This is a genomic window from Streptomyces sp. NPDC036815, assembly GCF_055609205.1.
This window is the reverse complement of record NZ_JBVJPW010000024.1, coordinates 57,185-114,855: the sequence shown is the minus strand read 5'-3', so window position 1 is coordinate 114,855 and position 57,671 is coordinate 57,185. Positions and strand designations below refer to the sequence as shown.

General features: G+C 73.2%; 45 protein-coding genes (1 of these 45 cut by a window edge). 15 read left to right on the top strand and 30 right to left on the bottom strand.

All coding sequences use genetic code 11. The annotated features are described in order from the left end of the window. The 3 genes from ACZ69I_RS33590 to ACZ69I_RS33580 all read left to right on the top strand — a co-directional run. Positions 1-720, top strand: partial view of a 5-formyltetrahydrofolate cyclo-ligase gene (locus ACZ69I_RS33590; protein WP_470836367.1) — the 3' portion only. The gene continues 12 nt to the left of window position 1, outside the view; 720 of the gene's 732 nt are visible here — the last part of the coding sequence; its start codon lies beyond the left edge, outside the window; the stop codon is at positions 718-720. 326 nt (positions 721-1,046) lie between these two features. Beyond that, on the top strand, positions 1,047-1,352 hold the full coding sequence (locus ACZ69I_RS33585) for a hypothetical protein (protein WP_470836366.1): 306 nt from the start codon (positions 1,047-1,049) through the stop codon (positions 1,350-1,352). Between the two features lie 45 nt (positions 1,353-1,397). Beyond that, a complete protein-coding gene (locus ACZ69I_RS33580; RefSeq protein WP_470836364.1) occupies positions 1,398-2,087 on the top strand; it encodes a hypothetical protein in 690 nt (229 codons plus the stop codon). 365 nt (positions 2,088-2,452) lie between these two features. Here the strand turns inward: ACZ69I_RS33580 and ACZ69I_RS33575 are convergent, their stop codons facing one another. After that, positions 2,453-2,785 (bottom strand): hypothetical protein, encoded by a 333-nt coding sequence (locus ACZ69I_RS33575; protein ID WP_470836362.1) that lies wholly within the window; start codon positions 2,783-2,785, stop codon positions 2,453-2,455. 555 nt (positions 2,786-3,340) lie between these two features. Between ACZ69I_RS33575 and ACZ69I_RS33570 the strand changes: the two genes are divergently transcribed. After that, positions 3,341-3,775: a hypothetical protein gene (locus ACZ69I_RS33570; protein WP_470836361.1), complete on the top strand. Its 435-nt coding sequence runs from the start codon at positions 3,341-3,343 to the stop codon at positions 3,773-3,775. Here the strand turns inward: ACZ69I_RS33570 and ACZ69I_RS33565 are convergent. Both ACZ69I_RS33565 and ACZ69I_RS33560 read right to left on the bottom strand, forming a co-directional pair. Then, on the bottom strand, positions 3,772-5,367 hold the full coding sequence (locus ACZ69I_RS33565; RefSeq protein ID WP_470836359.1) for an MDR family MFS transporter: 1,596 nt from the start codon (positions 5,365-5,367) through the stop codon (positions 3,772-3,774). The genes ACZ69I_RS33570 and ACZ69I_RS33565 overlap by 4 nt on opposite strands. A gap of 29 nt (positions 5,368-5,396) precedes the next feature. Continuing rightward, a complete protein-coding gene (locus ACZ69I_RS33560) occupies positions 5,397-5,993 on the bottom strand; it encodes an NADPH-dependent FMN reductase (RefSeq protein WP_470836357.1) in 597 nt (198 codons plus the stop codon). A 102-nt stretch (positions 5,994-6,095) separates the two neighbouring features. Between ACZ69I_RS33560 and ACZ69I_RS33555 the strand changes: the two genes are divergently transcribed. Beyond that, complete coding sequence (locus ACZ69I_RS33555) at positions 6,096-6,836, top strand: TetR/AcrR family transcriptional regulator (protein ID WP_467670127.1); 741 nt, start codon at positions 6,096-6,098, stop codon at positions 6,834-6,836. Positions 6,837-6,954: 118 nt separating this feature from the next. On the opposite strand, the gene ACZ69I_RS33550 is transcribed toward ACZ69I_RS33555, so the two are convergent. The 3 genes from ACZ69I_RS33550 to deoC are packed head-to-tail and all read right to left on the bottom strand — an operon-like array spanning position 6,955 to position 10,212. Further along, on the bottom strand, positions 6,955-7,839 hold the full coding sequence (locus ACZ69I_RS33550; RefSeq protein ID WP_467670125.1) for an aldehyde dehydrogenase family protein: 885 nt from the start codon (positions 7,837-7,839) through the stop codon (positions 6,955-6,957). Beyond that, the gene (locus ACZ69I_RS33545; RefSeq protein WP_470836355.1) at positions 7,832-9,268 is read right to left on the bottom strand and encodes an aldehyde dehydrogenase family protein; all 1,437 of its coding nucleotides are present in this window, start codon (positions 9,266-9,268) and stop codon (positions 7,832-7,834) included. Before ACZ69I_RS33545 ends, ACZ69I_RS33550 begins: the two co-directional genes overlap by 8 nt. Before the next feature lie 5 nt (positions 9,269-9,273). Continuing rightward, the gene (deoC, locus tag ACZ69I_RS33540) at positions 9,274-10,212 is read right to left on the bottom strand and encodes a deoxyribose-phosphate aldolase (protein WP_467670844.1); all 939 of its coding nucleotides are present in this window, start codon (positions 10,210-10,212) and stop codon (positions 9,274-9,276) included. Between the two features lie 169 nt (positions 10,213-10,381). Between deoC and ACZ69I_RS33535 the strand changes: the two genes are divergently transcribed. Continuing rightward, positions 10,382-11,017, top strand: a complete 636-nt coding sequence (locus tag ACZ69I_RS33535) for a PH domain-containing protein (protein ID WP_467670121.1) — start codon at positions 10,382-10,384, stop codon at positions 11,015-11,017. Between the two features lie 77 nt (positions 11,018-11,094). Here ACZ69I_RS33535 and ACZ69I_RS33530 read toward each other — a convergent pair whose 3' ends face one another. From ACZ69I_RS33530 to ACZ69I_RS33515, 4 genes are all read right to left on the bottom strand, one after another. Beyond that, entirely contained in the window at positions 11,095-12,330 is a 1,236-nt protein-coding gene (locus tag ACZ69I_RS33530) for a hypothetical protein (protein ID WP_470836354.1), read from the bottom strand. 143 nt (positions 12,331-12,473) lie between these two features. Continuing rightward, complete coding sequence (locus ACZ69I_RS33525) at positions 12,474-14,123, bottom strand: phospho-sugar mutase (protein WP_467670117.1); 1,650 nt, start codon at positions 14,121-14,123, stop codon at positions 12,474-12,476. Between the two features lie 236 nt (positions 14,124-14,359). Next, positions 14,360-15,184, bottom strand: a complete 825-nt coding sequence (locus tag ACZ69I_RS33520; protein ID WP_467670115.1) for a purine-nucleoside phosphorylase — start codon at positions 15,182-15,184, stop codon at positions 14,360-14,362. Positions 15,185-15,300: 116 nt separating this feature from the next. Further along, positions 15,301-15,738: a gamma-glutamylcyclotransferase family protein gene (locus ACZ69I_RS33515; RefSeq protein WP_389723680.1), complete on the bottom strand. Its 438-nt coding sequence runs from the start codon at positions 15,736-15,738 to the stop codon at positions 15,301-15,303. Between the two features lie 120 nt (positions 15,739-15,858). Here ACZ69I_RS33515 and ACZ69I_RS33510 point away from each other — a divergent pair, with 120 nt between their 5' ends. Both ACZ69I_RS33510 and ACZ69I_RS33505 read left to right on the top strand, forming a co-directional pair. After that, a complete protein-coding gene (locus tag ACZ69I_RS33510; protein ID WP_470836352.1) occupies positions 15,859-17,307 on the top strand; it encodes an NAD(P)H-quinone dehydrogenase in 1,449 nt (482 codons plus the stop codon). A gap of 176 nt (positions 17,308-17,483) precedes the next feature. Further along, the gene (locus tag ACZ69I_RS33505; RefSeq protein WP_467670110.1) at positions 17,484-18,455 is read left to right on the top strand and encodes a DeoR/GlpR family DNA-binding transcription regulator; all 972 of its coding nucleotides are present in this window, start codon (positions 17,484-17,486) and stop codon (positions 18,453-18,455) included. Positions 18,456-18,568: 113 nt separating this feature from the next. On the opposite strand, the gene ACZ69I_RS33500 is transcribed toward ACZ69I_RS33505, so the two are convergent. From ACZ69I_RS33500 to ACZ69I_RS33485, 4 genes are all read right to left on the bottom strand, one after another. Then, on the bottom strand, positions 18,569-19,132 hold the full coding sequence (locus ACZ69I_RS33500; protein WP_467670842.1) for a TetR/AcrR family transcriptional regulator: 564 nt from the start codon (positions 19,130-19,132) through the stop codon (positions 18,569-18,571). A gap of 150 nt (positions 19,133-19,282) precedes the next feature. Continuing rightward, entirely contained in the window at positions 19,283-19,456 is a 174-nt protein-coding gene (locus tag ACZ69I_RS33495; RefSeq protein WP_467670108.1) for a hypothetical protein, read from the bottom strand. A 5-nt stretch (positions 19,457-19,461) separates the two neighbouring features. After that, positions 19,462-20,436, bottom strand: coding sequence for a hypothetical protein (locus tag ACZ69I_RS33490; RefSeq protein WP_470836351.1), 975 nt, complete (start codon positions 20,434-20,436; stop codon positions 19,462-19,464). Between the two features lie 173 nt (positions 20,437-20,609). Next, the gene (locus ACZ69I_RS33485) at positions 20,610-22,382 is read right to left on the bottom strand and encodes an acetyl/propionyl/methylcrotonyl-CoA carboxylase subunit alpha (RefSeq protein WP_467670103.1); all 1,773 of its coding nucleotides are present in this window, start codon (positions 22,380-22,382) and stop codon (positions 20,610-20,612) included. Between the two features lie 355 nt (positions 22,383-22,737). Between ACZ69I_RS33485 and ACZ69I_RS33480 the strand changes: the two genes are divergently transcribed. Further along, positions 22,738-23,193 carry a hypothetical protein gene (locus tag ACZ69I_RS33480; RefSeq protein ID WP_467670101.1) on the top strand — a complete coding sequence of 152 codons (456 nt, stop codon included), beginning with the start codon at positions 22,738-22,740 and terminating at the stop codon, positions 23,191-23,193. 55 nt (positions 23,194-23,248) lie between these two features. On the opposite strand, the gene ACZ69I_RS33475 is transcribed toward ACZ69I_RS33480, so the two are convergent. From ACZ69I_RS33475 to ACZ69I_RS33460, 4 genes are all read right to left on the bottom strand, one after another. Then, the gene (locus ACZ69I_RS33475) at positions 23,249-23,857 is read right to left on the bottom strand and encodes a nucleoside triphosphate pyrophosphatase (protein WP_470836349.1); all 609 of its coding nucleotides are present in this window, start codon (positions 23,855-23,857) and stop codon (positions 23,249-23,251) included. 46 nt (positions 23,858-23,903) lie between these two features. Next, entirely contained in the window at positions 23,904-24,032 is a 129-nt protein-coding gene (gene mmpB / locus ACZ69I_RS33470; protein ID WP_470836347.1) for a morphogenic membrane protein MmpB, read from the bottom strand. Positions 24,033-24,103: 71 nt separating this feature from the next. Then, complete coding sequence (locus ACZ69I_RS33465) at positions 24,104-24,310, bottom strand: acyl-CoA carboxylase epsilon subunit (protein WP_467670095.1); 207 nt, start codon at positions 24,308-24,310, stop codon at positions 24,104-24,106. A 17-nt stretch (positions 24,311-24,327) separates the two neighbouring features. Further along, the gene (locus tag ACZ69I_RS33460) at positions 24,328-25,956 is read right to left on the bottom strand and encodes an acyl-CoA carboxylase subunit beta (protein WP_470836345.1); all 1,629 of its coding nucleotides are present in this window, start codon (positions 25,954-25,956) and stop codon (positions 24,328-24,330) included. Between the two features lie 127 nt (positions 25,957-26,083). Between ACZ69I_RS33460 and ACZ69I_RS33455 the strand changes: the two genes are divergently transcribed. The 5 genes from ACZ69I_RS33455 (at position 26,084) to hutH (ending at position 32,092) form a co-directional block, all read left to right on the top strand. Further along, on the top strand, positions 26,084-26,947 hold the full coding sequence (locus ACZ69I_RS33455) for a biotin--[acetyl-CoA-carboxylase] ligase (RefSeq protein WP_470836344.1): 864 nt from the start codon (positions 26,084-26,086) through the stop codon (positions 26,945-26,947). A 142-nt stretch (positions 26,948-27,089) separates the two neighbouring features. After that, positions 27,090-28,310, top strand: coding sequence for an adenylate/guanylate cyclase domain-containing protein (locus ACZ69I_RS33450; protein WP_467670089.1), 1,221 nt, complete (start codon positions 27,090-27,092; stop codon positions 28,308-28,310). A gap of 84 nt (positions 28,311-28,394) precedes the next feature. Beyond that, positions 28,395-29,192, top strand: coding sequence for an enoyl-CoA hydratase/isomerase family protein (locus tag ACZ69I_RS33445; protein WP_470836343.1), 798 nt, complete (start codon positions 28,395-28,397; stop codon positions 29,190-29,192). Positions 29,193-29,269: 77 nt separating this feature from the next. Further along, a complete protein-coding gene (locus ACZ69I_RS33440) occupies positions 29,270-30,448 on the top strand; it encodes a GGDEF domain-containing protein (RefSeq protein ID WP_470836342.1) in 1,179 nt (392 codons plus the stop codon). Between the two features lie 105 nt (positions 30,449-30,553). Next, positions 30,554-32,092: a histidine ammonia-lyase gene (gene hutH, locus ACZ69I_RS33435; RefSeq protein WP_470836396.1), complete on the top strand. Its 1,539-nt coding sequence runs from the start codon at positions 30,554-30,556 to the stop codon at positions 32,090-32,092. Positions 32,093-32,167: 75 nt separating this feature from the next. Here hutH and ACZ69I_RS33430 read toward each other — a convergent pair whose 3' ends face one another. The 5 genes from ACZ69I_RS33430 to ACZ69I_RS33410 form a co-directional block, all read right to left on the bottom strand. After that, positions 32,168-32,932, bottom strand: coding sequence for a PepSY domain-containing protein (locus ACZ69I_RS33430; RefSeq protein ID WP_467670082.1), 765 nt, complete (start codon positions 32,930-32,932; stop codon positions 32,168-32,170). A gap of 1,098 nt (positions 32,933-34,030) precedes the next feature. Next, the gene (gene galE / locus ACZ69I_RS33425) at positions 34,031-35,029 is read right to left on the bottom strand and encodes a UDP-glucose 4-epimerase GalE (protein ID WP_470836341.1); all 999 of its coding nucleotides are present in this window, start codon (positions 35,027-35,029) and stop codon (positions 34,031-34,033) included. A gap of 74 nt (positions 35,030-35,103) precedes the next feature. Next, positions 35,104-36,765 (bottom strand): glycosyltransferase family 2 protein, encoded by a 1,662-nt coding sequence (locus ACZ69I_RS33420; RefSeq protein WP_470836340.1) that lies wholly within the window; start codon positions 36,763-36,765, stop codon positions 35,104-35,106. Between the two features lie 90 nt (positions 36,766-36,855). Continuing rightward, the gene (locus ACZ69I_RS33415) at positions 36,856-38,388 is read right to left on the bottom strand and encodes a hypothetical protein (protein ID WP_470836339.1); all 1,533 of its coding nucleotides are present in this window, start codon (positions 38,386-38,388) and stop codon (positions 36,856-36,858) included. After that, the gene (locus ACZ69I_RS33410) at positions 38,385-41,885 is read right to left on the bottom strand and encodes a bifunctional glycosyltransferase/CDP-glycerol:glycerophosphate glycerophosphotransferase (protein ID WP_470836337.1); all 3,501 of its coding nucleotides are present in this window, start codon (positions 41,883-41,885) and stop codon (positions 38,385-38,387) included. Before ACZ69I_RS33410 ends, ACZ69I_RS33415 begins: the two co-directional genes overlap by 4 nt. Positions 41,886-42,033: 148 nt before the next feature. Here ACZ69I_RS33410 and ACZ69I_RS33405 point away from each other — a divergent pair, with 148 nt between their 5' ends. Further along, positions 42,034-44,145 carry a bifunctional glycosyltransferase/CDP-glycerol:glycerophosphate glycerophosphotransferase gene (locus ACZ69I_RS33405; RefSeq protein WP_470836335.1) on the top strand — a complete coding sequence of 704 codons (2,112 nt, stop codon included), beginning with the start codon at positions 42,034-42,036 and terminating at the stop codon, positions 44,143-44,145. On the opposite strand, the gene ACZ69I_RS33400 is transcribed toward ACZ69I_RS33405, so the two are convergent. The 7 genes from ACZ69I_RS33400 to ACZ69I_RS33370 all read right to left on the bottom strand — a co-directional run bounded on the left by ACZ69I_RS33400 (position 44,121) and on the right by ACZ69I_RS33370 (position 57,490). Then, a complete protein-coding gene (locus ACZ69I_RS33400; protein ID WP_470836334.1) occupies positions 44,121-46,949 on the bottom strand; it encodes a stealth conserved region 3 domain-containing protein in 2,829 nt (942 codons plus the stop codon). The two genes, ACZ69I_RS33405 and ACZ69I_RS33400, sit on opposite strands and share 25 nt — an antisense overlap. Beyond that, entirely contained in the window at positions 46,946-47,920 is a 975-nt protein-coding gene (locus tag ACZ69I_RS33395) for a hypothetical protein (protein ID WP_470836333.1), read from the bottom strand. The genes ACZ69I_RS33400 and ACZ69I_RS33395 overlap by 4 nt, the downstream gene beginning before the upstream one ends. Before the next feature lie 95 nt (positions 47,921-48,015). Further along, positions 48,016-50,268, bottom strand: a complete 2,253-nt coding sequence (locus ACZ69I_RS33390) for a bifunctional glycosyltransferase/CDP-glycerol:glycerophosphate glycerophosphotransferase (protein WP_470836331.1) — start codon at positions 50,266-50,268, stop codon at positions 48,016-48,018. 130 nt (positions 50,269-50,398) lie between these two features. Next, positions 50,399-51,280, bottom strand: a complete 882-nt coding sequence (locus tag ACZ69I_RS33385; protein WP_467670064.1) for a carbohydrate ABC transporter permease — start codon at positions 51,278-51,280, stop codon at positions 50,399-50,401. Further along, on the bottom strand, positions 51,277-52,626 hold the full coding sequence (locus ACZ69I_RS33380) for a carbohydrate ABC transporter permease (protein WP_470836330.1): 1,350 nt from the start codon (positions 52,624-52,626) through the stop codon (positions 51,277-51,279). Before ACZ69I_RS33380 ends, ACZ69I_RS33385 begins: the two co-directional genes overlap by 4 nt. 4 nt (positions 52,627-52,630) lie before the next feature. Continuing rightward, entirely contained in the window at positions 52,631-54,025 is a 1,395-nt protein-coding gene (locus tag ACZ69I_RS33375; protein ID WP_470836329.1) for an ABC transporter substrate-binding protein, read from the bottom strand. Between the two features lie 156 nt (positions 54,026-54,181). Next, on the bottom strand, positions 54,182-57,490 hold the full coding sequence (locus ACZ69I_RS33370; protein ID WP_470836327.1) for an FHA domain-containing protein: 3,309 nt from the start codon (positions 57,488-57,490) through the stop codon (positions 54,182-54,184). Positions 57,491-57,671 lie beyond the last annotated feature (181 nt).

The following is a 57,671-nucleotide window of genomic DNA, read 5'->3' as shown; positions in this document are numbered from 1 at the left end:
GTGGATGACGAGAAACAGCGAGTTCGTGAGCGTGTCTGGCAGACGCTCGATGCGCGGGGAGCCGCCCTCAACGACACCATGCGCGGCCGGATCCCGAATTTCATCGGCGCACAGGCCGCGGCGGACCGACTTGCTGAACTTTCGGTCTGGCGGGACGCGCGCGTCATCAAAGCAGTGCCTGACAAGGCACAGTTGCCCGCCCGGGCAAGTGCCCTTGCTGAGGGCAAGACGGTGTTTATGGCGGTCCCGAAGCTCCCCGACGCCCGGCCGTTCTACCTCCTCGACCCGGCGAAGCTGTCCGTCTCACCGAGCGAGGCAGCATCGAGCAAGGTGGCGGCCAGTGTGGCGCCGCGAGTGGACGTCTCCGCACTTGGGCCCGTGGACATGGTCGTTGTGGGGAGTGTTGCGGTGAACCGTCAGGGCGTACGTATCGGCAAGGGCGCGGGTTACTCGGACCTGGAGTTTGCCTTCCTGATGGAAGCAGGCCTCATCAGTGAGCAGACTGTCGTCGTATCGACGGTCCTCTCCCTCCAAGTGCTCGACGAGGAGTTGCCGGCGACCGGTCACGACTTCGGTGTAGACCTGATCGTCACCCCGGACGAAGTCATCTCCTGCCCTGCGTCCCACCGGCCGGCCGGGTTGGTGTGGGCGCATCTGGACGCAGACAAGATCGCGTCCATCCCTGTGCTCGCAGCACGGGCTCCGGCACACGATCGATGACTCGAGAAGGGAGCCAAGGAGCTGGAGCTGTCTGTTAAAGGTTGGCCCAAGCCTTGCGTCGGTGGTCCGGGCGGGGATGCGCAGCAGCCAAGGGGCCGTCCTGGGGGCCAGGGGACTTGAGTAGCCAGCGCGCAGGGCGATGGCAGGGATGGGCGCTCGGCCCTTGAAAGGGCCTGAGTTACTGAGGGAACGTTCGTGCGCTTGTTACACAAGACCGCGATGGCTGGTACTGCCGTCGCTTGCCTTACGGCAGTGCTGACACCGGGGGCAGCCTCTGCCGCAGGGGAGGACACCGGCACCCCCGCGGGTCGACTGATGTCCAGGTGATGTCCAACGACGAGTACGTCGAAGAGTGCGGTGTGCAGCGGGCGTTGAGTGAGGGGGTGCCGCTCCCGGGGAACACCGCCGACGCAGAGGGGCCCGGCGTAGTTGACCGTGTCCACGGTAAGCGCGCCGAGTACGACGGCGTCATCACCAGCGGCAGTCACGTTCGCATGAACATTCTGAGCAGTGCTGAGCGAGGTGAGAAGGGGCCTGGAGGCGTCCACACTCCCGACGGGCGGCCCATCGGGACCATCACTTCCTTCTGCAAGGGTCAGACACTGTGTCCTGACTGGGTCAACAACATCTGACCGGTACGTGCAGTCAGCAGACGCGAGTCGGAGGATTCTGGAGACATGGACGATTTCCCGGCCCGCGTCGTGCTGACGCTTCGCCGCTTCATCGGCGCCCCGCTTCCAGGGACGGACTACTACATTCACGCTGCCCACCGGATTGGCAGCGACCGCTACCGGGTCCGGCTGGCAAGTTCGACTGCCGACCCGGTCCTCGTGGACCTGCCCGAACGATGGCCGGACGGACAGCAGATCGGCGATTGGTGGTATGTCGGGGCCCTGCGTCACGTAGCACAGCAGGCTTTGGCTGAAGACCTCTCCTACACCCGCAGCGATGAGGGCCTGCGGGTAGTCGACGCCGCAGGGCTGGAATCCGCAGGCCTCCTGACCAGAAACAGCGAAGTCACAACTCAGGACGCGCTCGACTACGTGATCGCCGACCTGGTGGGTGACCCCCTTTGGCATGACGCGGCAGCCTCCGCAGCCCCGGGTCTGTACCACCTCGTGGGCTTCGACCTGCGCACGCCCGCCGTCCTGCGTCTCTACCTGAGCTGCGACTACGGCACCATTGGCGTGGACGTTGCGTTGTACGACGATGACACCCGCCAGCTCCGCAACGTGGGCTGGTGGGTCTCAGCCAAGCTCATGGCCATCCTCAACCCCGATGACCGCGAGACCCTTCCCGCACATCGCGTCGACGAGGCCGCGGATCCGCTGTGTGACGCGGTCTATGACCTGACCAGGTGGGCATGAGCAGTTCGCGGGCCTCCGCGATTCCGCTTGTGCGCGGCTCGGCTCGGTCGTGGCAGGCGCCGGCTCGGAGTCGGTCCGAGCCGTAGCCACCGTGAGGACCTGCTCCGCGCGCGCCGAGGACAGCCGCATCGTGCCGTACGGCCCCATCGAATACCCGGTGCGCTGCCCGTGAAGGTGCAACTCCGCGACCGCTTGCCCGCCTGCGTCCATCTCGGAGACGTCGTTGGGGGGAACCAGCGCGTGCAGCTCCTCCCTCCACTCCCAGCCGGGGTCGCGGAGGACTGCCCTTGCCTCTTCCTGTTCCCAGCCGCTCCGTGCCACGAGCCCGTGGTTGGGGTCTACCGAGAAGACCAGGTGGAGGTTCGTCAGCATTCCCCCGTCTCCTCAGTTCGCTTCGCGCGGCCGAGGTCACCGTTGGCCGAGGCGGGCCAGGCTTCGAGCTGGAATCGTGCCGGGCGCTCGTCGTGTTTCCCCACCCGGCAGTCGTCACCTGCCGTGCCCAAGGTCTTGCTCATCCGTGTGAGGAAGCGGTTGTACTGCTCGTGCCAGGTCACCGCCGAGCCAGCCTCCGCGTATGCGTCTTCCCTGGCGAAGGCCAGCGCCGCGATCTCGTAGGCCAGGACCTCGTGCTTGGCCCAGCAGGGAGGGATGACGTCCTGCGGCTGCCATGCGTACGTCTGGTTCAGCCAGCGGCACACGGCATCGAGCCACGCGCATCGGTTCGGCCAATTCCGCCGACAGGGCGCCAAGGTCCCATGGTGCGGGTCCGTCGGCCACGGACTCTTCGGCGCTGCGTTCCGCGATGTACGACAGGATCAGCGCAGGCGGCTCGGGGAACGGCTGGAAGTGGGCCAGAGTGTCGGCCATGCGGCAGCAGCTCCTTCGCGGTCGGCCCATGCGGCAGCGTGGGCCTTGGCCTGGTTCTCCTTCGCGGCGGTCCGCGGGCCCGCTCGGCTTCGTTGTCGGCTCGCAGGTCACCGCGTCACCCCCGCCACGGCCCGTCGGCCGCCTCGTTCATGCGGTCCATCGTGGCGTGGTCCGTCGCGCGCGAGCGGTGCGCCCGAACAGGTCGGGGGCAGAACTCAGCAGGATGTACGAGCCGTTCCACGCCGGTCTGCGTACGGTCCGCGCACCGTCCGCGGGCGGCGGTCCCGGACCGTACCGGGCGAGTCGGCCTTTGGCTCCCGCCTCGCCCCTCAACTACGCTACGTGCTCGCTCGGTCACTCACTACGCACGGATATGGGCGGTACCCATGGCACGACACGCAGCAACCTCGTCACACCGGCCCGCCAAGCGCGCACTGCTGCGCGCGGGCCTCACCGTCACGGCCGCGGGAGCGGCGCTCGGGGTGGGCGGTGCGGGGGCCGCCGCCGCGGTGGAGCCGGGGCCGGCGGCGGCGCCGGCCGGGTTCGCCACGCCGCTCGGCGCCGTCGACGCGGGGATGCCCCTCAAGGTCCTCGGGTCGGCCCTGCACCACTCGACGGCGGGCGGGCTCGGGCCCGCGAAGAACCTCCAGCTCGACCCGCTGGCGAACACCAGCGCCGACCCGCTCGACAACACGCTCGGCACGCAGATCGCCGACTTCAAGCCGGTCGATACGGGGTTCGTCACCGGACCGCTGACCCAGGGTGCTTCGCTGTCCGACCTTCCCGTGGTGGGCCCGTTGACGGGGCTGCTGCCCGGCTAGTCGGCGGCGGTGCCCTCGGACCCCGCCTTCGTAACCGTCCGCGCCTTCGTGTCCGTCCGCGACCGCAACGGCACCTCGCGGATCAGCCAGGCGGCCGCGAAGGTGGCGGCGCACAGGACGGCCGTACCGGCCATGACGCCGTGCAGTCCGCCGGTGACCCCGGACCGGAAGGCGTCCCGCACCGGTTCGGGCAGGCCGCGCAGGACCGCGGGGGTCGGCTCGTGGCCGCCCGCGAGACGTTCGCCGTCCGGGCCGAGCCGGTCGGTGACGGTGTCGGTCACGCGGCCGGTGTAGACGGAGCCGAGCACGGCGACACCGAGCGAGCCGCCGATGGTGCGCAGCAGCGTGGTGGTGCCGCTGGCGGCGCCCATGTCGCGGGGCTCGGCGCTGTTCATGGTGATCAGCAGCGACGGCTGCAGCAGGCAGCCGAGACCCGCGCCGAGCACGAACGTCAGCGCGGAGGCGAAGGCCGTGGGCGTGTCCACGTCGAGCGTCAGCAGCGCCAGGGCGCCCATCGTGGCGACCGCGCCGCCCGCGATCGGGTACGCGCGGTACCCGCCGCCGTGGCCCACCGCCCGCCCGATGTGCAGCTGCGCGCCCATCATGCCCAGCATCAGCGGCAGCAGCAGGAGGCCGCTCGCCGTCGAGGACTGGCCGCGGACGAACTGCATGTACTGCGGGAGGTAGCTCGCCGCGCCCAGCATCGCCGCGCCCGCGAGGAAGGTGAGCACCTGCGCGAGCGTGAAGTTGCGGTCGCGGAACAGGCGGGGCGGGATGACCGGTTCGGGGGCGCGCCGTTCCACCCGGGCGAAGGCGGCGAGCGCGGCCGCCGCGAGCAGCGCGAGGGAGCCGGTCTGCGGGGAGAGCCAGTCGTACGTCGTGCCGCCCCAGGTTCCGAGCAGCGTCAGGGCCAGGATGCCGAGGGTGAGGAGGGCGGCGCCCGCGACGTCGACGCGGGCCGTGCTGCGCTCGCCGCGCACCTGGACGAGGAGCCCGATGATCAGGAGCGCGGCCGCGCCGACGGGCACGTTGACGTAGAAGACCCAGCGCCAGTCCAGCTGGTCGGTGAGGAAGCCGCCGAGCAGCGGGCCGCCGATCATCGCGACGGGCAGCAGCACGCCGATCATCGACTGCGCGCGGCCCGCCTGCGCGGGCGGCAGCAGCGTCCCGAGGAGCGCCATCGCCCCGACGAAGAGCCCGCCCGCGCCGAGCCCCTGCAGGGCGCGGAAGGCGGTCAACTGCTCCATGTTCTGGGCGAGTCCGCAGAGTACGGAACCGACGAGGAAGACCGCGATCGAGGTCTGGTAGCTGCCCTTGCGGCCGTAGAGGTCGCCCAGCTTGCCCCAGATCGGGGTGGAGACGGCGGCGGTGAGCAGGTAGGCCGTCACCACCCAGGAGAAGTGGCCGAGGCCGCCGAGGTCTCCGACGATCGTCGGGAGGGCGGTGCCGACGATCGTGCCGTCGAGCGTCGCCAGGATGATGCCGAGGAGCAGTCCGAGGATGACGAGGCGGGAGGGCGGTTCCGGGGTGTCCGCCGGTGCGGATGCCGGCTGCGGGGTGGTGGGTGCCGTGGCTTCCGTGCGCTGCTTCATGAGGTCCTCGCGACGTGGTCGACGATCCGTCAGGCGGCGTACGGGCGGACGGCCTTGGCGTCGCGCAGCGCGAGCGCCCACCAGGCGAGCTGGTCGAGCATGGTCTTGACGGCGGCGTCGCCGGCCGGTTCCGTCATGTTTCCGTCGGCGTCGAACAGGCCCCAGGCGTTGTGCAGGCTGACGGTGTTGCGGATGGTCGTCGCGTTCAACTCGGCCATGACCAGCCGGAGTTGCTCGACCGCTCGCAGGCCGCCGGAGATGGCCCCGTAGGAGACGAAGCCGATCGGCTTGGCGTGCCACTGCTCGTTGTGCCAGTCGATGGCGTTCTTCAGGCTCGCCGGGAAGCTGTGGTTGTACTCCGGGGTGACGAACACGAACGCGTCGGCCGCCGCCAGACGCGGCGAGACCAGCGCGAGGGCCTCCTCGGTGCCGGGCGCGGCCGGTCCGCCGAAGGCGGGCAGGACCGTGGGCAGCGGGGTCTCGGCGAGGTCGACGACGTCGACGCGCATGTCGTCGCGCTGGTCGAGGTGACGCTCGACCCAGCGGGTGACGACGGGGGCGAAGCGGCCCTCGCGGGTGGAGCCGACGAGGACGGCGACGCGGAGCTGCTGCGGCTGGCTGTTCACGGGGACCCCCTGGTGTGGACGACACTGCCGTGTACGGCGTATCGGGATGCGTACAACGTACACGGCAGTGTGTACGGCGTCCACAAGGCATACGCTGTACGCATGGTCACGCAGAAGAAGGACGAGCCGGAGGTCACCCTCTGGGAACGCCTGGAACGCCCCGCGTCCTCGCCCCGCACGGCACTCACCCCCCAGCGCATCGCCGCCGCCGCGGTCCGGGTCGCCGACGCCGAGGGCGTCGCGGCCGTCACCATGCGCCGCCTCGCCACCGAGCTGGGCGTCGCGCCCATGGCCGCCTACCGCCACGTCTCCGGCAAGGACGACCTGTGGGCGCTGATGGTCGACCGGGTCACCGCCGAGGTCGTCGTCCCCGAGGACGTGGGCGGCTGGCGCGAGGTGCTGCGCGCGTACGCCGTCGGCAGCCGCCACCTGATGCTGGCGCACCCCTGGCTCGCCCAGCTCCCCACGCCGCACTTCGCCCTGACGCCGAACCGGATGGCCATGGCCGAACGGCAGCTGGCGGCGCTGGAGGACCTCGGCCTCGACGCCGACACGATCATGACGGCCTTCCGCACCGTCGGCGCCTACGTGCACGGCGTCAGCCAGTCGGAGGTGGCGTTGCGCCAGTACATGCAGGACAACGGCTGGACCAGCGGCGCCGAGGCGCGCGCGGGGCTCGCGCCGCAGATGACGTACCTGATGGGCACCGGCCGTTACCCGGCCTACCGGCGCTACGCCCTCGGAGCGGGCCGCAAGGACGACGCGGCCTGGCAGTTCGAGACGGGACTCGACTGCGTCCTGGACGGCATCGCGGCCCGGCTCGGCCTCGAACCGCGCGCATGACGAAGCCCCGCGCCCCGTAAGGGGCGCGGGGCGCTGCGCGACCAGCCACGGCACACCCGCGGGCGCCCGCAGGTGTGCCGTGGCAAGCCCAGTGGGGCGCCTGGAGCGCCTGGAGCGCCTAGTAGGCGGAGCCCGACGCGCCCAGCGAACCCGTGGGGTGCCAGACCGTCTTCGTCTCCAGGAAGGCCGTCAGGCGGTGCGTGCCGGGGTCGGCGGAGAAGTCCACAGGCTGTGGACGCAGCACGCGCTTGAGGTTGTCCGCGGCCGCGATCTCCAGATCGCGTGCCAGGTCCGCCTCCGCGCCCGTCAGGTCGATCGCGTTGACGTCCTGGTGGGCGGCGAGCGGGGCTGCGATCTCGGCGGTCCTCCCGGTCAGGATGTTGACCACGCCGCCGGGCACGTCGGACGTCGCGAGGACCTCGCCCAGCGAGAGCGCGGGCAGCGGGGACTCCTCGGCGGCGACGACGACGGCCGTGTTGCCCGTCGCGATCACCGGGGCGATCACCGAGACCAGGCCCAGGAACGACGACTCCTGGGGCGCGAGGACCGCGACCACACCGGTCGGCTCCGGCGTCGACAGGTTGAAGAACGGGCCCGCGACCGGGTTCGCTCCGCCCACGACCTGGGCGATCTTGTCGGTCCAGCCCGCGTACCAGACCCAGCGGTCGATCGCCGCGTCCACCTGGGCGGCGGCCTTGGACTTGGAGATGCCCTCCGCGTCCGCCACCTCCCGTACGAACTGGTCCCTGCGGCCCTCCAGCATCTCCGCGACGCGGTAGAGGACCTGGCCGCGGTTGTAGGCGGTCGCGCCCGACCAGCCGCCGAACGCCTTGCGCGCGGCGACGACCGCGTCACGCGCGTCCTTGCGGGACGCCAGCGGCGCGTTGGCGAGCCACGTCCCCTTCGAGTCCGTCACTTCGTACACCCGGCCGCTCTCGCTGCGGGGGAACTTGCCCCCGACGTACAGCTTGTAGGTCTTGAGAACCGTGAGTCGGTCAGACATCGAGGTACGCCTCCAGCCCGTGCCGGCCGCCCTCGCGGCCGAAGCCCGACTCCTTGTATCCGCCGAACGGCGACGTCGGGTCGAACTTGTTGAAAGTGTTGGCCCAGACGACGCCCGCCCGGAGCTTGTTCGCGACCGCGAGGATGCGCGAGCCCTTCTCCGTCCAGATGCCGGCGGAGAGCCCGTACTGGGTGTTGTTGGCCTTGGCGACCGCCTCGTCCGGCGTCCGGAAGGACAGCACCGAGAGCACCGGGCCGAAGATCTCGTCGCGGGCGATGGTGTGCGCCTGCGTGACGTTGGTGAAGAGCGTCGGCGCGAACCAGTAGCCGGACGACGGCAGGTCGCACGGCGCCGACCAGCGCTCGGCGCCCTCCGCCTCACCTGTCTCGGCGAGCGCGGTGATGCGGGCGAGCTGCTCGGCGGAGTTGATGGCGCCGATGTCGGTGTTCTTGTCGAGCGGGTCGCCCAGGCGCAGGGTGGCGAGGCGCCGCTTCAGCGCGTCGAGGACCTCGTCCTGGACCGACTCCTGTACGAGGAGCCGCGAGCCCGCGCAGCAGACCTGGCCCTGGTTGAAGAAGATGCCCGTGACGATGCCCTCGACCGCCTGGTCGACGGGGGCGTCGTCGAAGACGATGTTCGCGCCCTTGCCGCCCAGTTCGAGCGTGACCTTCTTGTCGGTGCCCGCGACCTGGCGGGCGATGGCCTTGCCGACGGCGGTCGAGCCGGTGAAGGCGACCTTGTTCACGTCGGGGTGGGCGGTCAGCGCCGCGCCCGCGTCGCCGTACCCGGGAAGGATGTTGACGACGCCCTTGGGCAGGCCCGCCTGGCGGCAGATGTCCGCGAAGAACAGGGCGCTCAGGGGAGTGGTCTCGGCGGGCTTCAGGACGACCGTGTTGCCGGTGGCGAGCGCCGGGGCGATCTTCCAGGCCAGCATCAGGAGCGGGAAGTTCCACGGGATGACCTGGCCCGCGACACCGAGCGGCGCCGGGTTCGGCCCGTACCCCGCGTGGTCGAGCTTGTCGGCCCAGCCCGCGTAGTAGAAGAAGTGCGCGGCGACCAGGGGGAGGTCGGCGTCGCGCGTCTCCTTGATGGGCTTTCCGTTGTCCAGCGTCTCCAGGACGGCCAGCTCGCGGCTGCGCTCCTGGATGATCCGGGCGATGCGGAAGAGGTACTTGGCACGCTCGGCGCCCGGCAGCGCGGACCACTTCTCGAAGGCCTTGCGGGCGGCCTTCACCGCGCGGTCGACGTCCTCGGAGGACGCCTGCGCGACCTCGGAGAGGACCTCTTCGGTCGACGGGGAGACCGTCTTGAAGACCTTGCCGTCGGCGGCCTCGGTGAACTCGCCGTCGATGAACAGGCCGTAGCTCGGCGCGATGTCGACGACGGAGCGGGACTCGGGCGCCGGGGCGTACTCGAAGGGGGAAGTCATGGTGATCAGTCCACCGTCACGTAGTCGGGGCCGGAGTAGCGGCCGGTGGCCAGCTTCTGACGCTGCATGAGCAGGTCGTTGAGGAGCGACGAGGCGCCGAAGCGGAACCAGTGGTTGTCCAGCCAGTCGGGACCGGCCGTCTCGTTCACCAGGACGAGGAACTTCACCGCGTCCTTGGTCGAGCGGATGCCGCCCGCGGGCTTCACACCGATCTGCACGCCGGTCTGCGCACGGAAGTCGCGGACGGCCTCCAGCATCAGGAGCGTGTTGGGCGGGGTGGCGTTGACGCCGACCTTGCCGGTCGAGGTCTTGATGAAGTCGGCGCCCGCGATCATGCCGATCCAGCTGGCGCGCTTGATGTTGTCGTACGTCGAGAGCTCACCGGTCTCGAAGATGACCTTCAGGCGGGCGGTGCCGCAGGCCTCCTTCACGGCGCGGATCTGCTCGAACACCGTCATGTAGTCCCCGGAGAGGAAGGCTCCCCGGTCGATGACCATGTCGATCTCGTCGGCGCCCGCCGCGACGGCCTCGCGCACGTCGCCGAGCTTCACCTCGATCGCCGCGCGGCCCGCGGGGAAGGCGGTCGCCACGGAGGCGACCTTCACGCCGCTGCCCGCGACGGCCTCCTTGGCGGTGGCGACCATGTCCGGATAGACGCAGACGGCCGCGGTGCGCGGGGTCCCGCGGTCGGTCGGGTCCGGATGCACGGCCTTCGCGCCGAGGGCCCGGACCTTGCCGGGGGTGTCGGCGCCCTCGAGCGTCGTCAGGTCGATCATCGAGATGGCCAGGTCGATGGCGTACGCCTTGGCCGTGGTCTTGATCGAACGGGTACCGAGCGAGGCGGCACGCGCCTCCAGGCCGACCGCGTCGACGCCGGGCAGCCCGTGAAGGAAGCGGCGGAGCGTGCTGTCGGACGCGGTCACGTCAGCGAATGCAGTGGGCATGGTCACGAGGGGAGCATATCTACGCGCGTAGCTGCTGTACAGGGGTGGGGGTGGGGCCCCCTTCCGGGCCAGGGACGGGTGGCGCGGGCGCGCCTGTCGCGGGGGTGCTTACCGGAACGGGTGGGTACCGGCGCTGGGGGGCCGGGCGGGCGTCAGGCAGAATCAGGGTATGAGCGACCCCCAGAACCCCGTGGCGGAGCCCGCGTACAAGGACCGCACCTTCCGGTCCCCCGCCGGCATCGCCGGCGGCGTCCTGCTGCTCGCCCTGGGCGCCTGGCTCGGCATCGACGCCGTCGCCCGCGGTGAGGGCCGCACCCCGTGGCTCGCGCTCGCCGGGCTGCTGATCGCGGTGCCGCTGGTCATCGCGTACACCGTGCGGCCCCTCGTGTCCGCCAACGACGACCGGCTCCGCATCCGCAACCCGTTCCGGACCGTCACGCTGCCGTGGGCGTCCGTCGCGACGCTCCGCTCCGGGTACTCCAACGAGGTCCTGACCGGCACCGGCGCCAAGTTCCAGCTCTGGGCGATCCCCGTCTCGCTGCGCGGCCGCAAGCGGGCGGCGCGCAGGCAGTCGCAGGCCGCCGCGGCCGGTGACCCGACGACGGGCCGCACCTTCCTCGACCCCAACGCGCCGTCCACGCGCTCCGCGGGCGACCAGGCCATGGACGACCTCCGCGAGCTGGCCGAGCGCCAGGCGAGCGCCGAGTCCGCGCAGGGCGATCCCGTGGTGCGCTGGGCGTACGAGATCATCGCTCCGGCTCTCGCGGGCGCCGTACTGCTCGCGGTGCTGCTGGCTGTGACCTGACCTGACCCGCTGGCCTGACCTGACCCGACCCGCTGGCCTGACCTGCCAGGCCTGACGAGGGCGCCTTCCCGCCCGGTCTACGGCGGGCCCAGCCACGCCAGGAGCATGTGGCCGCCGAGCGCCGCCGAGCCGAGCGCCGCCGCCGTCAGCACCGTCACCGTCACCCGCGTCCTCGCCCGCGCCAGCGGCACGGCGAGCGGCAGCAGCAGCGGGAAACCGGGCAGCAGGAAGCGGGCCCGCGGGAAGTAGACCCCGCTGCTGCCCAGCACGATCAGCAGCAGCAGGCCGGTGAAGAGCAGCAACGGCACCGGCTGGCGGTCACCCGCGCAGAGCGCGAAGAGGACCACCGCCCCCAGCAGCGTCGCCGTCACCACGGCCAGGAAGAGCGGCGGCCGCTCGACGACGAGCACGCCCTGCATGCGGCGGAGCGTCTCCACACCGCCGTCCCAGTCGTTGCGCCACAGCTTCTGCACGGCGAAGTAGCCGTCCCAGCGGCCCAGGCGCAGGCCCACCCACGCGACGTACGCGAGCCAGCCGAGCGGGGCGAGCAGGGCGCCGAGGACGGGGCGCAGGGGGTGGGCGGAGCGGGGCACCGGGAAGCGGCCCCACAGCGACAGGAGCGCCGTCACGGACACCGCGGCGGCGAGCGCCACCCCCGTGGGGCGGGTGAGCCCCGCGAGCGCGGCCAGAGAGCCCGCCCACACGTACCGGCCGGTGAGCACCGCGTACAGCGACCAGGCGGTCAGCGCCGTGAAGAGCGACTCCGTGTAGCCCATCCACTGCACGAGCGCGACCGGCAGGCTGCCCCAGAGGACCGCGAGGACGACCCCGGCCCGGCGGCCGTACAGCCGGTCGCCCACCACGAAGATCCCCCACGCCGCGAGGAACGAGCAGACCAGCGCGATGCCCAGGCCCGCCGCGCCGCGCGGCAGCCACGGGAAGAGCGTGTCGACCACCCTGACGAGCATCGGGTGCAGCGGGAAGAACGCCAGGTTGTTCGCGTCGATCCGGGTCCCGAGGGAGTCCGCGTACCCGTGCGCGGCGATCCTCAGGTACCAGTCGCAGTCCCAGGACCGCATCAGCAGGTGCCGGACCCCGCGGTGCTCCCGGTGCGCCCACTCGGTGAGGACGAGCAGGCCGAGGACGCGCACGGCGGCGTACGCGAGGAGTGCGGGGGAGGCGTGCCGCAGGGCCCGGACCACGCGAGCGCCGAAGTCCGCGGGCGGGCGGGCGGCGCTGCCGGGGCTCCTGGACGGGGGTACGCGGGACGGGGCGGCGGTGGCGGTGGAGGACTCGGAGATTCCGTACGGCACTGCGGCAGCTCCCCGGAACGTGATCGTGCGCTACCGGTCGTCCCTTCCTGGGGGACCGGCAGCGCACCGGATCACTGCGGCAGCTGCGCTAGCGGAACCACTCGCACGGGTGGCCCCGGGGGGAGCCGCGGGCGGTGCGGCCGTCAGATGCCCGCCGCGGCCGCCAGGTCGCGCTTGATCGTCGCGAGCGTGCGGGCCGCCTCGGCGCGGGCCTCGGGGAGGTCCGCCTTGGCGGCCACCGGGACCACCACCTCCAGGTAGCACTTGAGCTTCGGCTCCGTGCCGCTCGGGCGCACGATCACCCGGGCGCCGTCGAGCGTGTAGCGCAGGCCGTCCGTGGGCGGCAGGGCGTCCGTGCCCCGCGTCAGGTCCTCCGCCTTGCTCACGGGCAGGCCCGCGAGCTCCGTCGGCGGCTGCTCGCGCAGGCGGCGCATGGCGTCGGCGATCAGCGACAGGTCCTCCACGCGCACCGACAGCTGGTCGGTGGCGTGCAGGCCGTGCTCCACGGCGAGGTCGTCGAGCAGGTCGAGCAGCGTACGGCCCCGCTCCTTCAGCTCGGACGCGAGTTCCGTGAGGAGGAGAGCGGCGGTGATGCCGTCCTTGTCGCGGACGCCCTCGGGGTCCACGCAGTAGCCGAGCGCCTCTTCGTAGCCGTAGCGCAGGCCGTCGACGCGGGCGATCCACTTGAAGCCGGTCAGGGTCTCCTCGTATGGAAGGCCCGCCTTCCCGGCGATCCGGCCGAGCAGCGAGGAGGAGACGATCGACTCGGCGAAGGTGCCGCGGGCGCCGCGGGCGACCAGGTGCGCGGCGAGCAGCGCGCCCACCTCGTCACCGCGGAGCATCCGCCAGCCGCCCTCACCTTCGCCGTCCTTGACGGCCGCCGCGCAGCGGTCCGCGTCCGGGTCGTTGGCGATGATCAGGTCGGGGGCGGGCGTGGTGCGGGACGCCGTCGCGAAGGCCAGGTCCATCGCGCCCGGCTCCTCCGGGTTCGGGAACGCGACCGTGGGGAAGTCCGGGTCCGGCTCGGCCTGCTCGGCGACGAGCGTGGGCGCGGGGAACCCTGCCCGGGCGAAGGCGGCGAGGAGGGTCTCCTTGCCGACGCCGTGCATGGCCGTGTAGACGGCGTGTGCGGTGCGCGGGGAGTCCGGGGCCAGGACGGCGTCCGTACGGGCCAGGTAGGCCGCGAGGACGTCGTCGGAGAGGGTTTCCCAGCCGGTCTCGGGGCGCGGCACGTCGTGGAGGCTCGCGATCGCGTCGATCTCGGCGGCGATCTCCGCGTCGGCGGGCGGCACGATCTGGGAGCCGTCGCCGAGGTACACCTTGTAGCCGTTGTCGCGCGGCGGGTTGTGGCTGGCCGTGACCTCCACGCCCGCGACCGCGCCGAGGTGCCGTATGGCGAAGGCGAGCACGGGGGTCGGCAGGGGGCGGGGGAGGACGGCCGCGCGGAGACCGGCGCCGGTCATGACGGCGGCCGTGTCGCGGGCGAAGTCGGCGGACTTGTGGCGGGCGTCGTAGCCGACGACGACCAGGCCCTCGGTCTGCCCCTTCGCCTTGAGGTACGCGGCGAGGCCCGCGGCGGCGCGGATGACCACGGAGCGGTTCATGCGCATGGGGCCCGCGCCGAGTTCGCCGCGCAGGCCGGCGGTGCCGAACTGGAGGGTGCCGGCGAAGCGGGCGGTCAGTTCGGCGGTGTCCTCGGCGTCGATGAGCTTGGCCAGCTCTTCGCGGGTCTCGGGGTCCGGGTCCTCGGCCAGCCAGGCCTGGGCACGTGCGATGAGTTCGGTGTCCTGCACGGGTTCTTCAGCCTCTCGCTGGTGCTGGGGGAGGTACGGGTACGGGTACTGCTTACCCGGGTGGGCCGGAAGTCCGCCCCGGGTTCGGCCGTGGAGGGGACGGCGCAGACGCGCCCCTGAGGCGGGGCTTCAGGGGCGCGGGGAACTGGCGCGGTCGGGCCGCGCGCGGACCGGGGTCCGACCGCGGCGGGGCGGCGGGCGCGGGAAGCCCTTCACCCGCCCCCGCCGCGCAGCGCCTAGATGCGGCCCAGGACCTTGCCGAGCAGCTCGCCCATGCGCGTCGCGCTGTCGCGGCCCGCCTGGAGGACTTCCTCGTGGTTGAGGGGCTCGCCGGTCATGCCCGCGGCCAGGTTCGTGACGAGGGAGATGCCGAGGACCTCCGCACCCGCCTCGCGCGCGGCGATGGCCTCCAGGACGGTCGACATGCCGACCAGGTCCGCGCCGATCGTGCGGGCCATGCGGATCTCGGCGGGCGTCTCGTAGTGCGGGCCGGGGAACTGCGCGTAGACGCCCTCTTCGAGGGAGGGGTCGATCTCCTTGCAGAGGGTGCGCAGCCGCGGCGAGTACAGGTCCGTGAGGTCGACGAAGTTCGCGCCGACGATCGGGGACGTCGCCGTCAGGTTGAGGTGGTCGCTGATCAGCACCGGCTGGCCGGGGCGCATGCCCTCGCGCAGGCCGCCGCAGCCGTTGGTCAGGACGATGGTCTTGCAGCCGGCGGCCACCGCGGTGCGGACACCGTGGGCGACGGCGGCGACCCCGCGGCCCTCGTAGTAGTGGGTGCGGCCCAGGAAGACCAGCGCGCGCTTGTCGCCGACCTTGAAGGAGCGGATGCGGCCCCCGTGGCCCTCGACGGCCGGCGGCGGGAAGCCGGGCAGCTCGGTGACGGGGAACTCGGCATCGGGCTCGCCGAGCGCGTCGACGGCGGGCGCCCAGCCGGAGCCCATCACGAGGGCGACGTCGTGGGTCTCGGCGCCCGTCAGCTCACGCAGGCGCGCGGCGGCGTCGGCGGCGGCGGCGTAGGGGTCGCCCTGGATGTGGTCCGGAATAACTGAAGCGTTCACGCGGACGAGAGTAGCCGCTCATGGCCTACGCGCGTAGATGACGATGCTTACGGGATTGCGATCGTTGTCTTGTCGTTTCCGACGAGGCCGCCGCACGGTGTCCGGGACCGGTGCGGCTAGCAGGGGCGCTTGCGCAGTTCCATCACGTAGTCGTGAGGGGCGCCCGCCGATTCCGCCGCGTCCGCGAGCTCGCCCAGGTACCGCGCGGAGGGCAGCCCGCCCTCGTATCCGTTCAGGACGTACACCCACGCGGGTTCCTCGCCCTCCAGCGTGTGGACGCGGACCCGCATGCGCCGGTAGATGTCCAGGCCCACGCCCTCCCACCGGTCCATGGAGTCCTCGTCCATGGGAGCGATGTCGTAGAGCGTGACGAAGACCTGGGAGCGCGGGGCCTCGACGAGGGTGGCGAGCGCGCCTTCCCAGCCCATGTGCTCCCCGCCGAACGTGAGCCGCCAGCCGGTCAGCCAGCCGGTCGCGCGCAGCGGTGAGTGCGGGGCGCGGCGTGACATGAGCCGCGGATCCAGATTGCCGGCGTACGCGGCGTAGAGCGACATGTGGTCGAGGGTACGGCAGCAATCACGTACGCCCCTCCCGTAGCGGGAGGACCGCCCGGACGGGGGTCGTTCCACGGACGGAGGGCCCCGGCGCGTAAGCACCTTGAAGCGTGCGGGACAATGGAGTACGTGACTCGGATCGTGATCATTGGCGGCGGACCCGGCGGATACGAGGCGGCTCTTGTGGCCGCCCAGCTCGGCGCGGAGGTGACCGTCGTCGACTGCGACGGTCTGGGCGGGGCGTCGGTGCTCACCGACTGCGTGCCGTCCAAGACTCTGATCGCCACGGCCGAGGTGATGACCACCTTCGACTCCTCGTACGAGGAGCTGGGGATCATCGTCGCGGACGACACCCCGCACATCGACACCCCCGCGCGCGTGGTCGGCGTCGACCTGGGCAAGGTCAACCGCCGTGTGAAGCGGCTCGCGCTCGCGCAGTCCCACGACATCACCGCCTCCGTCACGCGTGCGGGCGCGCGCGTACTGCGCGGCCGCGGCCGTCTGGAGGGCCAGCAGGACACCGACGGCTCGCGGAAGGTCGTGGTGCGCGCCGCCGACGGCAGCGAGGAGACCCTCGTCGCCGACGCGGTGCTGCTCGCCACCGGCGGGCACCCGCGCGAGGTCCCGGACGCCCAGCCCGACGGCGAGCGGATCCTGAACTGGACCCAGGTGTACGACCTGGACGAGCTGCCCGCGGAGCTCATCGTCGTCGGTTCGGGTGTGACGGGCGCCGAGTTCGCCGGGGCCTACCAGGCCCTCGGGTCCAACGTCACGCTCGTCTCCAGCCGTGACCGCGTGCTGCCGGGCGAGGACCCGGACGCCGCCGCCGTCCTGGAGGACGTCTTCCGCCGCCGCGGCATGAACGTCATGTCCCGCTCCCGCGCCGCCTCCGCCAAGCGGGTCGGGGACCGGGTCGAGGTCACGCTCGACGACGGCCGCGTCATCTCCGGCACGCACTGCCTGATGGCCGTCGGCGCCATCCCGAACAGCAGCGGCATGGGCCTGGAGGAGGCCGGGGTCAAGCTGAAGGACTCGGGCCACATCTGGACCGACAAGGTCTCGCGGACCTCCGCCCCCGGTGTGTACGCCGCGGGTGACGTGACCGGCATCTTCGCGCTCGCCTCCGTCGCCGCCATGCAGGGGCGCATCGCGATGTACCACTTCCTGGGCGACGCGGTGCAGCCGCTGAACCTGAAGGCCGTCTCCGCGAACGTCTTCACCGACCCGGAGATCGCGACCGTCGGTTACAGCCAGTCCGACGTGGACGCGGGCAAGATCGACGCCCGAGTCGTGAAGCTCCCTCTGCTGCGCAATCCGCGCGCGAAGATGCAGGGCATCCGCGACGGTTTCGTCAAGATCTTCTGCCGCCCGGGCACCGGAATCGTGGTCGGCGGTGTGGTCGTCGCACCGCGCGCCTCGGAACTGATCCATCCCATCTCGATCGCGGTCGACAACAATCTGACGGTCGAGCAGATCGCGAATGCGTTCACCGTGTACCCATCGCTTTCGGGGTCGATCGCCGAGGTGGCGCGCCAGCTCCACACGCGGAAGACGGCGGGCGAGGCCTGATCCTCGCGGCGGCCCGAAACAACTCTTTGCAGGTCACGGAGTGTTGCCGCCCATTCGCGCGGCATAGGCGTTGGGCGTAAGCACCTATACCACTTCCCACCCTGTCGTGCGAACAACTTCTGTAATTCGGCGCAAACTGCTGAAAGCAGACGGTCGTTGGGGTTACTGTCAGTTTCGTGTTCGCTGCAGAACGTCGCCAATTGATCCTCGAAATGGTGCGGGCCAACGGGGCGGTATCGCTCCGTGAGCTCGCCCGCGTCGTCCAGACCTCCGAAGTGACCGTACGGCGGGACGTGCGCGCGCTGGAGGCAGAAGGACTCCTCGACCGCCGACATGGCGGTGCGGTATTGCCGGGCGGATTCACGCGGGAGTCCGGCTTTCCGCAGAAATCACATCTCGCGACCGCCGAGAAGACGGCCATCGCCGATCTCGCGGCGGGCCTCGTCGAAGAGGGCGAAGCCATCGTCGTCGGGGCGGGTACGACCACGCAGGAGCTGGCCCGACGGCTCGCGCGGGTGCCCGGCCTGACCGTCGTCACCAACTCCCTTCTGGTGGCGCAGGCGTTGGCCCATGCCAACCGGGTCGAAGTCGTCATGACCGGCGGCACCCTGCGCGGCTCGAACTACGCGCTCGTGGGCAGCGGCGCCGAGCAGTCCCTCCAGGGGCTGCGGGTGACGCGGGCCTTCCTGTCGGGCAGTGGTCTGACCGCGGAGCGCGGGCTCTCCACGTCCAACATGCTCTCCGCGAGCGTGGACCGCGCGCTGGTCCAGGCGGCGGCCGAGGTCGTGGTCCTCGCGGACCACACCAAGCTCGGCACCGACACGATGTTCCAGACGGTGCCGACGGACGTCATCACGCGCCTGGTCACCGACGAGCCGCCGGGGCACGACGACCGCGCGGCCACGGAACTGCAGGCCCTGGCCGATCAGGGCGTGCAGATCGCGGTGGCGGGCGGTGCCGCGGGCCCCAGCGCGGGGCCCGGTGCCGATGCCGTCCAGAAAGGTCGTCAGCAGCGCCGGGACGTGCCCCTGCCGGGGCAGCGCCGCAACCACGGGGCGGGACCGGGCCAGCAGCTGCGGAGCGCCGTCCTCGGGGAGCAGCCGCCCGGGGAGCGTGCCGCGCGCGTCGCCGACCTGCGCCGTCGCTGAAGGCACGGGTCACATCCCGGCCGGACGGCGGGTGGTGGGGCGGTGGCGATAGCGATGGCGGTGAGGGTGCGACGACGTGACGGTGTGACGCCGTGACGGTGTGGCGAGTCGTGTTACGCCGCCGCCTGCCCGTCCGCCTTCAGGCCCCGCAGGGTCAGCGTGAGCAGGCGGTCGGCCAACTCCGGATCGTCCGGGGTCTCTTCGGCCGCCAGCGAGATCGCGTTGGTCAGCTGGAGCAGGTCGGAGATGGAGACGTCGGGGCGCACGGCCCCTGCCTCCTGGGCGCGGGCCAGGAGCGCCGAGCCCGCCTCGCGCATGGGCTTGCTGCACCGCGCGAGCGCCGAAGTGTCGTCGTGCGACGCCGACATGAGGGCGCTCGACAGGCCGCGATACTCACCCGCATGAGTGATGATGGCGCGCAGCCACGCCACCAGTGCGGCGCAGGGCTGCGGGTCGTCGAGCAGAGCGTGCGAACGCGCGAGCAGATCGCTCACCGCGTCCTCCCACACCGCGCTCATCAGCGCGTGCCGGTTGGGGAAGTGCCGGTAGAGGGTGCCGATGCCGACGCCCGCCCGGCGCGCCACGTCCTCCAGGGAGGTGCCCGTGCCGTGCTCGGCGAAGGCGGAGCGTGCCTCGGCGAGGAGCCGGTCGTAATTGCGGCGGGCATCGGCCCGCATGGCCCGCGCCGACTGTGCCGTCTGCTGCGGCGCTCTCGCCTGCTGGCCCATGCCGGTCGTCATCCCCGCACCCTTCGTGAACGTACGCGTACCTCAAGGATGCCACTGACCGCGCGGCCTCCTCGGAGGGCGGCGGGCGGACGGGTGCGGTCAGGGCTCCCCGCGGGGGAAGAACGCGTCCAGCTCGGCCCTGGCCCTGCGCTCGCGCCGGTGCGGGGGCAGGGCGCCGCCGCGCAGGTTCCGGGTCAGCCACAGGACCAGCGGATACGTGACACAGGTGCCGATGAGCGCGCCGCTCAGCACTCCCGCGGCCAACTCGCTCATGATCATCAACTCGCCTTCGTGTGGAGCTTTTTGGTGGTGTGCCGGGGTTTGGCGGCGCTGCCGGGTGTGGTGGCGCTACCGGATGTAGTGGCGGTACCGGATGTACTGGCGCTACCGGCCCCGCTGGTGTTCCTCGCGGGGCCGTGGAAGCCGTCGCGGGCCGTCTCGATCATCGTGGCGCCGTTGTCCGGCACCACCGCGCCGTAGCCGAGCAGCCGCCAGCGCACGTCGACGGCGTCGCTCTCGTAGTACGGCACCGGGCCCGCCGCCGACGGCACCAGGAGCGGTGCGGGCCGCCGGGCGCACGCGTGGCAGGCGGCGATCTCCTCGACGCCCTCCGGGATGCCCGGGACGTCCGGCGGCGCCACGCGCGCGTGCCCGCGCTCGTGCAGCGGGTTGAAGTAGCAGGGCGGGTCGGGCCGCAGCGGCTGCTCCGTCACCAGGGCCGCCAGGGCGCGCATCCCGACGCGGCTGAACTCGACCGCCGCCACGAGCTCCCCCAGGGCGTACGCGGAGTCGTAGGCGGGGTCCGGGCTCAGCGGTCCGTCGCAGGCCGGGCGGATCACCGAGTTGCTCGCCTGGATGGCCGCCGTGACGGCGAACGAGGCCAGCTCGGTGCGCAGTTGCTCCGAGAGCGCGCAGGTGTGGTGCAGGGTGTCGCCGAGCGCGGCCGCGTCGCTGAGGAGCTCCGCGCGCCGCTCGGCCTCCGGGCGCAGCGCCTCGGGGTCGCACCCCGGGTCCGGCAGCGGTGCGCGCCAGTCGGGCGCGGGCAGCGGCAGGGCGAAGGTGTAGGGGCGGCGCCTGCCCATCGGCAGGTGCGTGAAGCGGCGCAGGAGCGCCACGGAGAGGCCCGCGGCGAGGCCCAGGACGAGTCCCGCCTCGTAGCGCTGCCCTGCGTCGGCGGTCGCGGCGAGCCAGCCGCCCGCGCCGATGGCGCCCGCCGCGGCGAGCAGCCCGAACATGTCCCCCGTGCGTTTCACTGAAGTCCCCCCGTGGTCTTCGGCTCTACGAGGGGGAGGACGCGGGGCGGGAGCGGGCCGGTTGCGCGCCGGACGGGCGGAAAATCACCCGGAGGGGCTGAGAAATCAGCCCCTCCGGCGATGGCGGAGCGGGGTCCGGGGCGGAGCCCCGGGAGACCTCGAGACGTCGACCGTCAGTCCTTGATCTCGCAGATCACCGCACCGGAGGTCAGGCTCGCGCCCACCTCCGCGGTGAGGCCCTTGATGGTGCCCGAGCGGTGCGCGTTCAGGGGCTGTTCCATCTTCATGGCCTCCAGGACGACGATCAGGTCGCCCTCGTTGACCTCCTGGCCCTCCTCGACCGCGACCTTGACGATCGTGCCCTGCATGGGCGAGGCGAGGGTGTCACCGGAGGCGGCCGGGCCGGACTTCTTGGCCGCGCGGCGCTTGGGGCGGGCGCCGCCCGCCGCCGCGGTGCGCGCGATGGTCATGCCGAGCGAGGACGGCAGCGAGACCTCCAGGCGCTTGCCGCCCACCTCGACGACGACCGTCTCGCGGCCCGGCTCCTCGTCCGTCTCGGTGTCCGAGGCGGCCGTGAACGGCGGGATCTCGTTGACGAACTCCGTCTCGATCCACCGGGTGTGGACCGTGAACGGGTCGCTGGAGCCGGTCAGCTCCGGCGCGAACGCCGGGTCCCTGACGACGGCACGGTGGAAGGGGATGGCGGTGGCCATGCCCTCCACGGTGAACTCGTCCAGCGCGCGGGCGGCACGCTGCAGCGCCTGCTCGCGCGTCGCGCCGCTGACGATCAGCTTGGCCAGGAGCGAGTCCCAGGCCGGGCCGATGACCGAGCCGGACTCCACGCCCGCGTCCAGGCGGACGCCGGGGCCGCTCGGCGGCGCGAACGTGGTGACGGTGCCGGGCGCGGGCAGGAAGCCGCGGCCCGGGTCCTCGCCGTTGATGCGGAACTCGAAGGAGTGACCGCGCAGCTCGGGGTCTCCGTAGCCGAGCTCCTCGCCGTCGGCGATGCGGAACATCTCGCGGACCAGGTCGATGCCCGCGACCTCTTCGGTGACCGGGTGCTCCACCTGCAGACGGGTGTTGACCTCCAGGAAGGAGATCGTGCCGTCGACGCCGACGAGGAACTCGACGGTGCCCGCGCCCACGTAGCCGGCCTCCTTGAGGATGGCCTTCGACGCGGCGTACAGCTCGGCGTTCTGCTCGGGCGTCAGGAACGGCGCGGGCGCCTCCTCGACGAGCTTCTGGTGGCGGCGCTGCAGCGAGCAGTCACGGGTCGAGACGACGACCACGTTGCCGTGCTTGTCCGCCAGGCACTGGGTCTCCACGTGCCGGGGCTTGTCGAGGTAGCGCTCGACGAAGCACTCGCCCCGGCCGAAGGCCGCCACGGCCTCGCGGACCGCGGAGTCGTACAGCTCGGGGACCTCTTCGAGGGTGCGGGCGACCTTCAGGCCGCGCCCGCCACCGCCGAAGGCGGCCTTGATGGCGATGGGCAGGCCGTTCGCCTCGGCGAAGGCCACCACCTCGTCGGCGCCCGACACGGGGTCGGGGGTACCGGCGACCAGCGGGGCGCCGGCGCGCTGCGCGATGTGCCGCGCGGCGACCTTGTCACCCAGGTCGCGGATGGCCTGCGGCGGCGGGCCGATCCAGTTCAGGCCCGCGTCGATGACGGCCTGCGCGAAGTCGGCGTTCTCCGAAAGGAAGCCGTAGCCGGGGTGGATGGCATCCGCCCCCGCGTCCTTGGCCGCGGCCAGCACCTTGGAGATGTCCAGGTAGCTGGTGGCCGGAGTGTCACCGCCCAGCGCGAACGCCTCATCGGCTGCCCGTACATGCAGAGCGTCCCGGTCCGGGTCTGCGTAGACGGCTACGCTCGCGATCCCTGCGTCCCGGCATGCCCGAGCAACGCGGACAGCGATTTCGCCACGGTTGGCGATGAGCACCTTGCGCACGATGGCTCCCTCCTTGAAACAAGCCGAGTTTAGGGACTGCCGACACGGGCTTACGACCCGTCCCCAATGGTGAGCTTGCCCACACGGAGTGTTACTCGAGGCCGGCTAGGTCCGCGAAATCCCTTGTCGTACCGGAGTAGACGGGGTCTCTCCACGGCAGCGTAGCCCGCCGGTGTGGTCAAGGTCTCTGTGTGTCCGTGCTGCGGCGGCACGGCTTTCTTTGTGGAGTCCCTACGAATGGCTCAACGATTCTTTGCCTGCGGCACAGCTCTTGTCCCGGGGTTTACCCGTTAGTAGCGTTCACCGTGGCTCGAACGTACTTGGGGTAACAGCAGCGGAGAGTGGGTGGGGCGCCGTGGCGCGCAGACCGGTGGCCTGGCTGGGCGCGATCGTTCTTCTCGCGGAGGCGGTCGGGATCGCGCTCCTCAACTGGTTCCTCGGCCTCGTCGTCGACAAGCAGGACATGTCCCTCGCGGGCCTCGACCCGCACGCGATGACCGTCTCGACCTGGATCGCCGGCCTCCTCTTCGGCGGCTACCTCGCGCTGTGCGCCGTCACCCTGGCCCGCACCGCCGCCCGCGACCGCGCGCCCGGCACCTTCGGGCGGCTGCTCCTGATCAGCTGCGCCGTCGTGCACGGCCTGCTCGGCGCCTTCTGCGTCGGCCTGGTGGGCTGGGCCGCGTTCGTCTTCATGATGGTCGCGCTCGGCCTGATCGTGCTGCCGCTGGTGGCGTACGAGAAGAAGGCGCAACGGGACGGTGCCGCGGAGGGTGAGGGGGTGCCCGAGAACGGCGCCCCGCAGCCCGCCTGAGCCGCCCGGGCCGTTTCGCGCGGCCCGGCCGGGCCGCCGCACGCGGCCCGGTCGCCTACCGCTGCCACAACTCCGTGATGCCCACGCCCAGTTCGCCCAGGAGGCGGCGCAGCAGCGGGAGCGAGAGGCCGATGACGTTGCCGTGGTCGCCCTCGATGCCCTCGATGAACGGCGCCGAGCGGCCGTCGAGCGTGAACGCCCCGGCCACGTGCAGCGGTTCGCCGCTCGCGACGTACGCGGCGATCTCGTCGTCGGACGGTTCGCCGAACCGGACCACGGTCGACGCCGTCGCCGACGCGTACCGCCCGGAGGCGGTGTCGTAGACGCAGTGGCCCGTCTGCAGTACGCCCGCACGGCCGCGCATGGACTTCCAGCGGGCGGTGGCCTCCTCGGCGTCGGTCGGCTTGCCGAGCGCCCGGTCGTCCAGTTCGAGGACCGAGTCGCAGCCCACGACCAGCGCGCCCTTGGCCTCCGGCCGCGCGGCGACCACGGAGGCCTTGGCCTCGGCCAGGGCGAGGGCGAGCTCGGCGGGCGTGGGCGCGGACACCTTGTCCTCGTCGACGCCGCTGACGATCACCTCGGGCGCGAGGCCCGCCTGCCGGAGCAGGCCGAGCCGGGCGGGCGACTGGGAGGCGAGGACGAGACGGCGGGGCTGATCACTCATGCGGGTCAGCGTAGGCGCTGTGCGGGGCGATGAGGCGGCGGGGCGCTCAGTGGATGCCCAGCACGAACATCGCCACGACCATGGCCAGGGCGAGCACGAGGCCCGCGCGGCGCATCTTCGCCTGCAGGTCCCGCATGTCCTTGGGAGGCTTGTCCTCGGGGTCCGACCACAGCATGCAATCGATGGTGCGACCGGACGGGCCGGGACACCTGAGTACGCGTACTCAAGTTCCCCGGCCCGAGTGTCCTAGCCGGGCCAGTAGGTACGGCCCCACGCCGTGGGCGAGGGCGCCGGGAGCCGGTGGCGGGCCACGCGCGCGGGGTCGGCCCAGGAGTCGGGCAGCGCGGGCGCGCCCGCCGGCCCGTCGGCCAGGGCCGCGGCGCGCGCCTGGACCACCGCCAGGGCGGCGGCCAGCTCCTCCGGGGTCGGGTTGCCCCGTACGACCTTGATCATGAGCCCTCCCTGAGGGACTAGAGGGGGATGTTGCCGTGCTTCTTCGGAGGGAGGGATTCCCGCTTGGTGCGCAGCTGACGCAGGCCCCGCACCAGGTGCGACCGGGTCTCCGACGGCATGATCACCGCGTCCACGTAGCCGCGCTCGGCCGCCGTGTACGGGTTGAGCAGCGCGTCCTCGTACTCCTGGATGAGCCGCGTCCTGACCTCCTCGACGTCGTCCCCGGCCTCGGCGATCGTGCGGCGGTGCAGGATGTTGACCGCGCCCTGCGCGCCCATGACCGCGATCTGCGCGGTCGGCCAGGCGAGGTTCAGGTCGGCGCCCAGGTGCTTGGAGCCCATCACGTCGTACGCGCCGCCGAAGGCCTTGCGCGTGATGACCGTGATCAGCGGGACGGTGGCCTCCGCGTACGCGTAGATGAGCTTCGCGCCGCGCCGGATGATGCCCGTGTGCTCCTGCTCGACGCCCGGCAGGAAGCCCGGCACGTCGACGAAGGTGATGACCGGGACGTTGAACGCGTCGCAGGTGCGGACGAAGCGGGCGCCCTTCTCGGAGGCGTCGATGTTCAGGCAGCCGGCGAACTGCGTCGGCTGGTTGGCGACGATGCCCACCGGGCGGCCCTCGATCCGGCCGAAGCCGGTGAGGATGTTCGGCGCGAACAGCGGCTGCGTCTCGAAGAATTCGGCGTCGTCCAGGACGTGCTCGATGACGCCGTGCATGTCGTACGGCTGGTTGGCGCTGTCCGGGATCAGCGTGTCGAGCGCCAGGTCCTCGTCCGTGGGCGCGAGGTCGGCCTCCTCGGGGAAGGCGGGCGGCTCGCTGAGGTTGTTCGAAGGCAGGTAGGAGAGAAGGGACTTGACGTACTCGATGGCGTCCTTCTCGTCGCCCGCCATGTGGTGCGCGACACCGGAGGTGCTGTTGTGGGTACGGGCGCCGCCGAGCTCCTCGAAGCCGACGTCCTCGCCGGTGACCGTCTTGATGACGTCCGGCCCGGTGATGAACATGTGCGAGGTCTGGTCGACCATGACCGTGAAGTCGGTGATGGCGGGGGAGTAGACGGCCCCGCCCGCGCACGGCCCGACGACGAGCGAGATCTGCGGGATCACGCCGGACGCGTGGGTGTTGCGGCGGAAGATCTCCCCGTACATCCCGAGGGCCATGACGCCCTCCTGGATGCGGGCGCCGCCGGAGTCGTTGATGCCGACGACCGGACAGCCGGTCTTCAGCGCGAAGTCCATGACCTTGACGATCTTCTGGCCGAAGACCTCGCCGAGCGCGCCGCCGAAGACGGTGAAGTCCTGCGAGAACACGGCGACGGGGCGGCCGTCGACCGTGCCGTAGCCGGTCACCACGCCGTCGCCGTACGGCCGGTTCTTCTCCAGGCCGAAGTTGGTCGAACGGTGCTGCGCGAACTCGTCGAGCTCCACGAAGGAGCCCTCGTCGAGCAGGAGTTCAATCCGCTCGCGGGCCGTCAGCTTCCCTTTGGCGTGCTGCTTCTCGACCGCGCGGGCCGAACCCGCGTGCTTGGCCTCCTCGATGCGGCGCTGCAAATCGGCGAGCTTTCCCGCGGTCGTATGGATGTCGATGGCGCCGTGGTCGGCGCTGCGGTCTGACGCGGGCACGTTGGGCTCTTCCGGCTCGGACATCGGGATGCGGCTCCCTGCCTGCTCAAAGGGGCTTGTCTAACGGCGGTGCGGCTGGCTACTGACCCGTAGCGTATCGGCGCCGATACCGTTCGGCAGTGCGGCGTTTACCACACCTAAGGTGGCTTGCATGACGCCGCCAGATGCTGAAGACAATCGCTGGTCCGACCTCGACAGGCCGCCGCTCGGTGCCGCATCGCTGCGGCGGACGCTGCTGCGGGACGGCGGTCTGTGGTCCTCCCTGGACGTGGTGGCCGCCACCGGCTCCACCAACTCCGACCTCGCGGCGCGCGCCGACGAGCTGCCCGAGGGCGCGGTGCTCGTCGCGGAGGAGCAGAGCGCGGCCCGCGGGCGTCTCGACCGCCGGTGGTCCGCGCCCGCCCGCTCGGGCCTCTTCTTCTCCGTCCTGCTCAAGCCCGACGACGTGCCGGTCGAGCGGTGGGGCTGGCTGCCGCTGCTCACCGGTGTCGCCGTCGCCACGGGGCTCTCCCGGGTGGCCCGTGTGGACACCGCGCTCAAGTGGCCCAACGACCTCCTGGTGACCGTGGGTGACGAGGAGCGCAAGGCCGGCGGCATCCTCGTGGAGCGGGCGGGGTCGGCTTCCGGCGGGGGCGTCGTCGTCGGCGTCGGCATCAACGTCACGCTCCGCGAGGACGAGCTGCCGGTGCCCACGGCGGGCTCCCTCGCCCTGGCGGGCGCGGGCACCACGGACCGTGACCCGCTGCTGCGGGCCGTCCTGCGCTCCCTGGAGCAGTGGTACGGGGAGTGGCGCGACGCGGACGGCGACCCCGCGGCGTCCCGGCTCCAGGAGACCTACGCCGCCGGCTGCGCCACGCTCGGCCGCCGCGTCCGGGCGGAGCTCCCCGGCGACCGCGCGATCGTCGGCGAGGCGGTCGCCGTGGACGGTGACGGCCGCCTGGTTCTCGCCACGGCGGAGGGCGTGCAAGAGCCGGTGGGGGCGGGGGACATCGTGCATTTGAGGGGGGTGGAGTGAGGCCCGGGATGTCCGGGTGACCCACGGACTTCTGGTCGGGTCAATAAGCCGGTCGTGGGAGTCGGGAGTGAGCTGCGGCACACCTGCCGTAAAGTTGGCGCCGGTCGATACCTGACCGCGGCAGATCGGAAGGGCAGCAGGCGTGACCGTCGACGACACGGGCTCCGGCGAGGGTGGGCACCCCGCCTCCGACGGCGGGTCCGGCCGTACCGGTGGGCCCGTGGCCGCCCGTGACGGCGGGGCGGAGGGTGCGGTGCCGGACGTCTCCGGGGTGCCCGAGGTGCCCGATGTGGACGACAGGGGCGAGGGCGAGGCGGAGAAGGACCCGCTGGCCCTGCGCCTCGAACAGCTCATCCTCGGCGCCGACCGCCGGTACACGCCGTTCCAGGCGGCCCGCAGCGCGGGCGTCTCGATGGAGCTGGCGTCCCGCTTCTGGCGGGCCATGGGCTTTCCCGACATCGGCCAGGCCAAGGCGCTGACCGAGGCGGACGTCCTCGCCCTGCGCCGGCTCGCCGGTCTCGTCGAGGCGGGCCTGCTCAGCGAGGCGATGGCCGTGCAGGTGGCGCGGTCCACGGGGCAGACCACGGCGCGGCTCGCCGAGTGGCAGATCGACTCCTTCCTGGAGGGGCTCACCGAGCCGCCCGAGCCCGGCATGACCCGCACCGAGGTCACGTATCCGCTGATCGAGCTGCTCCTGCCCGAGCTGGAGGAGTTCCTCGTCTACGTCTGGCGGCGCCAGCTCGCCGCCGCCACCGGCCGGGTGGTGCAGGCCGCGGACGACGAGGAGATGGTCGACCGGCGGCTCGCCGTCGGCTTCGCCGACCTGGTCGGGTTCACGCGGCTGACGCGCCGGATGGAGGAGGAGGAGCTCGGCGAACTCGTCGAGGCCTTCGAGACCACCGCCGCCGACCTGGTCGCCGCGCACGGCGGGCGGCTGATCAAGACCCTCGGGGACGAGGTGCTCTACGCCGCCGACGACGCGGGCGTCGCCGCGGAGATCGCGCTGCGGCTCATCGAGACCATGGCCAACGACGAGACCATGCCGGAGCTCCGCGTCGGCATCGCCTTCGGCACCGTGACGACCCGCATGGGCGACGTCTTCGGTACGACCGTGAACCTCGCGAGCCGCCTCACGTCGATAGCGCCACGGGACGCCGTCCTCGTCGACGGCGCCCTCGCGGAGGAGCTGAAGCGGACGGGTGAGGCCCCCGCGTCCGAGGCGGACGCCGCGGAGGAGGCCGCCCGGGCGGAGAAGGAGGGCGAGGAGCCGCCCTCCTACCGTTTCGCGCTCCAGCCGATGTGGCAGCGCCCCGTGCGCGGCCTCGGTGTCGTCGAACCGTGGCTGCTGGCCCGCCGGGGCTGACGCCGGGGCTGACCCCTTCCCGAGCCGGGGCCCGGCTGACATGATCCCCGGGTAACGGTCGTTAACCGGAGGTGGAGGAGCGTCATGGGCGACGAGCAGCGGTACGGGGAGTACGTGGCGGTCAGGCGGCACGGCCACGTCGTCGAGCTCGTCCTCGACCGGCCCAAGGCGATGAACGCCGTCTCCACGGACATGGCCCGCTCCATCGCCGCCGCCTGCGCCGCCCTCGCCGAGGACGGGGACGCCCGCGTGGTCGTCCTGACCTCCACCCACGAGCGGGCCTTCTGCGTCGGCGCCGACCTGAAGGAGCGCAACTCCTTCGGCGACGCCGAGCTGCGCCGCCAGCGCCCCACCACGCGCGCCTCCTACACCGGCGTCCTCGACCTGCCCATGCCGACCGTCGCCGCCGTGCACGGCTTCGCGCTCGGGGGCGGCTTCGAGCTCGCCCTCGCCTGCGACATGATCGTCGCCGACCCGACCGCGGTCGTCGGCCTCCCCGAGGTCTCCGTCGGCGTCATCCCCGGCGGCGGCGGCACACAGCTCCTGCCGCGCCGGGTGGGTGCGGCCCGCGCCGCCGAGCTGATCTTCTCCGCGCGCCGCGTGGAGGCCGCGGAGGCACGGGAGTTGGGCCTGGTCGACCTCCTCGTCGGGGAAGGCGAGGCCCGTACGGAGGCGCTCGCGCTCGGCGCCCGCATCGCGGCCAACTCGCCCGTCGGCCTGCGCGCGGCCAAGCGCGCCCTGCGCCTGGGACACGGCCTCGACCTGCGGGCCGGTCTGGAGGTCGAGGACGCGGCGTGGCGCACGGTGGCGTTCTCGGCGGACCGGGCGGAGGGCGTCGCGGCGTTCAACGAGAAGCGCGCGCCGCAGTGGCCCGGCGAGTAGACGGGGAGCGCCGGTACGGAGCGGGTGTGACGCCGCCTCGAGGTTCTAAAACTCCGTACACCCCATAATCTGGGGAAATGGGAGAGGATGTCCGGCTGCGGGCCGTGGTGGAGCTGGCGCAGGGAATGGCCGCCGCGCACACACCGCGCGAGTCCTGGCGGGCCGCCGCCGTCGGTGTCTGCCGCGCCCTGGACGGCGATTTCGCCGCGCTGTCCGTGTGGGAGCGGGACATGGGGCGGCTGCGGGTCCTGGTGAACGCGGGCGAACGGGCCCTGGGCGAGGAGGAGTTCCCGGAGAACGAGGCATACCCCGTGCACCAGTTCCCAGAGATCACCGAGTTCCTGCACGAGCACTGGGCGGGCGGCGGCGAGCCGCACGCCTGGGTCGAGACGGCCGAGGGTCCCGCGGGCGCCCGCGAGGCCGGGTACTGCCACCAGCGGGTGGCCGCGCTGCGCCGCCGGGGCCGCGGCTGCTGCGTGATCGCCCCGATCGTGCTGCACGGGCGCGCGTGGGGCGAGCTGTACGTGGCGCGCTCGCCGGGTGCCCCGGTCTTCGGCCGGGCCGACGCCGACCTCGCGACGGTCCTCGCGGCGGTGGTGGCCGCCGGTATCGCGCAGACCGAGCGTCTGGAGGAGGCCCGTCGGCTGGCCTTCACGGACGCCCTGACGGGGCTCGCCAACCGCCGCGCGGTCGACCTCGGGCTCGACGAGGCGGTGGAGCGGCACCTCGCCGCGGGGACCGTCGTCAGCCTCGTCGTCTGCGACGTGAACGGGCTCAAGCGGGTCAACGACACCCAGGGCCACGCCGTCGGCGACCGGCTCCTCGAGCGCTTCGGCTCGGTCCTCTCGCTCTGCGGCGCGATGCTGCCGGGGACGCTGGCGGCGCGGCTCGGCGGCGACGAGTTCAGCCTCCTCTGTGTGGGTCCCACCGCCGACGAGGTGGTGCGGGTCGCCGACGAACTCTGCGTACGGGCCGCGGAGTTGGAGCTCGGGGACGGCGTGGCGTGCGGTGTCGCCTCGACCGGGGACCCGATCGGTCCGGTGCGCTCGGCCCGCCGCCTCTTCCGCCTCGCCGACGCGGCGCAGTACCGCGCGAAGGCGGCGCGCGCGGCGAAGCCGGTGGTGGCGGGGCGCGAGGGAGTGGACGACCCGGTGATCCGCCTCGCGGACGCGCCCGAGGGGGCGTCCGCGGCGGGGGAGCGGCGGAAGTTCCGGGGGCGGGGGACGCGTCCGGCGGACCGGCGCGGGCCCGGCTGAGTGCGGCGCGGGCCCGGGTGCGAGGCCGGTAAGAGGCCCGAACCGACTCCACCCGTGACACCTGGCGATTCAGTCCGTACGCTGCTGAATATGGATATGCACAGCGTGGGCACCGTGGCCCTTGGGACCTCCGGGACGACCGCGGCGGACGTCATCGCCGTCGCGCGCGGCAACGCACGGATCGAACTCTCCGACGAGGCGCTGACGGCGCTCGCCGCCTCCCGCGAGATCGTCGACGCGCTCGCGGCCAAGCCCGAGCCCGTGTACGGCGTCTCGACCGGCTTCGGCGCGCTGGCCAGCCGCCACATCGGCCCCGACCTCCGCGCCCAGCTGCAGCGCAACATCGTCCGCTCGCACGCGGCGGGCATGGGCCCGCGCGTGGAGCGCGAGGTCGTCCGGGCGCTGATGTTCCTGCGCCTGAAGACGGTCTGCTCCGGCCACACGGGCGTGCGCCCCGAGGTCGCCCAGACGATGGCCGACGTCCTGAACGCGGGCATCACGCCCGTCGTCCACGAGTACGGCTCGCTCGGCTGCTCCGGCGACCTCGCGCCGCTGAGCCACTGCGCGCTGACGCTGATGGGCGAAGGCGATGCCGAAGGCCCCGACGGCGAGCTGAAGCCCGCGGGTGAACTGCTCGCCGCGCACGGCATCACCCCCGTCGAGCTCCGCGAGAAGGAGGGCCTCGCCCTCCTCAACGGCACCGACGGCATGCTCGGCATGCTGATCATGGCCCTCGCCGATCTGGAGAACCTCTACAAGTCAGCGGACATCACGGCCGCGCTGACGCTGGAGGCGCTGCTCGGCACCGAGAAGGTCCTCGCGCCCGAGCTGCACGCCATCCGCCCGCACCCGGGCCAGGCCGCCTCCGCCGCCAACATGCTCGCCGTCCTCGACGGTTCGGGCCTCACCGGGCACCACCAGGACGACGCGCCGCGGGTACAGGATGCGTACTCGGTGCGCTGTGCCCCGCAGGTCGCGGGCGCCGGCCGCGACACGATGGCGCACGCGCGCCTGGTCGCCGAGCGCGAGCTGGCCGCCGCCGTCGACAACCCCGTCGTGCTGCCCGACGGCCGCGTCGAGTCCAACGGCAACTTCCACGGCGCCCCGGTCGCGTACGTGCTCGACTTCCTCGCGATCGCCGCGGCCGACCTCGGCTCCATCGCCGAGCGCCGCACGGACCGCCTCCTCGACAAGAACCGCTCGCACGGCCTGCCGCCGTTCCTCGCGGACGACGCGGGCGTCGACTCCGGCCTGATGATCGCCCAGTACACGCAGGCGGCCCTGGTCAGCGAGCTGAAGCGGCTCGCCGTCCCCGCGTCGGCCGACTCCATCCCCTCCTCCGCCATGCAGGAGGACCACGTCTCCATGGGCTGGTCCGCGGCCCGCAAGCTGCGCACCGCGGTCGACAACCTCACCCGCATCGTGGCCATCGAGCTGTACGCGGCCACGCGCGCGGTCGAGCTGCGCGAGGGCCTCACCCCGGCGCCCGCGACGCGCGCCGTCATCGAGGCGGTCCGCAAGGCGGGCGTCGAGGGCCCGGGCCCGGACCGCTTCCTCGCGCCGGACCTGGCGGCGGCGGACGCGTTCGTACGGGCGGGCGCGCTGGTGGCGGCGGTCGAGCCGGTCACGGGAGCGCTGGCCTAGCCGGGCCCTGTACGTACGTCGAAGAGGGTGCCGTCACGTGGTGGCGGCACCCTCTTCCGTGTTCCTGGTGGCACGTCAGTCGCGGTCGACGTGCTCGCGGGTGACCTTGCCCTTGACGGCGTCGATGTCGAAGTCGGTCTTGTTCCAGTCGTCGGTGACGACGTCGACGTTCCAGACCAGACCGCCGCTGTCGTTGTCGTCGAGGCTGACGGACGTGACGGTCCCCTTCTTCTTGTCCGTGGCGACCTTGGCGGCCTGCTCCGCCGTCTGCTTGCTGCGGGAGAGCCAGTCGGCCGTCTCGCGCTTGTCGTCGGCGTCCTGGTCCTTGTCCGGGGCGGAGCTGATCACCTCGCCCGAGACGGCGTCGATGCTGACCTTGTGGACGGTGCCGTTCTTCTCGGCGACGTCGGCGATCCAGCGCGGGCCGGCCGAGCTGGCGCTGCCGCTGGGGCTGGCACTCGTACTCGCCCGCGCGCTGGCACTCGCGCTCGCGTCGTCGCTGTCATCGTCGTCGTCCACCCCCTCCAGATCCAGCTCGGTCAGCATGCCGCCGTCGACCTTCTTCAGCGCCGTGGCGGCCGCCTTGTCGTAGGTGACCTTGGTGGTGGTGAGCAGCGCCTTGCGCTCCTGCTGGTCCTGCGTGAGGGACGCGCTGCCGGAGGGGCTCTCGGAGGGGGTGGGCGCCTCCTTGCGGGCGGACTGCGCCGCGCCGGACGCCGACGACGCGGACGTCTCGCTGTCGCTGTCACCGCAGCCCGTCACCAGGGTGGCCGAGGCGGCGATGGCGCAGACGGTGCCGATGAGGCGGATGTGGCGGAGGCGGGGGGTGCCGGACCTCATGGGCCGGGGCTCGAATCTCATACCCGCATGCCTAGCCGTCGACTGGGCCGCCCATGTTGCGCAGCGCCCAGGGTCACCCGATCGACCGGTGTCTTTGATGGTTGCCGGGGCCGCCCGGTTTTTTGCGGAGTGTGGCGCCTCCGGGCCGGGAGTAAAGGGCGCTCCTGCGTCGCGTCGGCTGCGCCGATTCCGCTGCGCTCCACCCTTGACTCCCGCCCCTCCACCGCACGTTGACCTTGACCCGGACGGCCAGGGGTGGGACCCACGGGACTGCCTACGGGGTCATCCCCTTTCATCGCCGGGTGCGGACCGGCCCATCGTGCGCGGCTGCCTCGGTGCGGGCTCGGCCAGCCGCCCGGCCTCGCCGCTCGGGCCATCCCCTCTCGCTGCCGGGTGCGGTCCGGCCCATCGTGAGCGCGGGCTACGGAAGGCGCTCGGCCCACTGCCCCGGCTTCGCTGGTGGGGTCATCGGCTCTCGTTGCCGGGTGCGGACCGGCCCATCGTGCGCGGACGCCACACGCAGGGGCGCCGCCGGACGGGCGATTCACCGCTCCCGGGAACCTACTTTGGGAAAGTTGCGAATCGACCCGCCGCGCGCCCCCCGTCATGCGCAATGCGCCCCCAGTCATGTGGGCTCTTCGGGTGGAGCACCCCCTGATGGGTGGTCTTGGGGAGGGCGCGTGGGGTGTGGCCGGGGGGCGCGTGCCGACTTGCTTCGCAACTTTCCCAAAGTAGGTTCCCGGGTGCGGCTGACCGGGCCGTGACGGTGACGGCCACGGACGATGGGCCGGTCCGCACTCGGCCGTGAGAGCCGATGACCCGAGCGGCGGAGCCGGGCGGCTGGCCGAGCGCGCACCGAGGCGCTCGCGCACGATGGGCCGGTCCGCACCCGGCGATGAAAGGGAATGCTCCCCGTAGGCAGTCCCGTGGGTCCCACCCCTGGCCGTCCGGGTCAAAGTCAACGTGCGGTGGAGGGGCGGGAGTCAAGGGTGGAGCGGAGCGGAATCGGCGGAGCCGACGCGTAGCGCAGCGGAGCGCCCTTTACTGCCGGCCCGGAGGCGCCACACTCCGCAAAAAGCCGGGCGGCCCCGGCAACCGTCAACGTCCCCGGCCCGCCAGCGTCGCCCCAGGGCGCAGCCGAACCCACCCCGCCCACGCCGACACCACCATGTCCCGCACATCGTGCTTCGCGGACCAGCCGAGCTCCTCCGCGACACGCGCCGCCGACGCGACCACGCGGGCCGGGTCGCCGGGGCGGCGGGCCGTTACCTCGGCGGGGGTGTCGTAGCCCGTGACGTCGTTGATCAGGTCCGTCATCTCGCGGACCGAGACGCCCTCGCCGCGGCCGACGTTGAGGGTGAGGTCCGTGCCGGGGGCGGAGGACGCCAGTTTGCGGGCCGTGGCCACGTGGGCCTCCGCGATGTCGACGACGTGGATGTAGTCGCGTACGCACGTGCCGTCGGGGGTGGGGTAGTCCGCGCCGAAGATGAGCGGGGCCGCGCCGTCGGTGAGCTTCTCGAAGACCATCGGGACGAGGTTGAAGACCCCGGTGTCGGCGAGTTCGGGGGCCGCCGCTCCCGCCACGTTGAAGTAGCGCAGGGACGCCGTCGACAGGCCGTGGGCGCGGCCCGCCGCGCGGACCAGCCACTCGCCGGCCAGCTTCGTCTCGCCGTACGGGCTCATCGGCAGGCACGGTGTCTCCTCGGTGACGAGGTCGACGTCGGGCATGCCGTACACGGACGCGGAGGAGGAGAAGACGACGTGGGCGACGTCGGCCGAGGAGACCACGGCGTCGAGCAGGACCCGCAGGCCTTCGACGTTCTCGCGGTAGTAGTGCAGCGGGCGCTCCACGGACTCACCGACCCGCTTCTTGCCCGCCAGGTGCACCACGCCCGTGACCGCGTGCTCCTCGAAGGTGCGCGTGAGCAGGTCGCCGTCGAGGACCGAGCCGACCACCAGCGGCACCCCGTCGGGGACGCGCCCGGCGATGCCGGTGGACAGGTCGTCGTAGACCACGGCCCGCTCGCCCGCCTCCGTCATGGCGCGGACGACGTGCGCCCCGATGTATCCGGCGCCGCCGGTGATCAGCCAGGTCATGGTCGGCTTGTCCCGTCTTGTCGCGAGTGTGATGCGTGGAGGTGCAGTGTCGCAGAGGCGGTGTCGGGGACGCGTCAGCGGCCTGCCGTGCCCCGGACGGAGCGCAGCAGACGGGTCAGGCGCCGCTTCGCGACCCCGGCCACGCCCCGCACGCCGGGCGCGAGCCGCACCGAGAGGTTCCCCGCCTGCGTGGCGTACGGCTGGACGAGCAGCACGCCGCGCCGCCTGCTCGGCACCACCGTGCGGCGCAGCAGTCCCGGCCCGGCGACGGCGTGGGCGGTCGTGTCGCGCGTCGTCCCGTCCTCGAAGCGGAGCCGCAGGCGGACGTCCCACACGCCGTCGTCCAGCGACCCGAGGTCGAGCAGGACGGTGGCGACCCACGTCTCCCCGGGCCTCTCGGCACGGAACGCCGCCGTCCGGCGCAGCCCGGGCAGGCCGCCCTGGCGGTGGACGAGCTCGACGTCGACGGTGGCCGGACCCGCGTCCGCGACGCGCCCGTACAGCTCGCGCAGCCGCAGCGTGAGCCGCGTCCCGCCCGCGGCCGGGCGCAGCGCGCCGTCGACCGCGATGGGCAGCAGCCGTACGGGCCGGACGAGCAGGTGCTCCAGGGTGACCTGGGGGAGGTCGTCGGCCCAGATGGGCGTGGCGTCGGCCGCGCGCGGGTAGGGCGGCGCGAGGCGCGCGGGGCGGGCGGCCACCTGCTTGAGGCGGGGCAGGTCGCGGGGCGCGTCGGCGGCGAGCAGGACGCGGGCGATGACGCGGCCGGGCGCGGGCGCCGCTTCGAGGTCGGCGTCGTCGAACGTCGCCAGGTACGCGCGCGTCAGGGCCCACCACTCGCGCTGGTACTCCGTGCCGCGCGCGGTCAGCTCGCGGGTGTACATGCGCAGGCCGTGGTCGAGGAACTTGGCGCGGGCCGCCCGCGCGAGCCGCTTGCCGCCGGTGCCGCGCGCGTCCCGCAGGATCTCCACGGACTGGCGGTGCGCCTCCATGCGGGCCTGCCAGTTGGCGATGCCCGCGCGGTCCAGGGAGATCGACAGCTTGGCGGCGGCGCGGCGCACGTGCCAGACGTAGACCGTGTCGGGGACGAGCGCGATGCGCGGCGCGGCGGCCAGCATGCGGGCGGTGAAGACGAAGTCCTCGTAGATGAAGCGGCCTTCGGGGAAGCGGACGCCGTGCTCGCGCAGGAAGGCCGTGCGGTAGAGCTTGTTGACGCAGAGCGTGTCGTAGACGAGGCGGGTGCGCAGCTCGGGGCGGGCGACGAGGCGCGCCTGCGTGTAGAGCTCGGGCTGCCAGGGCACCTCGCGCCCCGAGGGCAGCTCGCGGCGCACGCACAGGCCCGCGGCGACCTCCGCGCCGTGCCGTCGCGCGGCGGCGAGCAGGGCGGCGACCGCGCCGGGCGGCAGCACGTCGTCGCTGTCGAGGAACATCACGTACGGCGCCGCGGCGGCGTCGATCCCGTCGTTGCGCGGGGTGCCGCAGCCGCCGCTGTTGGCCGCGCGGCGGATCACCCGCAGGCGCGGGTCGGCGTCGGCGAGCCGGGCCAGGATGTCGGCGCTGCCGTCCGTCGAGCAGTCGTCGACGGCGATCACCTCGCGGACCGCGGGTCCCTGGGAGAGGGCGGAGCGCACGGCGTCGGCGACGTGGGCCGCGTCGTTGTAGCCGATGACGACGACGGAGACCTGGTCGGCGCGAGCGGCCTGGTCCTGGGCGGGCGGTTGAGGCAGGGTGCGTTCCACAGGGGAAATTTTAGAGGCTTCTGGTAATTATCCGATTAAGGGGGCTATGCCGGGCGGGGCACACCGAGGAGAGAGGCAACAAATCCGGCATCAGTCATCGGGTGCCCCGGCTGTCCCTCCCGTAACCCGGGCGAGCACTTCCCCGGTGTGCCGGCTCCAGTCCACGACCACCGCCTCCGGCGGGGCCTTCTGGTCGGGCGAGAGAAGCAGCCACCGCACGTCGTAGCGGCGGGCGATCGCGGTGCGCTCGGCGCGGGTGGAGCCGGGGTCGAGGTAGGCGCGCACGGCCGCCAGGCGGTGGGCCCGCACGCTCTCGTCGAGTGAGGCGTCCGGCCAGGCGGGCGCGACGAGGTTGGCGCCGTAGCCGGGTACCGAGCGGGTGGGGCGGTAGCCGTTCGTCAGGACGACGTCGCCCTTGCGCATATGGCCGACGGCCCACCCGTAACCGGGCCAGCGCGGCGGCTGGTCGAAGCCGATGGGGTCCAGAGCGCGCGGCACGACGGCGCCCGCCTGGATCTGGAAGAACCCGACGCAGGCGCCGAGCGCGGCGGCCCCGGCGAGCGCGCCGCGGCGCCACCCCCAGGGGCGGGGCGCCGCGAGCTCGATGGCCAGGGCGAACTGCGGGGGGACGAGGGTCAGGCCGAGGATGCGGCCGTAGGTGTAGTGGCCGCTGACCCAGCCGTACGTGACGACCGCGCACTCCAGGGCGAACATCAGGACCAGCGGGTCCCTGCGGTCCCGGCGAAAGCGCAGCCAGAGGGCGGGCAGGCCGAGCAGCGCAAGCCAGAAGCGCTGGGGCATCTCGGTGTAGAGCTGGCGGTGGATCCAGTCGACGGACTCGTCCCCGACGAGGGAGAACACGCTGTAGTACGGCCAGAGCGCCGCAACCACCGCCGCGCTGACGGCCGTTGCCGCCCAGGGCCACACCGTGCGGCCCGACGCCGCGAACGCGACGACGCCGATGACCGCCGCCACCGACGAGATGGGGTGGATGAGCAGGATCAGCCCGCACAGCGCGCCGAGCCCCGCGTACGGCCACCAGCCGGGCCGCGCGTCACGGGCCAGCGCCCCCGCCCACGCCCAGGCCCAGAACGCCAGGCCGATCGCGAACGTCGACGGGTAGCCGAGGTTCCCCGTCATCGACATCAGGCCCAGGTAGCCGCTCCACCACGCCATCCGGGTGCCCCACAGCAGCACCATCGCGGCCGGCGCGAGCACCGGCGCCCACGGGCGGGGCGTCAGGACGCGGACGAAGCGGCCGATGCCGGTGAGCAGGACCAGCAGGTTCAGCGGGCCCGAGAGCTTCACGACCTCCCAGCCCGCCGCGCCCGTCGCCTTGGCGAACAGGCCCTGCGCGACGGCGTACGGCGAGTAGTACGGGCTGCCGTGGCCCGGCAGCCGCGCCATCGGGTGTGCGGGGTGGAGGAGGTTCTCCTTCAGGCGTTCGACGACGGCCGCGTGCTGGCCGAAGTCGCAGCACATCGGGACCCGCCAGAACGCCAGCGACATCACCAGCCAGAAGAGCCCGCCGAACACCAGGTAGGGGCTGGGGCGGCGGCGCGCACCGCCGCCGAGCGCCGTCGCGCCGTGGCAGATCCGCCGGGTGAGCAGTGCGCCGCTCACCGCATGAGCCTCTCCGCGACCCGGGCCGCGGCCCGCCCGTCGTCCAGATCGCAGTAGGACTCGCGGAACGCCGCGTACGCCTCCGCGTGCCGTGCCGTGATCGCGTCCAGGTCGCGCAGCGCCTCGACGACCTCGCCGGTGGAGGCGAGCAGCGGGCCCGGCGCGTGCGTCTCGAAGTCGAGGTAGAAGCCGCGCACCGTGTCGCGGTAGTGCTCCAGGTCGTAGGCGTGGAAGAGCATCGGGCGCCCGGTGTGCGCGAAGTCGAACATCAGCGAGGAGTAGTCCGTCACCAGGACGTCGGCCAGGAGCAGGAGTTCGGCCGCCCGCGGGTGCGCGGACACGTCGCGCACGAAGGGGGCGCGGGCGCCCGGCAGCCGGCCCGCCGCCAGCGGGTGCTTGCGCACCAGCAGGACGTGGTCGTCGCCGAGCACGGACTCGGCCGCGCGGAAGTCGAGGGCGGGCTCGTAACGGAACCGGCCGGGGGAGTACGCGAGATGGTCCCGGTACGTCGGCGCGTACAGCACGATCCGCTTGTCCGGCGCGATGCCGAGTTCGCGGCGGACGCGGTCGGCGACCTTCTGGCGGTCCTCGGCGAACAGCACGTCGTTGCGCGGCGAACCGGCCTCGAGGACCTCGCCGTCGTAGGCGAGGGCGCGCCCCAGGTGAGGGGTGGAGAAGCGGTTGGGCGAGACGAGCACGTCCCACTGGCGGGAGAGCCGGGGCAGCGCGTCGAGGTGGCCGTGGTCGGCGTAGAGGGTGTCGGTCAGGTCGGTGCCGATCCGCTTGAGCGGGGCGCCGTGCCACGTCTGGACGACGGTCTGGCCCGCGCGGCGCTCGAAGAAGTCCGGCAGGTGGCCCGCGGTGACGATGCGGCGGCAGCGGGCCAGCGCGTCGTACCAGGCGGCGCTGTGCTCCTCGACGCCCCGCGCGCCGGCCGGGACGCGGGTCTGCTGGTCGTGCGTGACCCACAGGTGCTCGCCGCCCGCGCCCCGCCGCAGCAGCTCCTCGTGGACGGCGCGCGGCGAGTCGCCGTCGAAGTAGAGGACGGCGTCGGTCAGGGGCAGCTCGCGGCGGGCCGGGTAGTGGACGGTGCGCAGCCTGTGCCGCCGGTACGCGCCCCGCTCGGAGCGGGGGAGCACCGACCCCGCCACGACGAGCAGCCGGTCGCCGAACCGCCGGTCCAGGGTGAACTCCCGGCCCTGGACGGTCCGGTGGAGGGGCAGCGTGGCGGACGCGGCGGCGAGCAGCCGTACGGGCATCCCGTCCTCGGCGCGCCCGTCCGGGCCGTCGGCGCACGAGGCGGTCTCCCGCAGGAAGGCGTACCAGCGGCCCTCCCGCAGCGCCCCGCCGCCCGGCGCGAGCACCGCGCGGAACCGGCCGTCCTCCTGAGCGGCGGGCGCGGTCAGTTCCTCGTCGCGGCCGCTGTGCCGGAGGACCAGTTCGGGCTCGGCCCAACTGGCCGCCGCCATCGGCCCCTCCACGGTCAGCGTGCCGTCCGCGCCCCACGCGACGCGGTCGGCGACCGGCTGCCGGGTCAGCTCGACGACGAGACCGCCCCGGTCGTTGGCGGTGGCGCACAGCTCCCGGCCCGCGCGCGACGCGTACCGGCCGGGCGGCAGGTCGAGGGTGGCGGCCAGGGACTTCAGCGTGCCGTCGGGCAGGACGAGGTTGGCCTGCCAGCGGTCGCCGTGCGGCGGCTCGACCTCCTTGGGCGCGAGGTGCGGGGTGGGCGCCACGCCCTCCAGGTCGCCGAGGCGCACGCGGACCTCGAAGCGGTCCCCGGCGACCCGCACCGGGTAGTCGAAGTCCGTCCCGGTGTGCGCGTGGGTGAGGCGGAGCAGCGTGGGGCGCGTGTGTCCGGGCAGGGTGCCGGCGAGGACCACGTCGTCCCCGTCGAGCCGGTGGGTGTCCACGCGCGCGGTGTACTCCTGGACGCGCAGCACGAGCCGGCCCTTGCTGAAGCCGATGACGAGCCGGAGTCCGTCGCCGAGCTCCCGCACCACGGACTGCGAGGACGCCCCCTCCGCGGCGCGCACGGCGGCCCGCCGCACCGTGCCGTGGCCCGCGACGACCACGCCGAGCAGCCAGTTGCCGGGCCGCCAGCGGCCGCCGGTCCTGAGCTGTTCGGGGTCGACGGTCATCTCGAAGCCGGACAGGTCGTAGCAGTGCAGCCGCTGCCGCGACTGCTCGGTGGCCTCCGGCGCGGTGACCGTCCGCGTCGGCACGCGGCGGATCAGGCGTCTGCTGTGCGCCGACTTGAGCAGGCCCGCCTTGACGGAGTGGCCGGGCCGGGTCGCCGCCAGGTTGCGCACGTACGCGTATCCGCTGATGCGCAGCTTCCCCTCGGCGTCCCAGCGGGTCTCGCCCACCCGCGCCACGACGGGCAGGTCGTCCCGCCCGACGCGCGCCAGCTTCTCGGGGACGGGTCCGACGCCCGGGTACGCGGCGCGGCGCCGCACCTTGCCGCGCACGTGGAAGGCGGTGCCGTTGGTCCGCTCGAAGGTGAGCAGTTCGATGAGTTCGGCGGTGCGCGCGGCGCGGACGAGCTCCCATTTGACGCGCAGGTCGACGGGGAGGCCCGTGAGCACGTCCGGGTCGGCGCGGCGCAGGAACGCGGCGGTGTCCGCGGTGAACGCGGCGCGGTACTCGGGGCCGCCCATCGGCAGCCCTTCGAGGAAGTACACGAAGTCGTCGCGCAGGCAGGAGGCGTCGTACGTCTTCTTCATCTCCGGCGCGTGCTCGGCGAGGAACGCGCTGACGTGCGCGCAGGCCGCGATGCGGTCGCGCACTCCCTTGACGTCGGTGCGCCGCCGGGTGATCGAGCCCTCGCGGACCCGCCAGTAGTAGACGTGGTCGCTGAGCACGTCCACGGACCCGGCGAGGAAGTGCGCCGGGATCATCACGGGGGTGTCCTCGTAGAGCTTGCCCTCGGGGAAGGTGAAGCGGTGCCGGTCCCAGAAGGAGCGCCGGAACACCTTGTTCCAGGCCACGCGGTCGGAGAGCAGGTCGAGGTCGCGGGCGATGTGGGTGCGGGCGCGCGGTTCGGTCAGCCACTTGTACTGCCAGGCCTGGGAGCGGCCGCGCTCGGTGAGCCGCCAGACGTTGCCGCTCGCGAAGTCGGAGCCGGTCTCGTCCAGGCTCGCGATCATCCGCTCGTAGGCGTCGTGCGGGACGACGTCGTCACTGTCGACGAAGGTCAGGAACTCGGCGGTGGGGGAGGCCTTGCGCACTCCGGTGTTGCGGGCGGCGCTCAGTCCGGCGTTGCGCTGGCGCACGTAGACGAAGCGGGGGTCCTTGGCTGCGAACTCGCGGGCGATCAGGGGGCTGCCGTCCGTCGAGCCGTCGTCGACGAGGATGCATTCGAGCCCGCCGCGCCCCTGCGGCCCGCCCAGCAGGCCGGGTCCGTCCACGGTCTGCCCGGCGATCGACTCCAGGCACTCCTCCAGGAACTCCTCGACGTTGTAGATGGGTACGACGACGCTGAGACGGGGCTGCACAGGGACCGGCCTTTCGTGGGGATAAGGGCATATTCATCCCCCTTGCCCGCTCGCGGCTCCCCACGGTCATACTCCGCGCCGCCGACCACCCCAAAGAGTGACGATCGGTCTTCGACAGGCGGTGTCCCGCTGACTACGGTCGGTGTCCATGTCGCGCTTCTCGGTCGTCGTCCCCGTCCACCGCGTCCAGGGATACCTGCGCGCCTGCCTGGACTCGGTGCTGACCCAGTCCTTCGGCGACCTCGAACTGATCGTGGTCGACGACGCGTCGCCCGACGCCGGTGCCGCGATCGCCGCGGAGTACGCGGAGCGCGACCCGCGCACGCAACTGCTCCGCCTCCCCGAACGCTCCGGACCCGGCCCGGCCCGCACCCTCGGCGCCGAGCACGCCACCGGTGACCACCTGCTCTTCCTCGACGGCGACGACCTGCTCCTGCCGGGCGCGCTGGCGGCCGCCGACGCCGCCCTCTCGGCGGCGGACGAGCCGGACGTCCTGCTCTGCGCGCACGACCGCGTCGACTGGTGGGAGAACGTCCGCCCCGGCGGCGACGACCTCGCGGGCGACCCACTGGCCGTCACCCCCGCCGCCTGGAACCGCTTCTTCCGGCGCGGCTTCTGGCAGGAGCAGCGGCTCGCCTTCCCCGCCGGGGCCTACGAGGACGTCGTGCCGGTCCACACCGCGACGCTGCGCGCGGGCGACCGCCTCGCCGTCCTCGACCGGCCGTGCGTGCGCTGGCGCGAGCGGCGCGCCGGGAGCTTCGCGAAGACCCCCGGGCGGGCCCACTTCGCCCTCGTCGAGCGGTACGGGCGGCTGCTCGCCGCCGTCGGGGCCGAGGAGCGCGCCCGCCTCCTGCCGCACGCCGCCGCCCACCTGCTCGCCGTCCTGGAGGACCCGGGGCGGATCGAGGAGGCCGACCGGCGCGACTTCTTCCTCGCGGCCTCCCACACCTACCGCGCCCACGACCAGGGCGGCACGGAGCCGCGCACGGCCGCGGGCAGGGCCCTCGCCGCCGCCTCGTACGCCGCGTACGACCGGCTGCGGAAGGCCGAGACGCGGCGCCTGCGCGTCACCCGGCAGCTGAAGCGGCAGAAGAAGAAGCTGCGGGCCCGCGCCATGCGCGCCGCCTACCGCGGCGACCTGCGCCGCTCCCTCGACCCGCACCTCGCGGTGTACGGCGCCTACTGGAACCGCGGCGTCTCCTGCAACCCGGCCGCCATCCACGCCAAGGCCCGCGAACTCGCCCCGCACATCCGGGGCGTGTGGGTGGTCTCCAGCCGCAACAGGCACCTGGTGCCGCCCGGCGTCGAGTACGTCATCGAGGGCTCCCGGCGCTACTGGCAGACGATGGCCACGGCCACCTACCTCGTCAACAACTCCAGCTTCCCCGGCGGCTTCACCAAGCGCCCCGGCCAGGTCTACCTCCAGACCCACCACGGCACCCCGCTGAAGACGATGGGCCTGGACCAGCGCCGTTACCCGGCGGGCACGCACGGCATCAGCTTCCAGAAGGTCCTCGACCACACCGACCAGTGGGACTTCAGCCTCTCCTCGAACCCGCACTCCACCGAGGTCTGGGAGCGCGTCTACCCGTCCGGGGCCTACCGCGCCCTGGAGGCCGGATATCCGCGCAACGACGTGTACTTCACGGCGGACGCGGATGAAGTGACGCGCGTGCGCGCGGAGTTGGGGGTCGGCGACGGCCGGACCGTCCTCCTGTACGCGCCCACCCACCGCGACTACCAGAAGGGCTTCCTGCCCCGCCTCGACCTGCGGCGTTTCGCGGAGCGGCTCGGCCCCTCGTACGTCGTGCTCGTGCGCGCCCACTACTTCTACGGCGCCGACGCGGGCCTGGAGAGCCACCCGCAGCTCGTCGACGTCACCGGGCACGCGCGCGTCGAGGAGCTGTGCCTGGCCGCCGACGCGCTGGTCACGGACTACTCGTCGCTGATGTTCGACTACGCCTGCCTGGACCGCCCGATCGTCACCTACGCCCCCGACTGGCAGGCCTACCGGCTCGCCCGCGGCACCTACTTCGACCTGCTCTCCGGCCGCCCCGGCGAGACCCCCGGTGCCGTGGCCACCACCGAGGACGAGCTCGCCGGGCTGTTCCGGCTCGGCGGCTGGGACACCCCGGAGACGACGGCGCTGCGGGCGGCGTTCCGGGCACGCTTCTGCCCCTACGACGACGGCGGAGCCGCCGAACGCGTGGTCCGGCGGCTCTTCCTGAGCGGAACTCAGGCCTCGGAGCGCCGCTCGTAGGGCGAGCGCACCGGGAAGTACGCGGTCAGGAACGACCGGATGGCGAGCGCCATCTCCTCGTCCGTCACGCCCCCGTCGGGGGACTCCCCGATGCAGAACGCGGTCCGGTCGCGGTTCTGCAGCAGCCGCCCGAGGCGCGCGTGGTCGGCGCGGTCGCCGATGTCCACGAAGTCGTACGCGATGGAGCCGGGCACGGCCCGCCCGGTGAGGTACGCGTAGTGCTGGTGCAGCGACGAGACGAGCGCGATGTCGCCGCGGGAGCGGAAGCGGCTGCGGGCCGTCGCCGCCAGCTGCTCGGGGAAGCGCTCGGTGATCTCCCGCAGGACACTGCGGCGCAGCGCGTACGGGACGTGGAAGAAGCTGTGTGTCGTCGTCCTGCCGAACGCGCGGCGCAGCAGCTCGCGGTTGTTCTTCGCCGCCGCCAGGTACCCCTCGTCGTCCGGCGCGACCGGCAGCGCGGGCACGGACGCCGACGACCAGAAGAAGCGGGCGAGGCCGTTGCTGAGGAAGAAGGTCTCCGGGGTGGTGGGGCGGCCGAGGAACATGTCGTCGTTGAAGTAGAGGAAGTGCTCCGAGAGGCCCTCGACGCGGTGCAGCTGGGACTCGATGGAGTGCGAGTTGAAGGTCGGCAGGCACGCCTCGGGTTCGGCGAAGAGGTCGCGGTGGTCGACGACGGTGACGCCCGGGTGCTCCCGGTCGAGCCAGGGCGGGGTCTGGCCCGCCGTGACCAGGTACACGTGCCGGATCCACGGCGCGTACATCGCGAGGGAGCGCAGGGAGAAGCGGAGCTCGTCGCGGTTGCGGAAGCGCACCGCGCCGTTGTCCGCCGACGTGTCGCCGCCGCCGCGCGTCTCGTCGCGGGCGGCGCGCCACTCGGGGTCGGAGTCGTCGACCCACGTGTAGACCGCGTCGATGGGGAAGTCGACGTCCTTGACCAGGAGTTCGGTGAAGACGTCGAGGGTCGGGTAGGCGCGCTCGGCCACCCGCAGGGACGCCGTCGGGGTGAGCGAGGGCAGCTCCGCGCCCGCCAGCGTCGAGCCGAACGGGGCGTGCCGGGCGCCCTCGGGCGTGCGCGGCCAGAACGCCACCGTGCAGGCCAGACCCGCGCCGTGCCGCAGCGACAGCGTGGTCGTGGTGACCGGCTTGAAGAGCTTGACGCCCGCCAGCTCCCCGATGCCGTCGAGGCGCTCGGCGAGCACGGTGCCGGGCGGCGCGTCCCGCGGGTTGACCAGCTCGGCGTAGACGGGCTGTCCGCGCAGCGCGGCGGCGAGCGCCTTCAGGGCGCGGTCGCGGTCGTCGTCGGCCACCGCCAGGGTGTGGGCGGTGGCGCCCGAGGTGCGGACGACGACGTAGGGGACGTCCTGCGCCTCCAGGGCGGACGCGGTGAGCTCCAGGTTCCAGTCGGCCATGCGCGGGGCGAGGACGTCGTCGCGCCGCTCGGCGAGCCGGCCCACCGAGCGGATGACGCGGCCGGTGGTGTCGGCGGCGAGGATCTCGTCCTCGCGGGCGTGCTCGTCCGCGCCCGCCGCGGCGTCGAAGGTGTGCGGGGCGGTGGGGCGGAAGCCGCTGCCGCCGGACGCGACGCCGAGCGCCACCCGGTCCGCGCGCCCGCGCAGCCGCTCCGGCCGGTCGCGCCCGGCCACGAGCCGCGTGTACAGCTCCTCCCAGCGCGCGGTCACGTCCCCCGAGGAGAACCGGGCGTACACGCCTTCGCGGGCGGCCCGCGCGCAATCGCGCCGCATCGCCGCGTCACCCATCAACTCGTCCATCGCGCGCGCGAGTTCGTCCACCGCGCCGGGCGGCACGAGCAGCCCGTCCACCCGGTGGCGGACGATCTCGGCGGGACCCGTGAGGACGTCGTACGCGACGACGGGCACCCCGGCGGCGAGCGCTTCGAGCAGCACCAGCGGGAACGCCTCGTTGTGGCCCGCCGTCATCAGGCTCAGCCCGGCCTTGGCCCACTCGGCGGCCATGTCCTGGCAGGGCCCGAGCAGCTCGACCCGGTCGTGCAGGCCGAAACCGTCGACGAGGCGGCGCAGGTGGCGCTCCCGGTGACCGCTGCCGAAGATCCGCAGCGTCCACTCCGGGTGTGCCTCGGCCACCTGCGCGAAGGCCCGGACGGCGTGGTCGACGCGCTTCTCGCCGGTCAGCCGCGCCGCCATGACGATGACCTTGCTCTCGCCGTCCGCACGCGGCCGGAAGCCGTCGGGCACGGCGTTCGGGACGACGGCGAGCTCGGGGGCGGTGGCGCCGAGGGACTCCGCGATCCAGTCGCGGGTCCGCCCCGTCAGCGTGACGAGCGCGTCCAGGCGCGGCGCGTGCAGCAGCAGCGGTTCGCCGGACGGCCCGCGCCGCTGGGTGGGGCGGTGCTCCTGGTGGACGGTGACGACCCGCGCGGGCACCAGTGCCACGGCGGCGGCGAGCAGCGCGGGCGTGGTGGTGACCAGGACGTCGGTGTCGAGGGTGCCGAGCGCGGCCGTCATCTCGATGTCCGAGAGCCGGTCGAACGCGTCCTCCCAGGCCGGTTTGATCAGCTCGCTGGGCAGCGCGGCGAGCGTGCGGCAGGCCGCGTCGTCCAACTCGCTGTCCCGCAGCGGGCGTTCCGGTGTCACGGTGCGGTCCACGAGATGCCGTACGGGCAGGTCGCGCGCCTCGGCGAAGAACGGCTCGGCGCGGGTCCTGAAGACGGAGACGACCTCGACCTCGATGCCCGGACGCTCGGCGAGGTGCCGCGCCTGGGTGTACGTGGCGAGCTCCGTGCCGCCCATCTCGTCGCCCCACCCGAGCAGGTACGTGATCTTCATGAGCTCTCCTCCGTGACGGCGGTGATGTCCCAGCACGTGACCGCGAAGGCGCCGGACGCGGTGAAGTGGGCGTGTGCCCGCACCAGCGCGCCGCCGGGCAGCGCGAAGACGCGGAAGGGGGTCGGGTAGGCCGCCGAGGGGTCCCGCACGTCGGACAGCCACCGCCCGATGGGATGCGGGCCGAGCCGGAAGTCCCACACCCACTGCCCGGCCCCCGCCCCGGCCATCGCGCCGAGCGGCACCCGCAGCGTGAACGCCGCACCCCGCCACGCCACTTCGGCCGGCACCACTACACCGTCCCGGCGCCGCACGGCCTCGGCCCGGCCCGCCGGGGTCCCCGCGACGAGACGCCCGTGCACGGTGATGCCGTCCCCGGCCGGTACGAACCGCACCAGCTCCGCCCGCGGCCGCGACCGCGTCGCCTGCAGCACGGCCCGCCCCGACCGGCTCCGGACGACCCGGACCAGGGTCCCCGTCAGCGGGTCGGGGGCGTGCGGCGCGGTGGGCGTGGCGGGCGCGGGGCCGGACTCGGCGGTCGCCAGGCCGTGGCGCCGTACGCGCCCGTCGGCGCCCCGCGTCTCGACGGTGAGCCGCCACACGCCGTCCCGCATGTCGCGCAGGGTGGCCGTCGCGGTGAGGAGCGGGGTGCCGCCGGGGTGCGGCTCGTGGGCGAGGGGGACGGCGAGCCTGCGGTGCCCACGGGTGATCAGGAGCCGGGCGCGGTCCGCCCCTTCGGGGACGGCTCGCGCGGCGATCGCGAGGTTGAGCGTGCGGCTGTCGCGGAGGGAGAGGTGTACGGGGGGCAGGAGCGGGCCGGACCGCCCGGCCCCGCCCGCGGGCCCGCCGCGCCCCGTCCGCCCCGCCGCGGCCCGCTCCAGCCGGAACCGCGTGCTCCGTGCGGCGGCGAGCACCCGCCGGACGAGGGGAGGCGGCCCCGGGAGGCGGGAGGACGTGAACCCGATGCGCTGCATCTGTCCACTTTGACCGCTTCTGCCCCGGACCTCTCGCGCAGCTACGCCATTCTTGCGGCGGGCCGGGGAGGCGTCCGCGGGGTGAGCGGTACGGATCACAGCTGCGAGACGTGCTGGAGACCCGAGTACGGCACCTGGTCCGGCCGCGGGCCGCCGCCGGGCACCGGATGCCGCTCCTCGACCGGCACCACGGACGGCAGCCCGCCCGGCTCGCCGAGCACCACACGGCGTACGACGCGCTCCGCCGCGCGCCCGTCGTCGTACGCGCAGAACCGCTCCCGGAACGCCCGCCGCAGCTGCGCCGAGCGCGATCCCGCCCAGTGCCCGGTAGTGAAGATGTCGGTGAGTTCGTCCTCGCTGCGGGCGACCGCGCCCGGCGGGAACTCCCGCACGTCGAAGTAGGTGCCGCGGGCCGCCTCGTAGGCCTCCCAGTCGTCGATGTGCAGCACGATGGGCCGGTCGAGGTTGGCGTAGTCGAACATCAGCGACGAGTAGTCCGTGACCAGCGCGTCGGAGGCCAGGCAGAGGGACTCCACGCTCGGGTGGTCCGAGACGTCGATGATCCGGTCCGACGGCTCCCCGACGGCCATCGGCGCGTCGTAGAAGCGGTGCGCGCGGGTCAGGAACACGAAGCGCGGGCCCAGCGCGCGCAGCACCCGGGCCAGGTCGAGGCTGTGGCGCTGGGAGCGGGCGTAGTCGCGGTGGGTCGGCGCGTACAGCACGGCGATCGCGCCGTGCGGGATGCCGAGGCCCGCCCGCAGCCGGGCGACGTCGGCCGAAGTCGCCTGCTGGAAGCGGTCGTTGCGCGGACAGCCGTATTCGAGGGTCGTGTACGAGGCGGGGAACACCCGCTCCCAGACCAGCGTCGAGTGGCGGTTGGCCGACAGGACGTAGTCCCACTTGTCGGCGTTGCTCAGCAAGGTGCCGAAGTCCGTGCCGCGCGCCGCCGCCGGACGCTCCCGGAGGTCCAGGCCCATGTGCTTGAGGGGCGTGCCGTGCTGGGTCTGGACGAAGACCTGGCCGGGGCGCTTGACCAGCCTCCGGTCGAAATTGACGTTGTTCACCAGGTACTTGGAGCGGGCGAGGGCCGTCCAGTACGCGGCCGTGCCGGGCCGCAGCCTGCGCGTCGCCGTCGGGATCGTGTGGTGGTGGCGCGGATGGGCGATCCACGCCGTGCGCACCCCCGGCACGAACTCGCGCATCGCGGCTTCGAGCGCGCCGGGGCTGCAGGAGTGGCCGCGCCCCCAGTACGAGGAGAAGACGGCGTGGTGCTCGCGCACCGGGAGGCGCAGCTGGACGCGGTAGTGCAGCTGGAGCAGGGCGCCCTTGGCGCGGCGGCGGGCGAGGGCCGCGTACCGCCCGGCGCGCTCCCGCAGGCGCGCCGCCGCCCACCGGACCCGGTACGTCCGGTGCGCGCCGAGCCGCGCGAGCGCGTACCGCCGCCGGGTGCCCTGCGGCAGGCGGACGCCCGGCACGCGATGGCGCCGGTGGTGGGAGCGGGCCCTGCGCAGGAACTCGGGGCGCGAGCCGCGCGGCAGCCGGTCCCGCTCGGTGAAGATCTCCGTGAGCCGGACGGCCATGTGCCGGACCAGCGGCGGCCGCCAGGCGGTGGCGAGCTCCGGGCGCGCGTCGAGGAAGGCGAAGACCCGGTCGTACTGGTCGAAGACGTCGAAGTGGCCGCGGCCCGTGGCGGGCGGGGCGGCGCCGCGGCGGCGTCGGCGGTGGTGCACGCAGACCCGGTCGAGGGTGGCGAGACCGCCCGCCGCCATCAGGACCGGGAACGTCCACGCGGTCTCCTCGTACGACCCCGGAGGGAAGGCGAAGCCCTCGCGCTCGACGAAGTCGCGGCGGTGCGCCTTGTCCCAGGCGGCCGGCGGGACGTCGAGGAGGCCCGGCCGGTCGGCGAGCCGGAAGGGGGCCGGGCCGTCCTCGGTGAGGTGGTCCGCGCCCCGGTCGCGGACGGTGTCGCCCGACCAGGAGGTGCGGGCGTGGCCGTAGAGGAGGACGTCCGGTTCGTCGGTCTCCTTGAGGCGGTCGGAGATCGCGTGCAGGGCGCCGGGGGTCAGGGTGTCGTCGCCGTCCAGGAAGAGCAGGTAGTCGCCGGTGGCGCGCTCGAGGCCGGCGTTGCGGGCCCGGCCGGGCCCGACGTTCTCCCGGAGGTGGACGCCCGTCACGCGCGCGTCACGGGCGGCGAACTCGTCGGCGATCGCGCCGCAGGCATCCGGCGAGCGGTCGTCGACCACGATCAGCTCGAAGTCGGTGAAGGACTGCTCCAGCACGGACTCCAGGCACGCGTGCAGATACGCCTGCACCTCGTACGCGGGAACGATCACACTGAACCGGGGCACGGCACATCCATGGGTCGGCGCGGGCATACTGCCCGAAACGCCCGAAGGGGCCGGTGAGTTACGCCGGATGCCCCATACGGGGGAGGGGGCCGCCCCCCGGCCGGGCGGCCCCCTCTTCCGGCTCATCTGCCTACTTCACCGCGCCCGCCATCACGCCGGACACGAACTGCCGCTGGAAGGCGAAGAAGACGGCCAGCGGGATCACCATCGAGATGAAGGCGCCGGGCGCCAGGATCTGCACGTTGTCGCCGAAGAACCGCACCTGCTGCTGGAGCGCCACCGTGATCGGCGGGTTCTGCGAGTCGGCGAAGATCAGGGCGATCAGCATGTCGTTCCAGACCCACAGGAACTGGAAGATGCCGAGCGAGGCGATCGCGGGCGCCCCCAGCGGCAGCACCACACGCGCGAACAGCCGCAGCTCGCCCGCCCCGTCGAGCCGGGCGGCCTCCAGGAGCTCGCGCGGGATCTCCGCGAAGAAGTTGCGCAGGAGGAAGATCGCGAACGGCAGGCCGAAGGCCACGTGGAAGATGACCACGCCGATCGTGGTCTCGAAGATCCCGATCTCCCCGAAGAGCTTGGAGATCGGCACCAGGGCCACCTGCACCGGGACGACGAGCAGCCCGACGACGCCGATGAACCACCAGTCGCGGCCCGGGAACTCCATCCACGCGAAGGCGTACCCGGCGAGCGCCCCGATGATGACGACGAGCAGGGTCGCCGGGACGGTGATCATGACACTGGACAGGAGCGAGTCGGTGATCGTCTCGTCCTTCAGCAGGTTGGAGTAGTTGTCCAGCGTCATCTGCGAGGGCGTGCTGAACACCTTCCACCAGCCGCTCTCGCTCATGTCGGCGGGCGTGCGCAGCGAGCCGACGAGCAGCCCGATGGTCGGCACCAGCCAGAACAGGCCGACCAGCACCAGGAACACGCGCAGCGCGGTGCCGCCCAGGGCCGAGGCGATCCGCCCGCCCACGGACTGCCGGGCCTTGACGATCTCCGTCGGGGCCGTCATCGCTGTGCCTCCCGCCTCATGCGCCGAATGTTGAAGAGCATCACGGGGATCACGAGGAGGAAGAGGAGTACGGCGATCGCGCTCGCCACACCGGAGTCCCGGTCACCGAACGCCGAGTTGTACAGCTGCACCGCAAGGACGTTCGCCTCGTCCTTCGAGGAGCCCGGCGGGATCACGAAGACCAGGTCGAAGATCTTCAGTACGTTGATCATGAGCGTGACGAGGACCACCGCGAGGACCGGGGCGAGCAGCGGCACCGTCACACGGCGGAACACCTGCCACTCGTTGGCGCCGTCCACGCGGGCCGCCTCCAGGAGCTCCCGCGGCACGCTCGCGAGCCCCGCCGCGATCAGGACCATCGTGAACCCCGCCCACATCCACAGGTAGGAGCCGATGATCGCGGGCGTGATCAGGGTGGGTCCGAGCCAGTCGACGCCGTTGTACGCCTCGCGGAAGTTCGACTCCGGGAAGCGCAGCAGGGCCCCGTCGGCCTCCTCGGGCAGCGTGAAGGTCCCGTCGGCGGCCGCCTCGGTGGACGCCACCACCTCGCCGTTCTTCACGGCCTCGATCGTGATGCCCGCGTAGCCGAACTCGGAGGTGTCGGGGGCGTTCGCCCTGCCCCGGCCCTTGCCCCGGGTGAAGTCCTGCCAGGCCGTGCCGGTCACCCGGCCCGGTTCGGCCCGCGCGGGCTCGGCGGCCTTCGCGCCGTCCGGCATCTGCTCCGGCGCCACCCCCGTCAGCGGCAGCGCCACCGGGCTGCCCGCCCGCACCGGCTCCCTGGTGACGAAGGCCCCGCCGCCCGCCGGCTTCAGCGGCGAGTTCATGGCGGGATGCGCCTGCGGGAACGCCGACGACTCGGCGAACGTGTCGTGCACGCTCACCGCGACCGCGTTGGCCACGCCCCGGTCGGGATCGGACTCGTACACGAGCCGGAAGATGATGCCCGCGGCGAGCATCGAGATCGCCATCGGCATGAAGATGACGAGCTTGAACGCCGTGCCCCAGCGCACCCGTTCGGTCAGCACGGCGAAGATCAGGCCGAGCGCGGTCGCGACGGTGGGCGCCACGACCAGCCAGATCGCGTTGTTCTTGATCGCGGTCCGGATGCCGTCGTCCTTGAAGAGCGTCTCGTAGTTGTCGAACGCCGTGAAGTCGCCCGACTTGTCGAAGAAGCTGCGGAACAACGAGTACCCGATGGGGTAGAGGACGAGTGCGCCGAGCAGCACCAGGGCGGGCAGCAGGAACAGCACCGCCACCGCCCTGCGGGTGCCGGTCACACTCGTGCGCGAGGTCGGGGCCGGGCGCGTCACCGGTTCCGGCGCGCCCCCGGCGTTCGCGGACGACATCGCGTCAGTCCTTGTAGGCCTTGGCGGCGGCCGTCTCCAGGGCCTTCTGCGTGCCCGCGACGTCCTTCGGGTTCTTCAGGAAGTCCTGCAGCGCCTTCCACTCGCCCTTGCCCGGCGTGCCGCCGAAGGACTGCGGAGCCTGGTCGGACATGTCGAAGCGGATGTCGTCACCGGCCGCCACCAGCGCCTTGGCGATGTTGCGCTGCACGTCGTTCGGGTACGCCGACATGTCCAGGCTCTTGTTCGGCGAGATGAAACCGCCCGCCTCGGCCCAGATCCGCGCCGAGTCCGGCGAGCCCAGGAACGTCAGGAGCGCCTGCGCGCCCTTGCTGTCCTTCAGCGCGACCGCGGCGTCACCGCCGACCACGGCGGGCGACTCGGCGCCGACCGCGGGGAAGGGGAACACCTTGGCGTCCGTGCCCACCTCGGCCTTGGTCTCCGAGATCGCGAGGGAGACCATGTCGCCCTCGAAGACCATGCCCGCCTTGGGCTGGTCGCCGCCCCGGAACGTCTGCTTCACGGACGCGGGGAACTCGGTCTGCAGCGCGCTGCTCGCGCCGCCCGCCACGAAGCCCTTCTTGCCGAACAGCCCGCCGAGCGTGGTCAGTGCCTTCGTGACGGACGGATCCGTCCACTTGATCTTGTGCGCGGCCAGCTGGTCGTACTTCTCCGGTCCCGCCTGCGAGAGGTAGATGTTCTCGAACCAGTCGGTGAGCGTCCACGCCTCGGCGCCCGCCACGGACACCGGCGGCACCCCGGAGTCGTAGATGGTCTGCGCGGTCTTCATGAAGTCGTCCCAGGTCTTGGGCACGCTCACCCCCGCGTTCTCGAAGACCCGCGTGTTGTACCAGACGAGGGACTTGTTGGCGGCCTTGAAGTACACGCCGTACTGCTTGCCGTCGACGGCCCCGAGCTCCTGCCAGCCCTTGGCGTAGTTCTTGTCGAGCTGCTTCTGCGCCTCGGGGCCGACCGGCTTGGCCCACTTGTTCGCCACCGCCTGCTCGATCGCGCCGACCTGCGGCAGCATCGCGACGTCCGGCGGCTGCCCGCCCGCCACCTTCGACTCCAGGAAACTGATGATGGGGTCCTGGGCGGGTACGAAGGAGACCTTGGCGCCCGTCCTCTTCTCGAACTCGTCGAGAACCTTCAGGAACACCTTGCGCTCCGCGCCGCCCCAGACCGCGGACACGGAGATGTTCTCCCCGTCCAGCTTGGGCAGTCGGAGCGAGCTTCCCTTGGTCTTCCCGCCGTCGCCGCCCTTGTCCGCGTCGTCGTTGTCGTCGTCCCCGCCGCACGCGGTGACCGTGAACGCGAGCGCGCCCGCGACGACGGCGGAGGCGATCCTGGCGGTGGTACGCCGCCGTAGCGGTGCCCTGCGTGTACGAAGAGTGCTGCGCATCACTGCCCCGTTCTCTTCCCTGGCGAGTCCCGTGCGGTCTGGTCTACGCCCGCGCGGGGAGGGGCGGCAAGATGGCCTGCGGTGTCAACTCGCTTATCGTGATGGCGTTGTGACAGGCCGTCCACGACGCGGGGCGGTCCGGAGCACGCCCCGGGATCACAACAGCGACGGCACCTCGTCCGCCGAGACGGACCGCGCGGCCCGCTCCAACGCGCTGGCGAGCAGGGCCAGATCGGTGGGCCCGTTCCCCAACTCCCGCACCGGGCGCCGGGCCGGCGGGTCACCCATCCGCTCCCACTCCAGGGGGACGACGGTGGGACGCAACGTAGCCGTACGGGGGATGCGGCCCGTCACCCGGCCCGCCTGGAACGCGGTGGCCCGGCCGTCGGGCGAGCGCAGCTCGCCCCGCCCCGGCGCCGGTTCCTCCGGCCCGGACGCCACCGCGTCGAGCACCACCCGCAGCGACGCCCGCTGGCCGAGCTCCGTCTCCCACACCCGCTCGCTGCGCGCCGTCGCCGCCACGAGATGCACCCCGAGCCGCTCGCCGTCCCGCGCGACGGCCTCCAGGGCGCGCACGACCGACCCGGCGGCGGGCCGCCCCGGGGAGCCGAGCGCGGGCGAGAGCAGCGCGTCGAAGTCGTCGACGAGGACCACGAGCCGGGGCAGCGGCGGCCCCGGCTCCACCCGCTTGCGCGCCCCGACGGGCCGCAGCCGCATCGTGGTGCTCGGCGGCGCGTCCAGATCGCCGTCGGACAGCTGCGCGGGGACGGAGGCGATGCCCGGGGCGTCGTCCCCGGCGGCGCCGGACCCGGGGGCGGCCGTGGACGACTGGGTGCGCTGCGCCACCAGCCGCCCCGAGACCTCGCGCCGCGTGTGCCACTCGGCGAACCCGAGCCTGCCGAGCAGCTCCGCCCGCCGCTTCAGCTCCGCGGCCAGGGACTGGGCGAACTCCCGCATCCGGACGGGGTCGTTGGTGACGAGGTGCGTGGTGACGTGCGGCAGGTCCGTACAGACACCGAGGCCCGTCCCCTGCCGCGCCGCGCCCCCGCCCGCGCCGACGCCGTCCCGTCCGTCGACGAGGACGATGCCGAGGCGGTCGGGGCGCTCGGCGGCGGCCAGGGACGCCGCGACGGACCGCAGCAGTTCCGTACGTCCGCTGCCCGCGGGGCCCTCGGCGAGCAGGTGCGGCCCGTCGGCGGCGAGGTCGGCGACGACCGGGCCGCGCGGTCCCGCGCCGAGCACCGCGAGGGCGCGCCCGCCGAGCGCCTCGGGGTCGTCGGCCGCCGCGGCCCACCGAGCCATCAGGGAGGCGGGCGTGGCCCTGGCGAGCCCCAACTCGTCGAGCAGCCGGGCGGCCTGGGGCAGCGGAGCGGACACGCGCGCGTGCCCCTCGCCCGCCGTGCCGTCCGTGCGCAGCGGCGCCAGGGCCCGCGCGAACCGCTCGGCCCAGGCGGCCGACACCGCGTCCACGGCCGCCACCGTGCCGTGGCCCGCCGGGCGCCCGCCCGCCGTCCGCATCAGCCGCAGCGCGGTCGCCACGTCACCGCTGAGCAGCGCGGCGGCACCGCACGCGCGAAAGGGCGGCGACACCGAGCAGGCCGCCTCGTACGTGTCGAGGACCGGCGAGGCGGGTGACGCCGCCACCGTCTCGGCGAGGCACACGACGTGGATCCCGGCGCGCGCGCCCTCGCCCGCGAGCCGGACGGTCGCCTCACGCAGCCCGGCCGCGCCGGGGTCGCCGTCGACGACGACGACCGTACGGGCACCGGCCTCGCCGTCGCCGTCGGCGATGCGGTCGTCGAGGCGCCTGATCAGCTCGTCCGTACGGGCCACCGCCTGGTCGCGGTCGAAGGCGAGGAGGAGCCTGCAGTCCTGGCCGTGCGTGGGCCGCAGATGGGGGAGCCAGCCGAGCCAGGCCCACTCGGCGGTGCGCTCGGCCACGGGGCGCGCCCGGTCCGTGCTGATCAGCACGATCTCCAGGGAGTCGGGGGAGTGCAGCGCGGCGAGCTGGGCGACGACCGCGCGGGCCAGGCCGGTCAGCCGGTCCCGGGGGCCGGCGAGGCCGAGGGAGCCCGCCTCCCGCAGGCCGACCGTGACGGGCACGGCGGGCAGCAGCTCCTCGCGGCCGTCGGCGGCGGGCAGCGTGCGGTCGACCGTGCCGAGCCGGACCGCGAGCGCCTCGGGGTGGCCGGGCCCGCGCTCCCAGAGCCGGGGGCCGGGGCCGAGCGCGGTGAGCAGCAGGGCGGCGGGGTCCGGCCACGACTCGGGCGTGCGGGCGGCCGCGGCCACGGCGAGCTCCTCCGGGGTGGGCGCCTGCGGCCCGTTGCCGGGGCCGCCGTCCGCGGCCGGTCCGTGGCGGTCCTCGTGCCCCTCGTACTCGTCGTGGCGGTCATACACGTCGTACGCGTCGTCCTGCCCGCCCTCGCGGCCGCCCGTCAGCCGGCGGGCCCAGGCGGAGAGGCCGCCGCGCCTGCGCAGGCGCGGCGGAAGCGTCGTCCCGCGCGGGGGCGTGCCGAGCCGGGTCCGCTCGGTGTCGGGGGCGCCGGCCTGCTGGGGCACGACGGGGGTGTCGGTGCCGGGCGGGCCGAAGGCGGTGGGCGGGCCGAAGGCGGTGGGCGAGCCGAAGGCGGTGGGAGCGGTCGGGCCCGCGTGCGCCCCCGGCGGGCCGTACGCGCCGTCCCCGCCGGTGCCGCCCGCGGCTCCCCAGCCCGCCGAGCCGTACGCGTGGTGGGTGGGGCCGCTCTCCGGGGCGCCCGCCGCCTCTCCGGAGGCGGGCCCCGCGGGCCGCCGCACGCGCACGTGGCCCTCGCCGTCCGGAGCCGTCGGGAGCGTGCCGCCCGCGCCGGGCGCCGGGCCGCCCCTGCCGTCCGTCAGGCGCAGCGCGGACTCGCCGATCCGCAGCAGGGAGCCGGGGGAGAAGCCCGTGGGGCGGCCGTCGACCTCCCGGCCGTCCACCGCCGTGCCGTTCGTCGAGCCCAGGTCCGTGACCGTGACCCGGCCGTCCTGGGCGAGCGTGACCGAGCAGTGCAGCCGGGAGACGTCCGGGTCGTCCAGGGCGACGTCCGCCTCGGCGGAGCGGCCGACCCGGATCCGGCCGCCGTGCAGCAGGTGGACACCGCCCGCGTCCGGGCCCGCGACCACGTGCAACTGGGCCGCCGCACCGGCCAGTTCGGGTCCCGGCTCGGCGGGGGCGCCCAGCGAGAGCACCGCTCCGTCGATCAAGGGGGGCTCGCCGAGCGTGCAGCGCTGGGCGTCGAGGCGCTCCGGGCCCGCGTACAGCACGAGGGGGGCCTCGCTGCCCGCCACGGCCGTGGCGAGGCCGGAGGCCACCGCGGCGAGCGCGGTTCCCGCGGGGGCGGTGACCAGGACGTCGCAGGCGCCCAGCGCCCCGGTCGACGTCACGGGGCGGCCTTGCTGCTCGGTCTGGCCGCTGCGCGGCCCGAGGACGGTCAGCCGGATCTGCATCGCCGTGAGCGGTCCCTTCTGCGCTGGGCGCCCGGCACGGGGACACGCGCTGTGATTCCCCCCACCGCACACGGGCACGTCGGCCAGTACTGGAGGCATCCTCGCACTTGCCACCGACAACACGCCCGGCGGCCACCCGTAAGTGATCTTGATTGGTCGGCTCTGCTCGGAAAAGTGCCTG

Coding starts and splice junctions, on each gene's coding strand:
- ACZ69I_RS33585 (WP_470836366.1), top strand. CDS start 1,047: ATGTCCAACGACGAGTACGTCGAAGAGTGCGGTGTGCAGCGGGCGTTG.
- ACZ69I_RS33580 (WP_470836364.1), top strand. CDS start 1,398: ATGGACGATTTCCCGGCCCGCGTCGTGCTGACGCTTCGCCGCTTCATC.
- ACZ69I_RS33570 (WP_470836361.1), top strand. CDS start 3,341: ATGGCACGACACGCAGCAACCTCGTCACACCGGCCCGCCAAGCGCGCA.
- ACZ69I_RS33565 (WP_470836359.1), bottom strand. CDS start 5,367: ATGAAGCAGCGCACGGAAGCCACGGCACCCACCACCCCGCAGCCGGCA.
- ACZ69I_RS33555 (WP_467670127.1), top strand. CDS start 6,096: ATGGTCACGCAGAAGAAGGACGAGCCGGAGGTCACCCTCTGGGAACGC.
- ACZ69I_RS33550 (WP_467670125.1), bottom strand. CDS start 7,839: ATGTCTGACCGACTCACGGTTCTCAAGACCTACAAGCTGTACGTCGGG.
- ACZ69I_RS33545 (WP_470836355.1), bottom strand. CDS start 9,268: ATGACTTCCCCCTTCGAGTACGCCCCGGCGCCCGAGTCCCGCTCCGTC.
- deoC (WP_467670844.1), bottom strand. CDS start 10,212: ATGCCCACTGCATTCGCTGACGTGACCGCGTCCGACAGCACGCTCCGC.
- ACZ69I_RS33535 (WP_467670121.1), top strand. CDS start 10,382: ATGAGCGACCCCCAGAACCCCGTGGCGGAGCCCGCGTACAAGGACCGC.
- ACZ69I_RS33515 (WP_389723680.1), bottom strand. CDS start 15,738: ATGTCGCTCTACGCCGCGTACGCCGGCAATCTGGATCCGCGGCTCATG.
- ACZ69I_RS33510 (WP_470836352.1), top strand. CDS start 15,859: ATGGAGTACGTGACTCGGATCGTGATCATTGGCGGCGGACCCGGCGGA.
- ACZ69I_RS33500 (WP_467670842.1), bottom strand. CDS start 19,132: ATGCGGGCCGATGCCCGCCGCAATTACGACCGGCTCCTCGCCGAGGCA.
- ACZ69I_RS33495 (WP_467670108.1), bottom strand. CDS start 19,456: ATGAGCGAGTTGGCCGCGGGAGTGCTGAGCGGCGCGCTCATCGGCACC.
- ACZ69I_RS33475 (WP_470836349.1), bottom strand. CDS start 23,857: ATGAGTGATCAGCCCCGCCGTCTCGTCCTCGCCTCCCAGTCGCCCGCC.
- mmpB (WP_470836347.1), bottom strand. CDS start 24,032: ATGCTGTGGTCGGACCCCGAGGACAAGCCTCCCAAGGACATGCGGGAC.
- ACZ69I_RS33465 (WP_467670095.1), bottom strand. CDS start 24,310: ATGATCAAGGTCGTACGGGGCAACCCGACCCCGGAGGAGCTGGCCGCC.
- ACZ69I_RS33460 (WP_470836345.1), bottom strand. CDS start 25,956: ATGTCCGAGCCGGAAGAGCCCAACGTGCCCGCGTCAGACCGCAGCGCC.
- ACZ69I_RS33455 (WP_470836344.1), top strand. CDS start 26,084: ATGACGCCGCCAGATGCTGAAGACAATCGCTGGTCCGACCTCGACAGG.
- ACZ69I_RS33445 (WP_470836343.1), top strand. CDS start 28,395: ATGGGCGACGAGCAGCGGTACGGGGAGTACGTGGCGGTCAGGCGGCAC.
- ACZ69I_RS33440 (WP_470836342.1), top strand. CDS start 29,270: ATGGGAGAGGATGTCCGGCTGCGGGCCGTGGTGGAGCTGGCGCAGGGA.
- ACZ69I_RS33430 (WP_467670082.1), bottom strand. CDS start 32,932: ATGAGGTCCGGCACCCCCCGCCTCCGCCACATCCGCCTCATCGGCACC.
- galE (WP_470836341.1), bottom strand. CDS start 35,029: ATGACCTGGCTGATCACCGGCGGCGCCGGATACATCGGGGCGCACGTC.
- ACZ69I_RS33405 (WP_470836335.1), top strand. CDS start 42,034: ATGTCGCGCTTCTCGGTCGTCGTCCCCGTCCACCGCGTCCAGGGATAC.
- ACZ69I_RS33400 (WP_470836334.1), bottom strand. CDS start 46,949: ATGAAGATCACGTACCTGCTCGGGTGGGGCGACGAGATGGGCGGCACG.
- ACZ69I_RS33395 (WP_470836333.1), bottom strand. CDS start 47,920: ATGCAGCGCATCGGGTTCACGTCCTCCCGCCTCCCGGGGCCGCCTCCC.
- ACZ69I_RS33385 (WP_467670064.1), bottom strand. CDS start 51,280: ATGACGGCCCCGACGGAGATCGTCAAGGCCCGGCAGTCCGTGGGCGGG.
- ACZ69I_RS33380 (WP_470836330.1), bottom strand. CDS start 52,626: ATGTCGTCCGCGAACGCCGGGGGCGCGCCGGAACCGGTGACGCGCCCG.
- ACZ69I_RS33375 (WP_470836329.1), bottom strand. CDS start 54,025: ATGCGCAGCACTCTTCGTACACGCAGGGCACCGCTACGGCGGCGTACC.
- ACZ69I_RS33370 (WP_470836327.1), bottom strand. CDS start 57,490: ATGCAGATCCGGCTGACCGTCCTCGGGCCGCGCAGCGGCCAGACCGAG.